The sequence below is a fragment of the Mycolicibacterium sp. CBM1 genome (genome assembly GCF_054073305.1).
Genome location: NZ_JBSXPP010000015.1, coordinates 1 through 56,914 on the forward strand (window position 1 = coordinate 1; position 56,914 = coordinate 56,914).

The 56,914-nt window shown below is 66.0% G+C and carries 53 protein-coding genes and 4 pseudogenes (1 of these 57 cut by a window edge); 38 read left to right on the forward strand and 19 right to left on the reverse strand.

Features of this window, described 5'->3' with window-relative positions; all coding sequences use genetic code 11:
* The 8 genes and pseudogenes from ACXDF8_RS19020 to ACXDF8_RS19055 all read left to right on the forward strand — a co-directional run.
* Positions 1-126 (forward strand): annotated as a pseudogene (locus ACXDF8_RS19020) (ABC transporter permease); the annotation flags it as partial.
* 9 nt (positions 127-135) lie between these two features.
* On the forward strand, positions 136-1,413 hold the full coding sequence (locus ACXDF8_RS19025) for an MCE family protein (RefSeq protein ID WP_457224843.1): 1,278 nt from the start codon (positions 136-138) through the stop codon (positions 1,411-1,413).
* Complete coding sequence (locus ACXDF8_RS19030; RefSeq protein ID WP_457224844.1) at positions 1,410-2,435, forward strand: MCE family protein; 1,026 nt, start codon at positions 1,410-1,412, stop codon at positions 2,433-2,435. The genes ACXDF8_RS19025 and ACXDF8_RS19030 overlap by 4 nt, the downstream gene beginning before the upstream one ends.
* Positions 2,435-3,517, forward strand: coding sequence for an MCE family protein (locus tag ACXDF8_RS19035; protein WP_457224845.1), 1,083 nt, complete (start codon positions 2,435-2,437; stop codon positions 3,515-3,517). The genes ACXDF8_RS19030 and ACXDF8_RS19035 overlap by 1 nt, the downstream gene beginning before the upstream one ends.
* Positions 3,517-4,944, forward strand: coding sequence for an MCE family protein (locus tag ACXDF8_RS19040; protein ID WP_457224846.1), 1,428 nt, complete (start codon positions 3,517-3,519; stop codon positions 4,942-4,944). The genes ACXDF8_RS19035 and ACXDF8_RS19040 overlap by 1 nt, the downstream gene beginning before the upstream one ends.
* Positions 4,941-6,299, forward strand: a complete 1,359-nt coding sequence (locus tag ACXDF8_RS19045; protein ID WP_457224847.1) for an MCE family protein — start codon at positions 4,941-4,943, stop codon at positions 6,297-6,299. Before ACXDF8_RS19040 ends, ACXDF8_RS19045 begins: the two co-directional genes overlap by 4 nt.
* Positions 6,299-8,011, forward strand: a complete 1,713-nt coding sequence (locus ACXDF8_RS19050; RefSeq protein ID WP_457224848.1) for an MCE family protein — start codon at positions 6,299-6,301, stop codon at positions 8,009-8,011. The genes ACXDF8_RS19045 and ACXDF8_RS19050 overlap by 1 nt, the downstream gene beginning before the upstream one ends.
* Positions 8,012-8,024: 13 nt before the next feature.
* Positions 8,025-8,534: an Rv2253/PknI dimerization domain-containing protein gene (locus ACXDF8_RS19055; protein WP_457224849.1), complete on the forward strand. Its 510-nt coding sequence runs from the start codon at positions 8,025-8,027 to the stop codon at positions 8,532-8,534.
* A gap of 37 nt (positions 8,535-8,571) precedes the next feature.
* Here ACXDF8_RS19055 and ACXDF8_RS19060 read toward each other — a convergent pair whose 3' ends face one another.
* The 3 genes from ACXDF8_RS19060 to ACXDF8_RS19070 all read right to left on the reverse strand — a co-directional run bounded on the left by ACXDF8_RS19060 (position 8,572) and on the right by ACXDF8_RS19070 (position 10,296).
* Positions 8,572-9,018 carry an Rv2576c family protein gene (locus ACXDF8_RS19060; RefSeq protein WP_457224850.1) on the reverse strand — a complete coding sequence of 149 codons (447 nt, stop codon included), beginning with the start codon at positions 9,016-9,018 and terminating at the stop codon, positions 8,572-8,574.
* Between the two features lie 2 nt (positions 9,019-9,020).
* Positions 9,021-9,464, reverse strand: coding sequence for a hypothetical protein (locus ACXDF8_RS19065; protein WP_457224970.1), 444 nt, complete (start codon positions 9,462-9,464; stop codon positions 9,021-9,023).
* 124 nt (positions 9,465-9,588) lie between these two features.
* On the reverse strand, positions 9,589-10,296 hold the full coding sequence (locus tag ACXDF8_RS19070) for an Rv1363c family protein (protein WP_457224851.1): 708 nt from the start codon (positions 10,294-10,296) through the stop codon (positions 9,589-9,591).
* A gap of 254 nt (positions 10,297-10,550) precedes the next feature.
* On the opposite strand from ACXDF8_RS19070, the gene ACXDF8_RS19075 reads away from it, so the two are divergent.
* Positions 10,551-10,907, forward strand: a complete 357-nt coding sequence (locus ACXDF8_RS19075) for a hypothetical protein (RefSeq protein WP_457224852.1) — start codon at positions 10,551-10,553, stop codon at positions 10,905-10,907.
* Between the two features lie 25 nt (positions 10,908-10,932).
* Here the strand turns inward: ACXDF8_RS19075 and ACXDF8_RS19080 are convergent.
* Positions 10,933-11,115, reverse strand: a pseudogene (locus ACXDF8_RS19080) (cytochrome P450); the annotation flags it as partial.
* A 179-nt stretch (positions 11,116-11,294) separates the two neighbouring features.
* On the opposite strand from ACXDF8_RS19080, the gene ACXDF8_RS19085 reads away from it, so the two are divergent.
* Positions 11,295-11,981 carry a TetR/AcrR family transcriptional regulator gene (locus ACXDF8_RS19085; RefSeq protein WP_457224853.1) on the forward strand — a complete coding sequence of 229 codons (687 nt, stop codon included), beginning with the start codon at positions 11,295-11,297 and terminating at the stop codon, positions 11,979-11,981.
* On the opposite strand, the gene ACXDF8_RS19090 is transcribed toward ACXDF8_RS19085, so the two are convergent.
* Together ACXDF8_RS19090 and ACXDF8_RS19095 are read right to left on the reverse strand one after the other, a co-directional pair.
* Positions 11,897-12,313 (reverse strand): Rv2576c family protein, encoded by a 417-nt coding sequence (locus tag ACXDF8_RS19090; protein ID WP_457224971.1) that lies wholly within the window; start codon positions 12,311-12,313, stop codon positions 11,897-11,899. The genes ACXDF8_RS19085 and ACXDF8_RS19090 overlap by 85 nt on opposite strands.
* Before the next feature lie 226 nt (positions 12,314-12,539).
* A pseudogene (locus ACXDF8_RS19095) lies at positions 12,540-12,853 on the reverse strand (enoyl-CoA hydratase/isomerase family protein); the annotation flags it as partial.
* Between the two features lie 82 nt (positions 12,854-12,935).
* Here ACXDF8_RS19095 and ACXDF8_RS19100 point away from each other — a divergent pair.
* Positions 12,936-14,468 carry an AMP-binding protein gene (locus ACXDF8_RS19100; RefSeq protein WP_457224854.1) on the forward strand — a complete coding sequence of 511 codons (1,533 nt, stop codon included), beginning with the start codon at positions 12,936-12,938 and terminating at the stop codon, positions 14,466-14,468.
* Positions 14,469-14,542: 74 nt separating this feature from the next.
* Here ACXDF8_RS19100 and ACXDF8_RS19105 read toward each other — a convergent pair whose 3' ends face one another.
* The 3 genes from ACXDF8_RS19105 to ACXDF8_RS19115 form a co-directional block, all read right to left on the reverse strand.
* The gene (locus ACXDF8_RS19105; RefSeq protein WP_457224855.1) at positions 14,543-15,991 is read right to left on the reverse strand and encodes an aldehyde dehydrogenase family protein; all 1,449 of its coding nucleotides are present in this window, start codon (positions 15,989-15,991) and stop codon (positions 14,543-14,545) included.
* An 80-nt stretch (positions 15,992-16,071) separates the two neighbouring features.
* Positions 16,072-17,709, reverse strand: a complete 1,638-nt coding sequence (locus tag ACXDF8_RS19110; RefSeq protein WP_457224856.1) for an FAD-dependent oxidoreductase — start codon at positions 17,707-17,709, stop codon at positions 16,072-16,074.
* 148 nt (positions 17,710-17,857) lie between these two features.
* Positions 17,858-18,559: an IclR family transcriptional regulator gene (locus ACXDF8_RS19115; protein ID WP_457224857.1), complete on the reverse strand. Its 702-nt coding sequence runs from the start codon at positions 18,557-18,559 to the stop codon at positions 17,858-17,860.
* A 171-nt stretch (positions 18,560-18,730) separates the two neighbouring features.
* Here ACXDF8_RS19115 and ACXDF8_RS19120 point away from each other — a divergent pair, with 171 nt between their 5' ends.
* From ACXDF8_RS19120 to ACXDF8_RS19160, 9 genes are read left to right on the forward strand one after another with little or no spacing between them, the layout of a single operon-like run.
* Positions 18,731-19,594: an alpha/beta fold hydrolase gene (locus ACXDF8_RS19120; RefSeq protein ID WP_457224858.1), complete on the forward strand. Its 864-nt coding sequence runs from the start codon at positions 18,731-18,733 to the stop codon at positions 19,592-19,594.
* Between the two features lie 2 nt (positions 19,595-19,596).
* Entirely contained in the window at positions 19,597-21,306 is a 1,710-nt protein-coding gene (locus tag ACXDF8_RS19125) for a bifunctional 3-(3-hydroxy-phenyl)propionate/3-hydroxycinnamic acid hydroxylase (RefSeq protein WP_457224859.1), read from the forward strand.
* The gene (locus ACXDF8_RS19130) at positions 21,254-22,183 is read left to right on the forward strand and encodes a 3-carboxyethylcatechol 2,3-dioxygenase (RefSeq protein ID WP_457224860.1); all 930 of its coding nucleotides are present in this window, start codon (positions 21,254-21,256) and stop codon (positions 22,181-22,183) included. Before ACXDF8_RS19125 ends, ACXDF8_RS19130 begins: the two co-directional genes overlap by 53 nt.
* Complete coding sequence (locus ACXDF8_RS19135; RefSeq protein WP_457224861.1) at positions 22,180-23,943, forward strand: FAD-binding protein; 1,764 nt, start codon at positions 22,180-22,182, stop codon at positions 23,941-23,943. The genes ACXDF8_RS19130 and ACXDF8_RS19135 overlap by 4 nt, the downstream gene beginning before the upstream one ends.
* Positions 23,943-25,259: an LLM class flavin-dependent oxidoreductase gene (locus ACXDF8_RS19140; RefSeq protein ID WP_457224862.1), complete on the forward strand. Its 1,317-nt coding sequence runs from the start codon at positions 23,943-23,945 to the stop codon at positions 25,257-25,259. Before ACXDF8_RS19135 ends, ACXDF8_RS19140 begins: the two co-directional genes overlap by 1 nt.
* Before the next feature lie 12 nt (positions 25,260-25,271).
* Positions 25,272-26,090 carry a coniferyl-alcohol dehydrogenase gene (locus ACXDF8_RS19145; RefSeq protein WP_457224863.1) on the forward strand — a complete coding sequence of 273 codons (819 nt, stop codon included), beginning with the start codon at positions 25,272-25,274 and terminating at the stop codon, positions 26,088-26,090.
* 25 nt (positions 26,091-26,115) lie between these two features.
* Positions 26,116-27,096, forward strand: a complete 981-nt coding sequence (locus ACXDF8_RS19150) for a cyclase family protein (RefSeq protein ID WP_457224972.1) — start codon at positions 26,116-26,118, stop codon at positions 27,094-27,096.
* Between the two features lie 10 nt (positions 27,097-27,106).
* Positions 27,107-27,688 carry an NADPH-dependent FMN reductase gene (locus ACXDF8_RS19155; protein WP_457224864.1) on the forward strand — a complete coding sequence of 194 codons (582 nt, stop codon included), beginning with the start codon at positions 27,107-27,109 and terminating at the stop codon, positions 27,686-27,688.
* Positions 27,685-28,506, forward strand: a complete 822-nt coding sequence (locus ACXDF8_RS19160; RefSeq protein ID WP_457224865.1) for an alpha/beta fold hydrolase — start codon at positions 27,685-27,687, stop codon at positions 28,504-28,506. Before ACXDF8_RS19155 ends, ACXDF8_RS19160 begins: the two co-directional genes overlap by 4 nt.
* A 12-nt stretch (positions 28,507-28,518) precedes the next feature.
* On the opposite strand, the gene ACXDF8_RS19165 is transcribed toward ACXDF8_RS19160, so the two are convergent.
* The 4 genes and pseudogenes from ACXDF8_RS19165 to ACXDF8_RS19180 all read right to left on the reverse strand — a co-directional run bounded on the left by ACXDF8_RS19165 (position 28,519) and on the right by ACXDF8_RS19180 (position 32,442).
* Positions 28,519-29,802 (reverse strand): hypothetical protein, encoded by a 1,284-nt coding sequence (locus ACXDF8_RS19165; RefSeq protein ID WP_457224866.1) that lies wholly within the window; start codon positions 29,800-29,802, stop codon positions 28,519-28,521.
* 19 nt (positions 29,803-29,821) lie between these two features.
* Positions 29,822-30,295, reverse strand: a pseudogene (locus ACXDF8_RS19170) (phosphotransferase); the annotation flags it as partial.
* A gap of 75 nt (positions 30,296-30,370) precedes the next feature.
* The gene (locus ACXDF8_RS19175) at positions 30,371-31,210 is read right to left on the reverse strand and encodes a mycofactocin-coupled SDR family oxidoreductase (protein WP_457224867.1); all 840 of its coding nucleotides are present in this window, start codon (positions 31,208-31,210) and stop codon (positions 30,371-30,373) included.
* Positions 31,211-31,245: 35 nt separating this feature from the next.
* Positions 31,246-32,442 carry a cytochrome P450 gene (locus ACXDF8_RS19180; RefSeq protein WP_457224868.1) on the reverse strand — a complete coding sequence of 399 codons (1,197 nt, stop codon included), beginning with the start codon at positions 32,440-32,442 and terminating at the stop codon, positions 31,246-31,248.
* Between the two features lie 171 nt (positions 32,443-32,613).
* Between ACXDF8_RS19180 and ACXDF8_RS19185 the strand changes: the two genes are divergently transcribed.
* Positions 32,614-34,011 (forward strand): xylulokinase, encoded by a 1,398-nt coding sequence (locus tag ACXDF8_RS19185; RefSeq protein ID WP_457224869.1) that lies wholly within the window; start codon positions 32,614-32,616, stop codon positions 34,009-34,011.
* Here the strand turns inward: ACXDF8_RS19185 and alr are convergent.
* The 4 genes from alr to ACXDF8_RS19205 all read right to left on the reverse strand — a co-directional run bounded on the left by alr (position 33,999) and on the right by ACXDF8_RS19205 (position 38,671).
* Positions 33,999-35,111, reverse strand: a complete 1,113-nt coding sequence (gene alr / locus ACXDF8_RS19190) for an alanine racemase (protein WP_457224870.1) — start codon at positions 35,109-35,111, stop codon at positions 33,999-34,001. The two genes, ACXDF8_RS19185 and alr, sit on opposite strands and share 13 nt — an antisense overlap.
* Before the next feature lies 1 nt (position 35,112).
* Entirely contained in the window at positions 35,113-36,132 is a 1,020-nt protein-coding gene (locus ACXDF8_RS19195; protein WP_457224871.1) for an aminotransferase class IV, read from the reverse strand.
* A gap of 24 nt (positions 36,133-36,156) precedes the next feature.
* Positions 36,157-37,683, reverse strand: coding sequence for an APC family permease (locus ACXDF8_RS19200; RefSeq protein WP_457224872.1), 1,527 nt, complete (start codon positions 37,681-37,683; stop codon positions 36,157-36,159).
* Positions 37,684-37,789: 106 nt separating this feature from the next.
* A complete protein-coding gene (locus ACXDF8_RS19205; protein ID WP_457224873.1) occupies positions 37,790-38,671 on the reverse strand; it encodes a LysR family transcriptional regulator in 882 nt (293 codons plus the stop codon).
* Positions 38,672-38,853: 182 nt separating this feature from the next.
* Here ACXDF8_RS19205 and ACXDF8_RS19210 point away from each other — a divergent pair, with 182 nt between their 5' ends.
* From ACXDF8_RS19210 to ACXDF8_RS19250, 9 genes are read left to right on the forward strand one after another with little or no spacing between them, the layout of a single operon-like run.
* The gene (locus tag ACXDF8_RS19210) at positions 38,854-39,672 is read left to right on the forward strand and encodes an SDR family NAD(P)-dependent oxidoreductase (protein WP_457224874.1); all 819 of its coding nucleotides are present in this window, start codon (positions 38,854-38,856) and stop codon (positions 39,670-39,672) included.
* Positions 39,673-39,718: 46 nt separating this feature from the next.
* The gene (locus ACXDF8_RS19215) at positions 39,719-40,381 is read left to right on the forward strand and encodes a TetR/AcrR family transcriptional regulator (protein WP_457224875.1); all 663 of its coding nucleotides are present in this window, start codon (positions 39,719-39,721) and stop codon (positions 40,379-40,381) included.
* A 7-nt stretch (positions 40,382-40,388) separates the two neighbouring features.
* Positions 40,389-40,583, forward strand: coding sequence for a ferredoxin (locus tag ACXDF8_RS19220; RefSeq protein ID WP_457224876.1), 195 nt, complete (start codon positions 40,389-40,391; stop codon positions 40,581-40,583).
* A gap of 3 nt (positions 40,584-40,586) precedes the next feature.
* Positions 40,587-41,822 carry a cytochrome P450 gene (locus tag ACXDF8_RS19225; RefSeq protein ID WP_457224877.1) on the forward strand — a complete coding sequence of 412 codons (1,236 nt, stop codon included), beginning with the start codon at positions 40,587-40,589 and terminating at the stop codon, positions 41,820-41,822.
* 32 nt (positions 41,823-41,854) lie between these two features.
* A complete protein-coding gene (locus tag ACXDF8_RS19230; protein WP_457224878.1) occupies positions 41,855-43,021 on the forward strand; it encodes an amidohydrolase family protein in 1,167 nt (388 codons plus the stop codon).
* A 53-nt stretch (positions 43,022-43,074) separates the two neighbouring features.
* Positions 43,075-44,274: a M24 family metallopeptidase gene (locus tag ACXDF8_RS19235; RefSeq protein ID WP_457224973.1), complete on the forward strand. Its 1,200-nt coding sequence runs from the start codon at positions 43,075-43,077 to the stop codon at positions 44,272-44,274.
* Between the two features lie 7 nt (positions 44,275-44,281).
* A complete protein-coding gene (locus ACXDF8_RS19240; RefSeq protein ID WP_457224879.1) occupies positions 44,282-45,460 on the forward strand; it encodes a M24 family metallopeptidase in 1,179 nt (392 codons plus the stop codon).
* Positions 45,453-46,427 (forward strand): enoyl-CoA hydratase/isomerase family protein, encoded by a 975-nt coding sequence (locus ACXDF8_RS19245; RefSeq protein WP_457224880.1) that lies wholly within the window; start codon positions 45,453-45,455, stop codon positions 46,425-46,427. The genes ACXDF8_RS19240 and ACXDF8_RS19245 overlap by 8 nt, the downstream gene beginning before the upstream one ends.
* Positions 46,428-46,431: 4 nt before the next feature.
* Positions 46,432-48,867 (forward strand): CaiB/BaiF CoA transferase family protein, encoded by a 2,436-nt coding sequence (locus ACXDF8_RS19250; protein WP_457224881.1) that lies wholly within the window; start codon positions 46,432-46,434, stop codon positions 48,865-48,867.
* Here the strand turns inward: ACXDF8_RS19250 and ACXDF8_RS19255 are convergent.
* On the reverse strand, positions 48,851-49,453 hold the full coding sequence (locus ACXDF8_RS19255; protein WP_457224882.1) for a TetR/AcrR family transcriptional regulator: 603 nt from the start codon (positions 49,451-49,453) through the stop codon (positions 48,851-48,853). The genes ACXDF8_RS19250 and ACXDF8_RS19255 overlap by 17 nt on opposite strands.
* Entirely contained in the window at positions 49,450-49,881 is a 432-nt protein-coding gene (locus ACXDF8_RS19260; protein ID WP_457224883.1) for a nuclear transport factor 2 family protein, read from the reverse strand. Before ACXDF8_RS19260 ends, ACXDF8_RS19255 begins: the two co-directional genes overlap by 4 nt.
* A gap of 119 nt (positions 49,882-50,000) precedes the next feature.
* On the opposite strand from ACXDF8_RS19260, the gene ACXDF8_RS19265 reads away from it, so the two are divergent.
* The 8 genes from ACXDF8_RS19265 to ACXDF8_RS19300 form a co-directional block, all read left to right on the forward strand.
* The gene (locus ACXDF8_RS19265) at positions 50,001-51,191 is read left to right on the forward strand and encodes an amidohydrolase family protein (RefSeq protein ID WP_457224884.1); all 1,191 of its coding nucleotides are present in this window, start codon (positions 50,001-50,003) and stop codon (positions 51,189-51,191) included.
* On the forward strand, positions 51,188-52,633 hold the full coding sequence (locus ACXDF8_RS19270) for a FadD3 family acyl-CoA ligase (protein WP_457224885.1): 1,446 nt from the start codon (positions 51,188-51,190) through the stop codon (positions 52,631-52,633). The genes ACXDF8_RS19265 and ACXDF8_RS19270 overlap by 4 nt, the downstream gene beginning before the upstream one ends.
* 285 nt (positions 52,634-52,918) lie before the next feature.
* The gene (locus tag ACXDF8_RS19275) at positions 52,919-53,662 is read left to right on the forward strand and encodes an Rv1363c family protein (RefSeq protein WP_457224886.1); all 744 of its coding nucleotides are present in this window, start codon (positions 52,919-52,921) and stop codon (positions 53,660-53,662) included.
* Positions 53,659-54,366 (forward strand): Rv1363c family protein, encoded by a 708-nt coding sequence (locus ACXDF8_RS19280; protein ID WP_457224887.1) that lies wholly within the window; start codon positions 53,659-53,661, stop codon positions 54,364-54,366. Before ACXDF8_RS19275 ends, ACXDF8_RS19280 begins: the two co-directional genes overlap by 4 nt.
* A 26-nt stretch (positions 54,367-54,392) precedes the next feature.
* A complete protein-coding gene (locus ACXDF8_RS19285) occupies positions 54,393-55,886 on the forward strand; it encodes a class I adenylate-forming enzyme family protein (protein ID WP_457224888.1) in 1,494 nt (497 codons plus the stop codon).
* A gap of 19 nt (positions 55,887-55,905) precedes the next feature.
* The gene (locus ACXDF8_RS19290; RefSeq protein WP_457224889.1) at positions 55,906-56,208 is read left to right on the forward strand and encodes a hypothetical protein; all 303 of its coding nucleotides are present in this window, start codon (positions 55,906-55,908) and stop codon (positions 56,206-56,208) included.
* A gap of 57 nt (positions 56,209-56,265) precedes the next feature.
* Positions 56,266-56,856 carry a fatty-acid--CoA ligase gene (locus ACXDF8_RS19295; RefSeq protein WP_457224974.1) on the forward strand — a complete coding sequence of 197 codons (591 nt, stop codon included), beginning with the start codon at positions 56,266-56,268 and terminating at the stop codon, positions 56,854-56,856.
* A gap of 12 nt (positions 56,857-56,868) precedes the next feature.
* A protein-coding gene (locus ACXDF8_RS19300) for a (2Fe-2S)-binding protein (RefSeq protein ID WP_457224890.1) crosses the window boundary here: on the forward strand, positions 56,869-56,914 show its start. Its footprint extends 158 nt past the window's final position; only the first 46 of its 204 coding nucleotides appear in the window; the start codon lies at positions 56,869-56,871; the stop codon falls past the right edge of the window.

Consider the following 56,914-nt stretch of genomic DNA (forward strand, 5'->3'; position numbering starts at 1 on the left):
CCCTCCGGCGTCGGCGTCGCCGTGGGCAACGCGGTCCGCACCTCCCTGATCGTGGTGGTCTCAGTGACCCTGCTCATCTCACTGGCCATCTACGGCTCCAACGGCAACTTCAACCTGTCCGGATAGGGAGCAGACGTGACGCAAAATCTGGGCCCCGGTCCGACCGACCGGTCGGAGACCGATTCGGCCGCAGCTCCGATGGCGGCCAAGCCTGGACAGAGCTTCGGGGCGCGCAGCTATGCCCGCCCGCTCGCGGGCATGTTGACCGTCGTCACGCTGGCGGCCATCGTGGCCGTCGCGATCGGTCTGTTCCGTGGCAGCTTTACCAAAACCGTTCCCGTGACGGTCATCTCTGATCGCGCGGGGCTGGTGATGAACCCCGACGCCCGAGTGAAGATGCGCGGTGTCCAGGTCGGCAAGGTCGCCTCGATCGACTCACTGCCCGACGGTAAGGCCGCGCTGCACCTGGCGATGGATCCCGCACAGCTGCGCAAGATCCCATCCAACGTCGTCGCCGACATCGCCTCGACCACGGTCTTCGGCGCCAAGTACGTCAACTTCGAACCACCTGCGCAGCCGTCGCCGAAACCGATGTATGCCGGCCAGGTTCTGCAGGGGCAGCACGTCACTGTCGAGATCAACACGGTGTTCCAGCAGCTGACGCAGGTGCTCAACAAGCTCGATCCCGTGCAGCTGAACGAGACGCTGGGTGCACTCGCGTCGGCGTTCGGGGGACGCGGCAAGCAATTCGGCCAGACCGTGGCCGACTTCGACAGCTTGTTGGCCAAGCTCGAGCCCAGCTTGCCGAACCTCGCCCGCGATATCGAACTCAGCGTGCCGGTGGCCGCCGCATATGCCGACGCCGCACCGGATCTGGTTCAGACGGTGCAAAATACAATCAAGGTCAGTCAGACCCTCGTCGACGAGCAGGCGAACCTCGATACGTTCTTGGTTAATATGATCGGGCTGGCCGACACGGGCAATGACGTTGTCGGCAACAATCGGGAGGCGCTGAGCAATGTGCTCAAGCTGTTGGTACCGACCACCGACTTGCTCTACGAGTACGCGCCGGCCATCACCTGCACGCTCAAAGGTATGGACTTCATGCTGCACCAGCCGCCGGCGATGGATCCCGGCATCATTGTGAATGTCGCGTTCGTGCTGGGAATCGAACGCTATCGCTACCCGTCGAATGTGCCCAAGGTTGGGGCCAAGGGTGGTCCGAATTGCATGGGCTTGCCCGACATTGGATTCGGCAACCGCGCCAAGTACCTCGTAACCGACACCAACGCCAACCCTTGGCAGTACGGTAACCGGGGCATCGTGCTCAATTCCGACGGTCTCAAGCAGCTGCTGTTCGGTCCCTTGGACGGCCCGCCGCGTAACACCGCACAGATCGGACAGCCGGGATGATGCGCGGCACAAGCACACTCATCAAATTCTCGGTGTTCGCCACCGTGGCGGTGGTCATGACCGGGTTCCTCTTCTTGACATTCAGCAATTACCGCAGCGGTTCGACCGCGGAGTATTCGGCGGTGTTCACCGACGCATCGCGGTTGAAGAGCGGCGATACCGTGCGCGTCGCCGGAGTCCGGATCGGCACTGTCAGCAGCGTGGACCTGCAGCCCGACAAGAGTGTCCTGGTCAACTTCGATGCCGACCGCGACATCGTGCTGACCACGGGAACCAAAGCAGCCGTGCGATATTTGAATCTGACCGGCGACCGGTACCTGGAACTCATCGACGGCCCCGGCTCGACGCGGGTGTTGCCGGCGGGTGCGCAGATCCCGAAGGACCGCACCCAAAGCGCACTGGATCTGGATCTCTTGCTCGGTGGTCTGCGGCCGGTGATTCAAGGGCTCAATCCGCAAGATGTCAACGCGCTCACCTCGTCGCTGATCAATATCCTGCAGGGCCAGGGCGACACACTTGACTCCCTGCTGAGCAAGACTTCGTCGTTCTCGAATGCGTTGGCCGACAACAGCCAAACTGTCCAGGAGCTGGTCGACAATCTCAAGGTGGTCGTGGAAACGCTGGCCAAAGATGGCGACAAGTTCTCCGGGACCATCGACAAGCTGGAGAAGTTGATCAGCGGCTTGGCGCAGGATCGTAACCCCATCGGCACGGCGATCACTTCGCTGGACAACGGAACTGCCTCCCTGACCAGTCTTCTCAACCAGGCTCGTGTCCCACTGAAGGGGGATATCGAACAGCTCAACCGTCTGGCGCCGCTGCTTGATGATCACCAAATCGTGCTTGACAGGGGCCTTCAGCGCGGGCCCGACAACTACCGCAAGATGGCCCGGCTCGGGGCATACGGCAGCTGGATCATGTACTACATCTGTGGAGTTTCCATCCGCGTCACAGATCTTCAAGGCCGGACAGCGGTCTTCCCGATGATCAAACAAGAAGCCGGTAGGTGTGCGGAGCCCTGATGCTGAAATACCGTGAATCAAGCTTGTACCGCGCCGGCTTCATCGGCGCAGTCCTGATCATGCTCGTGATCGCCGTGGGGTTGCAGCCCGAGCGGTTGGTGCAGTTGGCGACCTCGGTGCGCCACCAGGCCTTGTTCAGCGAGGCCGGTGGGATCACCGTCGGCAACGACGTGACGCTTTCGGGGATCAAAATCGGTTCGGTCACCGGGATTTCGCTCGACAATGGTGACGCACTCGTCACCTTCACCACCGCGGGCAGATACCCGCTCGGATCGCAGACCGCCGCGCACATTCGCACCGGTTCCCTGTTGGGTGAGCGCGTGCTCACCCTGGAGTCAGCCGGTAGCGGAACCCTGCGCTCCAGTGACGTGATCCCCACGACCCGCACGTCATCGCCGTACTCACTCACCGAAGCGGTCAGCGATCTGACCAGCAATACGGCAGGCACCGACACGGCCGCGCTCAATCAGTCGCTCGACACACTGTCGGCGACGATCGACCAACTTGCTCCCAAGCTGGGCCCGACGTTCGACGGCCTGAGCCGATTGTCCCGATCGCTTAACAGCCGCAACGAGAACCTGGCCGGTCTGTTGAAGAGTGCCGCTGACGTCACCACGGTGTTGGGGCAGCGCAGCCAGCAGCTCAATACTTTGATCCTCAACGCGAACGATCTACTCGGAGTGCTCAATGATCGGCGCGAGGCGATCGTCGACCTGATGGCCAACACCGCGGCGGTGTCTCGGCAGCTCAGCGGGTTGGTCGCCGACAACGAGAAGGAATTGGCTCCGACGCTGCAGCGGCTGAACTCGGTGTTCGCGATGTTGGAGCGCAACAAGGAGAACATCGCCAAGATGTTGCCCGATTTGAAGAAATTCATCCTGTCCGAGGGTGAAACGCTGGCCAACGGCCCGTACTACAACGCCTATGTGCCGAACCTGCAGCCCGCGCAGATTCTCCAGCCTTTCTTCGACTACGCGCTCGGCTTCCGGCGCGGCGTCAATGCCGGCCAGCCGTCGGACAATGCCGGACCGCGGGCCGAACTCCCGTTGCCCTACAACGGTATTCCGGGAGGTTCGCGCTGATGAGCCGCATACGTTCGGCGAAGGTTCTGGCAGTCGCGCTGGCTGGTCTGCTCATCGTGGGCGCTGCGGTACTGGTACACAACGTCTTCTTTGGCCCAAAGACGATTTCCGCTGTATTCCCCACGGCGACCGGCATTTATCCCGGCGACGATGTCCGGGTATCGGGTGTCAAAGTCGGCACCATCAAGGCCATCGAGCCGGAAGGTACCCAGACGAAGCTGGTGCTCGACGTCGACCGGGACGTGCCCATCCCCGCCGACGCTAAAGCGGTGATCGTCGCGCAGAACCTGGTTGCCGCCCGCTACGTCCAGCTGACTCCTGCCTACCGCAACAACAGCGGACCGAAGATGGCCGATGATGCGGTAATCCCCATGGACCGCACCGCGATACCGGTGGAGTGGGATCAGGTCAAAGAACAGCTCATGCGACTGGCTACCGAGCTCGGACCGCAGAGTGGCGTCTCGGACACGTCGGTGTCACGCTTCATCGACAGCGCCGCAAATGCTCTCGACGGCAACGGTGACAAGCTGCGCCAGACGATCACCGAGCTCGCCGGTGTGTCCCGTGTCCTAGCCAGCGGCAGCGGCAACGTGGTCGACATCATCAAGAATCTGCAGACCTTTGTCAGCGCCCTGCGCGACAGCAACCAGCAGGTGGTGTCGTTCCAGAATCGGTTGGCCACGTTGACGAGCGTCGTCGACGGAAGTCGGTCCGACCTTGATGCCGCGCTGAAGAACCTGTCCGTGGCCATCGTCGACGTCCAGCGATTCGTCGCCGGCAGCCGCAACCAGACGGCCGAGCAGATCCAGCGCCTGACCAATGTGACCTCGAACCTGCTGGACAACAAGATGGAGATCGAGAACATTCTCCACATCGCCCCGAACGCGCTGTCCAACGCCTACAACATCTACAATCCCGTTACCGGCAGTGCGATCGGTCAGTTCGTGTTCAACAACTTCTCCAGCCCCACCGAATTCGTCTGTGGCGCAATCGGTGCCATCGAGAACACGACGGCGCCGGAAACTGCCAAACTCTGTCAAGAGTATCTGGGGCCGGCACTTCGCCTGCTGAACTTCAATTACATACCGATCCCTCTTGATCCCTATCTGATGCCCGTGCCACCACCCGAAGACCTGGTGTATTCGGAACCGAACCTCGCACCGGGAGCGGGGGGCCCGGTTCCTCGAACGCCGCCGCTGCCCCCCACTATCTCCGCCTACGAAGGCGTCGCTCCTGGGCCACCACCGTTTACCGGGCGTGCTCCTGGAGAGGCGCCTCCGGGAGCTGCCCAGCTGCTGCCCGGCGGAGCGCCGGCGCAGCCGCCCAGTGTGCTGTCGTCGCTACCCAGCATGCTGAACCCGACAGGGGCCGAGCCCGGTCCCGCACCCAGCGGTCCAATGGCCGCCGAAGCAGGGGGGACGCCATGATCGGCGGAAGATCGCTGCGCAGGGCGGTGATTGCCGGCTGCGGTGTCGCGGTAACCGCCAGTGGCTGCGCCTTCCAAGGCGTCAACTCGCTGCCGCTGCCCGGCGCGGTCGGGCGTGGTTCCGACGCCAGCGTCTACCATGTCGAAATTGCGAATACCGCGACGTTGGAGCCGAATTCGCCGGTGATGATCAACGATGTCGTCGTCGGCAGTGTCCGCAAGCTGACGGTCAAGAACTGGCACGCCGACGTGGAGTTCTCGGTGAAGCCCGATATCGCGGTGCCCGCCAACGCGGTTGCCGCAGTGGGGCAGACCAGCCTGCTGGGCTCGATGCACCTGTCCTTGAATCCGCCGATCGGACAGGCCCCGAGTGGCCGGCTCACCCCAGGCGCGACCATCCCGTTGAACGATTCGTCGACCTACCCGACCACCGAACAGACACTGTCGTCGCTTGCGGCAGTGGTCAATGGCGGCGGTCTCGGCCAGATCGGTGATGTCATCCACAACTTCAGCACCGCGGTCAGCGGTAATGAGGCTGCCTTTCGCGACCTGATCACGCGACTGGACACCTTCGTTGGCACTCTCGACGCGCAGCGGGACAACATCGTGTCGGCCATTCAGTCGCTCAACCGCTTGGCGTCCACCTTCGCCGGTCAGCGCGACGTCCTGACCACGGCACTGGAAAAGATTCCGCCGGCGCTCGATGTCCTGATCAAGGAACGCCCCACGTTGACAACCGCATTGCAGAGGCTTGGGACGTTCAGCGACACGGCTAACAAGCTCGTCAACGATTCCCAGGCCGACCTGGTAGCGAACCTCAAGAATCTGGAGCCCGCGATCAAAGCCTTCGCCGATGTCGGCCCCAATTTGGACCAGGTTATTGAGTTCGCGGGTCATTTTCCGTTCACACAGCAGTTCATGGACCGCGCGATCCGCGGTGATTACTACAACTTGTATGCGACCGTCGACTTCACCATTCCGCGTTTGAAGCGCACCATGTTCCAGGGCACCCGGTGGGAGCAGGAGGGTGCCGAGGTCATTCCCGCACCTGGTGATCCGACGTACTTGAATTACACCTACGACCCGTTGAAGACCGGGGTCAATCCGCCACCGCCGGATGACACTCCGGCTGACGCGCCGCCTGACGCGCCGCCGCCGCCGTCGGCGGTCGCGGACGTGGGTCCGATCCTGCCGTTCGTGCCGCCAGCGCCGATCGTCGCGCCCGGTACGCAGATCTACACCGAGGCCCAACTGGCGGCGACGGGCGTGGCTCCGATCTTCGCTGGACCTTATGGGGCGCAACCCAATCCGCCGGCCAACGTGCCCCCGGCACCGCCAACGGGAGCGGGTGGCTGATGCTCACACGTTTCGTAAGAACTCAGCTGATCATCTTCACGATCGCGTCGATTGTCGGCGTGGGCATCATGCTGTTCACCTACATCCAGGTTCCCACTCTGCTGGGGTTGGGCCGCCTCACCGTGAAACTCGACCTCCCCGCCACCGGTGGCCTGTACAAGTTCGGCAACGTCACCTATCGGGGCCTGCAGATTGGCAAGGTCACATCGATAGCGCTGACGGATACCGGCGCACAGGCGACGTTGTCGCTGGACACGTCGCCGAAAATCCCCGCGGATCTCAAGGCCGAGGTGCGCAGCATGTCGGCGGTGGGCGAGCAGTACGTCGAGCTGTTGCCACGCACCGACAAGCCGCCGTACCTGCAGGACGGCTCGGTGATCCCGGTTGGCAACACGTCGATCCCGCAAGCGGTGGGCCCGATGCTCGATCAGGTCAGCAAGTTGGTAGACACGATTCCCAAAGAGAAGCTGAGCCAGTTGCTGGGGGAGGCGTACCAAGCCTTCAACGGAACGGGTTACGACTTCGGCTCGCTGATCGATTCCGGCTCAACGATCACCAGAGACGTCAACGCAGCCAGCGACAACACGCGAGCCCTCATCGACGACTCGATGCCGTTCCTGGACGCGCAGGCTCAGACAGCTGATTCGACCCGGACTTGGGCGGCCAGTCTCTCCGGTATCACCGGGCAGTTGGCGAACAACGATGACCAGTTCAGGTCCATTCTGCGGGACGGTCCGGCGTTCGCTCAGGAGACGTCAAAGCTGCTTGAGCAGATCAAGCCAACGCTTCCGGTGTTGTTGGCGAACCTGACGACTTTCGGCCAGATCGGCGTCACCTACAACCCGTCGCTCGAGCAGCTGTTCGTCCTGGTTCCGCCGTTCGTCGCACAGATCCAGACTTATGCACCGACGAACAACCCCACCGGCATGCCCAACGCCGGTGAATTCTCGCTCGGCTTGGGGGATCCCGCCTCGTGTACGGTCGGCTTCCTGCCGCCGTCCTCGTGGCGCAACCCCGCCGACACGTCAATCGTCGACACCCCGGACAACCTCTACTGCAAGCTGCCGCAGGATTCTCCGGTCGCTGTACGCGGGGCGCGGAACTACCCGTGCATGGAGCACCCGGGCAAGCGCGCTCCGACAGTCGAACTGTGCAACGACCCGAATGGGTTCCAGCCGTTGGCGCAGCGCCAACACGTCACCGGTCCCTATCCGATCGATCCCAATCTGGTGGCCCAGGGCGTCCCCATCGACAGTCGTGCGCTCCCGGACTCCAATATCTTCGGGCCGCTGCAGGGCACGCCGCTGCCACCGGGGGTGAGCGCGCCACCGCCGGGAGCGCCGCCGGTGGACTCACCGCCGCCGAACTTTGCCGGTACCGGCCCCGGACCGCTGCTGCCCGGTCAGCCCATTTACCAGGAGCCGCCGGTGTCCCCGCCAGGCCCGCAGGGCGACATCGGACCGGCGCCGATCAACCTCCCGGGTCCGCCTCCCGATCAGGTACCCACCGATCAACCTGCTCCGCCGGCGGATGGCGTGGTTCCGCAGGCGGCCCCGAGCGCATTCGATCGCGGTGCGCAGAAGGCGCCGGTCCTGCAGGTCGCCAAGTACGACCCACGTAGCGGCCAGTACATGGGCAGCGACGGGACGTTGTACCGCCAGACAGATTTAGCCAAGCCGGCAGCGACGTGGCAGGACATGCTGCAGAGCTGAAAGGGGTATGTCGATGCCGATTCGTGGACTTCAGGCAGTGGCGGCCGTCTTCGGGGCCGTCGCTCTCGTCGGGCTGAGCTGCGCGACACCCGCTGCGGCGGCAGAAGATTGGGGAATCAACGGTACGTTTGCGACATCGTCCAACGGCGATTGGGCAAAGGTCAACGAGCGTTACCAGGATCAGCCGTCCGAACGCAGCACCTGGACGATTTCGACCACCTGCATCTCACCAACGGAGTGCAGCGGCACCGTGCAGAGTGACGCGGGCTGGGCCGCCGCGATCTACACCACAGACGGCCTGTGGTACGTCAAACGCACGATCCCGAACTGGCGGTTCTGCGCTGACGGGGCAGCGATCGAGGGTTTCCAAGAGTACAAGATCTATCCGATCGGCCCCGACGGGCGCTATGACGTCGCCGGGGACGAGTACACCGGCCAGAACCGTGTGATCGGCCCGAGTGGCTCGTGCGGCCGTAACCAGTGGCCGGTGATCTCGATGCCGTTCTACATGAAGAGGCTGTAGCGCAAGCCGATATCCCTGGTCGGCTGGCAGCGCGGTGCTACCAGTTACGCAGTGAGCACAGCGCACCCTTGGGTCCGCTGGCGGTCTTCACGACCACCCCGTTGATCGCCATGGTGCAGTTGAAACCGGCCGCCGCCAGCGGCAGCGCGCCCTGGGCCTGTACGAGAACCATGCCCCACTGAATCGGATCTGCCAGGGTGGTCTCGAGAACCCACGGCTTACTCGGCCCGACGGTGGCTTCGGCGTTGGGGCTGAAGAGGTAGGGATCGTGGCTGTAATCGGAGAACGTGGGCGGATCGGTATCCCGGTAATAGATCTCGGCATTGACCGGGTTGTCGGCAGTAACGGTGTAGCGCACGTTATATACCGGGGGCGGCGACGGATCCGCCGGCGGCGGTTCATCGGCCTGGGCGGGTGACGCGAGGCTGGTTGTTGTGCACAGAACGGCGAGAATGACGGCGGACATCTTCGAGGCGGTTTGCATCGTCACATCCGGCTCAGGCTGAAGGGGTATGTGAGGGTGCCACCAGGTGCGCCGTCGCAACCGGCATCGAACGACGAGACCATCGATCCGGTCAGCGTCGTCGCGTCCCACGTATAGACATCATGGGTGGGAATTGTTGGGCCGTAATAGATGTCACCGCAGCGCAGGCCGAAGGGATCGTCGATGGTGAAGGTGTACTGGCCGTTTACCAGGTGGACGTCGCCGACACTTTGCACGGCCTTCGCGATCGGCCGCGGCAGCGTCAGGATGTGGATGCAATCGGCGACGATGTTTCCGTCAGCGTCTTTGCAAGGATTCGTCGCCGACCAGACCCAGGTGTGGAAGTCCCTGCGGTCGGGCATGATCAGCTCGTAATTGCCCAGGTACATCTCGGCGGTGGCGGGCGGGGCGAACATCACCGCGGACGCCACCAGCGCCGCAGTCATGACGAGGGACTTCAAACCGGCTTCCTCCACGTTCGCTGAGCTCGACTGCGAGATTGGCATTCTCGTGAATGGAGAATACTAGCTCTGGGCTGTTCGGAGAACGGGTTCGGCAGCTTCCGTCGCGTCAGGCGAATTCGACGTCGGAGATTTTCAACTGGTCGCCGTCGCGGACCAGGCTGACCACGACTCGCCACACTCGCGGCTGTTGGTCCTGCTTGGGAGCATCTGGCCCGGTTCGCTGCGAGGTCGCAGCGACCAGCACGGTCGCGGAGTTCACGTCCATCGACTCGACGGCGGCATCGTTGACGGTGACTTTGGTGATGATCTTCGCGTCTTGCAGCGCCTTGATCAGATCACCGGAGCCGTCCTCGAAATTCGCTTTGAACTTGCCTGTGGAGTCGTCGATGACCCGTTGGACGCTTTCTTTGGCGTGGGTGTAGTCCAACGACATGAGGTTGACCACGCCCTGGCGCGCGGCGGCCGCGAACTCAGCTGACAGATGCCGCTGCTGTTGGGCATTGCGGTGTTGCCAGACCATGTATCCGGTGGCGCCAAGCAGGGCGGCGATTACCGCGACAACGGCAACGGCGGCGGCCGCCGCCGCCAGATGCCGCCCGCGCTTGCCTTTCGGTGAGACGTCCTCGGCGCCGGACTCGATCACGGTCTTCGGCGGTGCCGGCGTCTCGTCACGCGAGGCTTCCAGCTTGCGGCGCAATTCGTTTGCGCGCGCACGGGCGGCCTGGGCGCGTTCCTCGGCCGCAGCGGCCGCAGCCTCGGCCGCCTCGGCGGAAACGGCGCCGTCGGGCGCTTCGGATTCACTTTTGCCCGGCATGGGACCTCCTCATCCATCACGGTCGCATGGCGAAGGGCGACGCTAGCACTGGTGGCCAGCATTCCACAGCTGCGGTTCCACCCTCTGTGGGGTTGCTCGGCGCCAGGTCCGACGAGAACGCGATTTTTCCCGTTCTTCGCGTTCTTCCCGGATTTCTTTCCTGAGCCGGAGAATTCGCTTACCGAGTATGCGAAAGTATTCGAGTGCGATCGACCGTGCCAGTTCTTGCTGCACTCCTGACGGCGGGATTGTTGATGCCGGCGTCGGCCTCCGCGGACCCGGCGGCGACGCCGATCAACGCCAATGAGTGCAATGACGCGTTCTGCACTCCGGGCATCACGCCCGGGGTCGAACTCGGAGCCCCGTGCGGCAACACGACCTACTACGTCTTCGGAGTCGATACCCGAAACAACTGGGGCCGACTGATCTTCTGTGGTTCGCCACGGCGCTACGAGCCCCGCTACTTCCGGTCGCCGCCGATGGTCGGTGTCAAGGACCTGAACGCCAGCTGCACTGGTTATGAGGGTTCGGTGGCGCAGGCGCCGGACGGAATGTTCCTGTCGTGCCTGGCATCCGGTGGGATGACCCGCTGGGTGCAGGGCGACGCCTAGCGGCCGCTCGGGCTGCCCAACCCCGTCAGTTCCTGCACGTGAATCGGACGTGGATGTCGGTGCGCCCACGCAGGATGTAGGTCGGTTCGTAGCGGTATCGGCGGTTGCCGGCCGGTCCGTGGAATTCCGCGTCGATGGTGATGTCGCCCATCCGGCCCAGGGACACCCGGCCATCGACCCGCGCGAGCGGACCCATCCGGGTACTGTGCCGAAGCCAGCGGTGCGGAAGTCGACGGTGGCAAAGTCGGTCATGAGCGTGCGTCCTCCTGGGGTCCCGAACTGCCGTGGGCTTGCTAAGCGTGTGTCTCGACACGTGGTCAACGATCGCTTCCCGCGGTCCACGTACGATCGGCGTGTTCGGGTGGCGCTCAATGAGACGGGGTAGGAATGGCATCGGCGCGGCGGATCGGGGCGCCCGAAGCGAAGAATCGCAAGGTGCTTCTCGATGCCGCCGAACAGTTACTCCTCGACGAGGGCTATGCGGCGGTGACCTCACGCCGGGTCGCTGACAAGGCGGGACTCAAACCGCAGCTCGTGCACTATTACTTCCGCACCATGGATGACCTCTTCCTCGAGGTGTTTCGCCGCTATGCCGACCAGGGCATGGAGGCTCACCGGCGGGCGCTGCAGAGTCCGCAGCCGTTGTGGGCGTTGTGGCGATTCGGTATCAACCCGACCGCCAGCCGGCTGACCATGGAGATGGCCGCGCTGGCCAACCACCGGAAGGCCTTGGGCGCGGAGATCTCGCGATACGCCGAGCGCTTCCGGGAACAGCAACGCGAAGTTTTCGTGACCGCGCTGGCCAAGCACGAGGTGTTGCCGGACGAGATCCCGCCGGTGGTCTGGTCGATCCTGCTGACCGGTTTGTCGACAGTGGTGATGCTGGGCGAGGCACTGGGCGTGACCGCGGGACACGCCGAGACACTCGACGTCGTCGAGCGGTATCTGACGCTGATGGAGGGTCCACCGCAGCCGATTGAGGACTCAGCTCACCAGTGGCGCAGTGAGCAGAGTGCACCCTTGGCGCCGGAGTTCTCCGCGACGACGACGCCATCCACGGCCAGCACGCAGTGAAAGTTCGGTGGCGTTGCGGATAACCCGCTGGTGGCCGCGACCATGGCCCACTCGTCGGGGTTCGCTAGCGCGACGTTGAGCACCCACTTCTGGGTCGGGCCGACATCGGCCTCGATCTTGGGGCTGAACATGTACGGGTCGTGACTGTAGTCCGACCAGGTCGGCGGTTCGGTGTCGCGGTAATAGATGTCGGCGGCGCGGAAGGGCCGCTCGGCGAAGACGCTGTAGGTGACCTGGTGCATCACCGGTTCCTCGGCGTAGGCCCTGACTTCGGCGGCCGCTACCCCGACAATTGCCATGGCGAGCGCGGAACCCACCCGGACGAACCTCATGGCGAAGCCTGGCACGCCGCCTCCTTAAGGGAAACCCGACCAACGGATTCTAGGTCGTCAGTGCGGCGTCGACCGGCGATTCGAGTGAGCTCAGGTGGCCTTGTTCAACACCCGTTCCGCGGCGGCCCAGTGCTCGTCGGACGCCCATAGCTCGGCAAATGCCGCGATTGCCTCGGCGGGCGTTGCCCCGACAATGACCCGTTTGATATGCCCGGCCGACCGGTTCGCCGCCGAGCGCGTGTCCGTTCAGCGCGGCGATCACAGGTGCGGGGAATCGTTCGATACGGTCGCAGCTCGTCCGCATCCGCCGTGCCATACCCGCCGCCTCGTCCCGGGTGCGCAGTGCACTGAGTTCTTTGAGATCGCCGCCCGAGACGAAGGCGCGGTTACCGCCACCGGCGATGACCAGAACCCTGGCGCCGGCCGCCGCGTCGAGGGCCTCCTCGAACTCGCCCATGGTCGACAGCGCGATGGCGTGCGGGCGTGCGAATGGTCGATCGTCAGGCCCGCCAGGCCGTCGCTGCAATCGAGGTCGACCATGGTTGGTTCTCCGATTTGGGTATTGGCATTCTCGGGCTGCGAGAATAGCATCGCCAGCGAACCCCGAGGTGCAGGCAGGTAGATGCGGAATATCCCAGTTGAGCTGAGGAAACAGTACGAGCAAGAGGGGTGGTGGACCCAGGAAACCCTCGGCGAACTGCTCGCCCGCGGGCTCGCCGCGAGCCCGAAGGCCGGCTTTCGCGTGCATTCCGAGGTCCGCCCGTTCACCGGCACATTCCGAGATGTCGAGATCATGGCCCGCCGCCTGGCCGCGGGCCTGCGCGCCCGGGGCGTCGGGCCGGGCGATGTCGTCGCCTTCCAGCTGCCCAACTGGGCGGAGGCCGCGGTCACTTTCTGGGCGTCGGCGTTCCTGGGGGCGGTGGTCGTGCCGATCGTGCACTTCTACGGCCGCAAGGAGTTGGGCTACATCATCGACACCGCCAAGCCCAGGGTGCTCATCACCACCGAGCGGTTCCGGCACATGGAGTTCCAAGCCGACCTCTGTGCCGACATCCCGATCGTCGGACTCGTCGGCACCGACTTCGAGGAACTGCTGGCCGACGAACCGATGGTCGGTGAACTGCATACCGATCCCGCCGCGCCTGCGCTCATCGCGTTCACCTCCGGTACCACCCGTGATCCGAAGGGGGTGATCCACAGCCATCAGACCCTCAGCTTCGAGACCCGCCAACTGCTGCAGAACTACCCGCCTGACCGCGGCCGCCAGATCACGGCCACCCCGGTCGGCCACTTCATCGGAATGGTGGGTGCCTTCCTCATTCCGGTCATCGAAGGTGCGCCGGTCGACCTCTGCGATGTGTTCGATCCGGGTCGAATCCTCGAACTGATGCAGAGCGAGGGCATGTCGTTGGGCGGCGGCCCGCCATACTTCGTGATGAGCCTGCTCGATCATCCGGACTTCACCGATGCGCATCTGTGCCGGATCACGACCGTCGGACTCGGTGGATCGACCGTACCCGCGGCGGTCACCCGCCGGCTCGCCGATCTTGGCATCTTCGTGTTTCGGTCCTACGGCAGCACCGAGCATCCCTCGATCACCGGGTCGGGGGCCGACGCGCCGGAGGACAAGCGTCTGCTCACCGACGGCGACGTCCGTCCTGGCGTGGAGATCCGGTTGACCGCCGAAGGCGAAATCCTCTCCCGGGGGCCCGACCTATGCCTGGGCTACACCGATGACGAGCTGACCGCTCAGGCGTTCGACGAGCAGGGCTGGTATCACACGGGCGATATCGGGATCCTCGACGAGGACGGCTATCTGACGATCACCGACCGCAAGGCGGACTTCATCATTCGCGGCGGGGAGAACATCAGCGCACTGGAGGTGGAAGAGCTACTGCTGGCCATGCCTCAGGTGGCCGAAGCGGTGGTGGTGGCCGCCCCGGAGCCACGGCTGGGCGAGCGGGTGGCTGCTGTCCTGCGGACTAGGGACGGCTACGCCATGCCCACGCTGGAGGAAGTCCGTGCGCACTTCCAGCGGTCGGGTGCTGCCAGGCAGAAATGGCCGGAGGAACTGCATCACGTCGACGACTACCCGCGCACTGCCAGCGGGAAGGTGCAGAAGTACCTGGTGCGCAAGGCAATTGCTGGGTGCTAGCCGCCGTCAATCAGTCCGGCAGGTTCATGTCGACCTGGTTGGCGGCGGCTAGCGAGCGGTGATGGAGCCGAAGCTCACAGACCGATATACACCGACTTCGTGTTGAAGTAAGCCTCCAGTCCCTTCTTGCCTCGCTCGCCGCCCCAACCCGACTGCTTGTGGCCACAGATCGGCATTGACGGATCGGCCGCCAATGCGGAGTTCACCCAGATCTGGCCGCCGCGAAGCGCATTCGCCACGCGGTGCGCGCGGCTGAGGTTTTCGGTCCAGATGGCACCGGCCAGCCCGTAGTCGGTGTCGTTGGCGGCGGCGATCGCTTCTTCCTCGTCGTCGAACGGGATCACCGAGCCGACGGGGCCGAAGATCTCCTCGCGGATCAGCCGCATATCCGGTGTGGTGTTGGCGATGATCGTCGCCTCGTAGAAGTATCCGCGACGGTCCATCGGCTTACCTCCGGTGATCACCTCGGCGCCGCGGCTCACGCCTTCGGAGACGATGTCATGCACTCGTTTGCGCTGCTTCTCGCTGATCAGCGGCCCGAGAACCGAGGTGGGGTCGTCGTATCCGCCCATCGGCAGCATCTGGGCAAATGCGGCCAGACCCTCGACGACCTGGTGGTAGATCTTGCGCTGAACGTAGATGCGGGAGGTGCAGGAGCAGTTCTGTCCCGACCCGGCGAGCAGACCCATACCGGCGCCCATGATCGCCTTCTCGAGGTTGGCGTCGTCGAACATGATCAGTGGCGACTTGCCCCCCAGCTCCAGCGTCAGGCGCTTGAGGTTGCCCGCCGCAGCCTTGACGATGAGCCGACCCACTTCGGTCGATCCGGTGAACGCGATCTTGTCGACGTCGTGGTGGGCGGTCAGCGCGGCGCCGGTGGTCTCGCCGTGGCCGGTGATGACGTTGAGGACACCGTCGGGCAGTCCTGCCTCACGGAAGATCTCTTCCAGCTTCAGCGCCGACAGCGGAGTCTCTTCGGCGGGCTTGAGTACCGCGCTGCATCCCGCCGCCAGCGCGGGTGCGACCTTCAACATGGCGATGAAGAAGGGCCCGTTCCACGGGATGATCAGGCCGACAACGCCGACCGGCTCCAACTGGGTGAAGGTGTGGTACTCCTCGAAGTGGCCGAGCAACCCATCGGAGATGAGGTTGGCCGATTCGCCGTGGATCTTGCCCACCCAGCCGGCGTAGTAGACGAGCATCTCGTTGGCGACCTTGATGATCTGCCGTGCGGCCATCGCGTTCATGCCGTTGTCGCGGGCTTCGATCTCGGCGAGTTCATCGGTGCGCGCCTTGATGATCTCCGCGGCACGGAAGAGCACTTCGGCTCGGTGGGCAGCGGGAAGCTTGCGCCACACCCCGGACTCGAAGGTTTCCCGGGCCCGGGCCACCGCCTCGTCGACGGCCGCCTGGTCGGCATGGGGGACTTCCGCGATCTGTTCCTCGGTCGAGGGATTGAAGACCGGGATGATCGCCGAGTTGCGGGATTCGAACACAGGATCGACATCAACGATGTTGCTCAATGTCTTTCACCCTTTCAGTATTGAAAAACTTGCGGAGTACGCAGGAAGGTCGTTTGCCGATCGCCGCCGGCAATCGGGGGTTAGTCGGGAAGTTTTACGGACGTGTCGGTAGCGGCGAAGTATCCGGCGCGGAACCCGAAGACCATCGCGGGACCGATGGTTCCGCCGGCGCCGCCGTAGGCGCGGCCGGTTACGCCAGCCATGGCGTTGCCAGCCGCGTAGAGCCCGGCAATCGGCGTGCCGCTGACATGCAGCACCCGGCCGTCGGCGTCGGTGCGCGGACCACCCTTGGTGCCCATCGAGCCGATCGAGATCGGCACCGCGAAGTACGGTGCGGTGTCGATGGGCCCCAACGTCTTTCCGGCGGTGGTCGTCGCCTTGTCGTCACCCCAATAGCCGTCGTAGGCACTGCCGCCGCGGCCGAAGTCGGGGTCGACCTCCTTGGCGACGTTGTCGTTCCAGCGGTTCAGAGTCGCCGCCAGCCCGTCGGGATCGATGCCCGTCTTCTCGCCCAGCTCGGTGAGATCCGCCGATTGGTTGAACCACTCGGGGGGAAGGCCGTCGGGCTCGATGCCCAGGAAGCCGTAATGCTTGAGGTGCAACGAGTCGAACACCATCCAGGCCGGGTCGTTGACGTAGCCGCCTCGCGGGTCGAGATAGTGGAACGCGCCGGCCATGGAGTTGTAGTCGCAGGCTTCGTTGACGAAACGCTTGCCTGCCCGGTTGACGATGATGCTGCGCGGACGGGTGCGCTCCAGCCGCACACTGCGGCTACGGGGCTTGCCCTCGATGGTGTCGTCGGGGATCTGCACGATCGGCACCCACCAGGCTTCGCCCATGTTGCCGAGATCCGCACCCGCGGCCATCGCCATGCGCAATCCGTCGCCGGTGTTGTTCGGCGGGGACACCGCGCCGCGCATCGGGCCACGCAGGAACGCGCCCGCCAGCGACTCGTCCCACTCGAAGCCGCCGGTGCCGAGGATCACGCCCTTACGTGCCCGCACGGCGATCTCCTTGTCGCCCAGCGCGATTCGTACACCGATCACCGAGCCGGCGTCGGTGATCAGCTCGAGTGCCCTGGCGCCGGTCACCGGCACGACACCGCGGTCCAGCAGACCTTTGAGCAGTCCGGCGATCAGCGCGGCGCCGGCCACGACGACCTCGCCGCCACGGTCGTCGACGTCGGCGTTGAGCCGCGCCCGGGTTTCGGCGTCGAAACCGACGTTGCTCCAGTCGGCGGGAAACGCCGTGATCTTCTGCGCCCACTCGCCCACGCGGGACACCTCATAGGGCATCGGGCTCAGCGACCGGCCTCCGACGGTCTTGCCGCCCGGCAGCTCGGGCTTGTAATCCATGTAACCAGGGGCGATTTCGAAGCGCGCGTCACTGTTGGCTTCGACGAAGTCGATCACCGACTCGCCGGTACGCACGAAGGTCGACACCAGCTCCTCGTCCATCGCGCCGAGGGCCTGGGCGCGCAGGTAGGCCATCGCGTCCTCGACGGGCAGGTCGACATCGGGGGAGCGGTGGTGGGCCGGTGTCCAGACGATGCCGCCGGACACCGCGGTGGTACCGCCGATGGTCTGGGCCTTCTCGTAGACCGCGACCGTGGCGCCGTTGACCGCAGCGGTCAGCGCTGCCGTCATCCCGGCAGCGCCGGTGCCGAGAACGACGACGTCGATCTCGTGGTCCCAGGCTTGCGTGGCAGGGTGCGCCATAGCGGGCTCCTCATCTCCAGTCCCATTGCGGCACACAAAAATTGGTGTGCATATAACGAACGTGGGTGTTCGGTTGTTGTCACGCTAACGACGTCGATCACGGGGTGTCAAGCGTGTGCGGCGGCATTTGCGCAGTTCAGCGGGGTGCTTAACTCAAAATCGCGGAAAGTCGTTCGGCGGCGGCGATCACGGTCTCCCTGCCGCGTAGCACGACATCCTCGCGATGGGAGATCAGGTTGATACACGTGGGCGGAGAAGCCGGCGGCCGGTGTACCGGGACGGCCAGGCCGTATGTGTTCGGCTCGACCTCGCCGTGGGTGATCACCCAACCCTGTTCGCGAGTCTTGGTTACCAGTGGGCGTTCGCCGGGCCGCGGCGTCATGCTGGCCAACAGCGCGATGCCCGCGGCGCCGCGTTCCAGGGGATGGCGGCTGCCTTCGTGGAAGGACAGCTGGTAGGACACGTGCGTGGGCACGATGACGGCGATCGCGACCTGTTGGTCGCCCTCGGCGATCAGAAGCGACACCGTGGTATCCAACTCGTCGGCGAGGCCGCGCAGGGTGGGAAGCCCGAGTTCGCGGATGTTGTTGTCGAACGACGCCCCGAGTGCGGCCAGCCCGGATGCCGGCCGGTACCGCCCGTCGTTTCCCTTGGCCACCAGCCGGTAGGACGCCAGGGTGCTCAACAGTCGGTAGGCGATGGTGCGGTGTACTCCGATGTGCTCGGCCACCTGCTGAATGGTCAGGCCGCCCTTGGTGGCGGCGACCAGCTGTAACGCCCGCAGGCCACGGGCCAGGGTCTGCGACCCCGGCGCGGTGCCGGTCGGGCTTTCCACCTGCGTTTGCGTCATGACGTCCTCATGGCTGAGATGCGGTGACTTCCACGGAGCACTCCGAGGCGCCTTGACAGACCGCATCGCGAGAGTGATGCTCTTAAACTATCGCACACCATAGTTCAATAAATACACACACCGCTTACAAAAAGCGAGAATCCCATTATCATCGAGGATTGGGGCCAACGGGTGCCGGAGTTCGAAAGCGTCTGGAGTGACCTACAGGGCGTTCCGTTCGCGCAGGGTTATCTCGACGCCGGTGGCGTGCGCACGCGCTACCTGCACGCCGGTGATCCCGGTCTGCCGACCCTGGTGCTGCTGCACGGCTCGGGCGGCCACGCCGAGGCGTATGTCCGCAACCTGGAAGCCCACGCCGAGCACTTCTCCACCTGGTCGATCGACATGCTCGGCCACGGATACACCGACAAGCCCGGCCACCCGCTGGAGATCGCCCACTACGTCGGTCATCTGACCGATGTGCTGGATGCCATCGGTGCCGAACGGGCGCACGTGTCCGGCGAATCGCTTGGCGGCTGGGTTGCGTCGCGTTTCGCCGTCGACCACGCCGACCGGCTGGACCGGTTGGTGCTCAACACCGCCGGCGGTTCCCAGGCGGACCTCGAGGTCATGAAGCGGATCGTCACCCTGTCCATGGCCGCGGCCGAGAACCCGAGCTGGGAGACCGTGCAGGCCAGGATCAAGTGGCTGATGGCCGACAAGTCCAAGGACTACGACGACATCGTAGCCAGCCGGCAGCGGGTGTACCGCCAGCCCGGATTCGCCGCCGCGATGCGCGACATCATGGCGCTGCAGGACCCCGAGATCCGCCAGCGAAACATCATGGGCCCCAGTGACTATGGTGCCATCACGGCTCCCACCTTGGTGTTGTGGACCAGCGACGACCCGACTGCGGACACCCACGAGGGCCGCCGCATCTCGGAGATGATCCCCGGTGCGCGCTTCGAGGTCATGGAAGGGTGCGGTCACTGGCCGCAATACGAGGATCCCAAGACGTTCGACCGCTTGCACATCGACTTCCTCCTGGGCCGGTGAGCATGAACAACTCTGCCCATGGTTCGGTGACCGACGCCGACACCGATGTCGACGTCGTCGTGGTCGGTGCCGGCCCGGTCGGCATGACCCTGGCGAACATCCTTGGTATCCAGGGTGTTCGCGTGCTGATCGCCGAGGAGCGCGACGCTCTCATCGACTACCCGCGCGGTGTCGGGCTGGACGACGAGGCCTTGCGCAGCTTCCAGTCCATCGGCGTCGTCGACGCCGTGTTGCCGCACACGGTGCCCAATCAGATCCTGCGCTTCTTCGACGGCAAGCGACGGCTGCTGGCCGAGATGGCGCCGCCGGACGCCCGATTCGGCTGGCCCAAGCGCAACGGGTTCGTTCAGCCTCTCGTCGATGCCGAGCTGTGCCGGGGCCTGGACAGGTTCGACCACGTCCAGATCGCCTGGGGCCAGCCCATGGTCTCCGTCACCGAGAACCCCGACGGTGTCGTCGTCGAGCTGGGGGCCGGTACCTCCGGGGTCCGAAAAGTCCGGGCCCGCTACATCGTCGGCTGCGACGGCGGCCGCAGTGCCACCCGCCGGCTGATGGGCGTGTCCTTCGACGGCACGACCTCGTCGACGCGGTGGCTGGTGGTCGACGTCGCCAACGACCCGCTCGGACATCCCAACAGTGAGGTCGGCGCGGACCCGGCCCGGCCCTACGTGTCGATCTCGATCGCGCACGGAATCCGGCGATTCGAGTTCATGATCCACGCCGACGAATCCGACGAGATGGCCGAGGACCCGGCGTTCGTTGCCGAGATGCTCTCGACGCTGATTCCCTACCCGGACAAGGCCGACATCATCCGCAGGCGGGTCTACACCCACCATTCCCGCATCGCCGGATCCTTCCGGGCGGGACGGTTGTTCATTGCCGGTGACGCCGCCCACCTGATGCCGGTGTGGCAGGGCCAGGGCTACAACAGCGGTATCCGCGACGCGTTCAACCTGGGCTGGAAGCTGGCGGCGGTGGTCAACGGCCAGGCGCGCCAGGAGCTGCTCGACAGCTACGACGTCGAACGGCGCAAGCACGCCCGGGCGATGATCGACCTGTCGACCACGGTGGGCAGGGTGATCTCGCCGACCAACCCCCGCGTCGCCGCCGCGCGCGACGTGGTGATCAGGGCGGCATCTCTGGTGCCGACGCTCAAGCGCTACATCCTCGAGATGCGGTTCAAGCCGATGCCGTTCTACGACCAAGGCGCGGTGGTGCACAACGAGCCGCCGTCACCAGGGGTGGGGACGCTGTTCATCCAGCCCCGGGTGGATACCCGCGTCCAGCGCGACGTGCTGCTCGATGACGTCATCGGACCGTGGTTCGGCGTCCTGTCCTGGAACAACAACCCGCGGAAGATTCTGGGCGAGAGGGCCTTCGAAGAATGGAAGGCAATCGGTGCGAGGTTCCTCGCGCTGCGGCCGGTGACCCAGCTGTCCTGGCCCGACCAGGACGATCCCGACGTCGTGGTGGTCGGTGATCGCACCGGTGCCCTCAAGGCATGGTTCGACGCCCGCGAGGAATCGGTGTTGTTCCTACGCCCCGACCGCTGCATCGCCGGTTCCTGCATCGCCCAGCGCGCCCCGGAATTGAGCGCGGCTCTGATGAACAAGCTCACCCTCACGCCGGGAGGCAACGATGGCTCTGGCCCTGTGCTGTATGTCCCACAGTCCCCTGCTGAACCTTCCCGGACCGTCGGCGGAACTACTTGACGACGTGGAGGACGCGCTGGGACACGCACGTGACTTCGTCACCGAGTACGACCCCGAATTGGTCGTCATCTTCTCGCCGGACCACTACAACGGGTTCTTCTACCGGCTGATGCCGCCGTTCTGCATCGGCACGGCCGCGGTGGGGGTCGGCGATTACGGAACCGCCGCCGACGCCCTCGACGTCCCACGCGAACTGGCCATGGAATTGGCCGGTGCGGTGCTCGATGCCGGTGTGGACGTGGCGATCTCGGCCGGGATGGATGTCGATCATGGCACCGTCCAGCCGTTGGAGAAGCTCTTCGGCAGCAGCACCGCGGTGCCCGTCATCCCGATCTTCATCAACTCGGTCGCCACTCCGCTGGGGCCGCTGCACAGGTCCAGGGCACTGGGCACTGCGGTGGGAGAGTTCCTCGCGACCCTCGATCGGCGGGTGCTCGTCATCGGTTCGGGTGGGTTGTCGCACGACCCACCGATTCCCACTCTGGCCACGGCACCGCCGGCCGCGCTGGAACGCATCGTCGATGGCAAGCCCATGACCGTCGAACAGCGGCAGGCGCGTCAGGATGCCGTGATTGCCGCGGCTCGCGAGTTCGCCACGGGGCAGGGAAGTCTGCAACCGCTGAACCCCGAGTGGGACCTGTCGTTGCTCGATCTGCTCGACAACGGACGGTTCGGCGAGTTCGACGGGTGGACCAACGCGTGGATTGCGCGGGAGGCCGGCAATTCGGCCCATGAAGTCCGCACCTGGGTGGCCGCGTTCGCCGCGCTGGCGGCCGCGGGTCCGTATCGGACAGCGGTGAGCTACTACCGCGCCGCACCCGATCTGATCGCCGGTTTCGCGGTGCGTGCGGCGGTACCGACGGGAGCCGCTCGGTGAGCGTGGAATCGTTCGACACCCACGTCGACGTGCTGGTCGTCGGATCCGGCGGCGCCGGTATGACGGCGGCGCTGGCTGCCCACGCCGCGGGGCTGGACACGCTGGTGATCGAAAAGGCCTCGCACTTCGGCGGATCCACCGCGCTCTCGGGTGGCGGTATCTGGGTTCCGGGTGCGCCGTCGCAGAAGCGGGAGGGATATACGCCCGATCCCGAAGGCGTCAAGAACTATCTGCGGCAGATCACCGAGGGCCTGGTGAGCGAAGAGCGCATCGCCGCCTACGTCGACCATGCGCCGCAGATGATGGAGTTCCTGGAGAACATCAGCAGCTGGCTGGAGTTCGTCTGGAAACCCGGCTACGCCGACTACTACCCGGAGCTGCCCGGCGGTTCGCAGCTGGGCAGCACCATCAACGTTCCCCCCATCGATCTGCGCAAGCTCGGCGAGGACGAGGAGAACCTGCTCAAACCGCTGGCGCTGGCGCCGAAGGGAATCTGGCTGGGCCCTAAGGATCTCCGGCTCTTCTACCAGGTCCGCCAGAACTGGCGGGGCAAGGTCGTGCTGGCCAAGCTTCTCCTGCGTAAGTTCCGCGCCCATGCGTTCGGGGAGCGGATCGCCGCCATCGGCCAGTCTCTGGTTGCCCGGATGCGGCTGGCCATGCGCGAACAGGGGATCCCGCTGTGGCTCGACGCTCCAATGACCGAGTTGATCACCGACGTCGATGGTGCGGTGGTCGGTGCGGTTGTCGAGCGCGACGGCCGTCAGCAGCGCGTGGGCGCCCGCCGTGGCGTGATCCTGGCTAGCGGTGGATTCGACCACGACATGAGCTGGCGCCGTGAGTATCTTCCCGAACTCGAACACGACTGGAGCTTCGGAAACCCGGTGGCCATGGGTGACGGCATCCGGGCCGCGGAGAAGGTCGGTGCATCCACCGACCTGCTCGACGAGGCTTGGTGGTTCCCCGCAATGTGCTGGCCGGGCGGCCGGCTGCAGTTCATGCTCAACGAGCGGATGATGCCGTCGCAGTTCGTGGTCAACGCCGCGGGTAGGCGATTCATCAACGAGGCGGCTCCGTACATGGACTTCGCGCACGCCATGATCGCCGGCGAGCGCAGCGGGGTCGGCCACATTCCCTGCTGGCTGATCACCGACACCAGGTCGTTCCATCGGTACGTGGTGGGCGGACACCTGCCGATCCCCAAGGTTCCCGGTGCACCGGTACCGACCGGTCGCAAGGTCCCACAGGCGTGGCTGGACTCCGGGGTGGTGTGCTCGGCGCCCACACTCGACGAGCTGGCGGTCAAGATTGGCGTGCCCCCCGCCGAGTTGTGCCGTACGGCGGAGCGGTTCAACACGCTGGCCCGCGCCGGCCACGACGACGACTTCAACCGCGGTGACAGCGCCTACGACAACTACTACGGCGATCCCACGCTGCCGAACCCGAATCTGTATCCGCTCACCACGCCGCCGTATCTGGCGTTCCAGATCATCCTCGGCGATCTCGGCACATCAGGAGGTCTGCGCACCGACGAATACGCGCGCGTACTGCGCTCCGACGACACGGTGATCGACGGGCTCTACGCGGCGGGCAACACCTCGGCGGCGGTGATGGGTCGCAGTTACGCCGGGGCCGGGGCAACCATCGGCCCGGCCATGACGTTCGGCTACATCGCCGCCAGACACATCGCCGATCGTGGCGGAAACCCCGCAACAGGCAATGACATTGGAAAGAATTCGACGCATTCCATCGGAGGTAAGTAATGAAGATTTCGCTGTTCTACGAGTTCCCGCTGCCCCGGCCGTGGGGTGAGGACGACGAGCACCAGCTTTTCCAGGACGGACTGGTCGAGGTAGAGGCCGCCGACAAGGCGGGGTTCTCCACTGTGTGGCTGACCGAACACCACTTCCTGGAGGAGTACTGCCACTCCAGCGCCCCGGAGATGTTCTTGGCCGCGGCCAGCCAGCGCACCAAGAACATCCGGCTGGGCTTCGGCGTGATGCACCTGCCGCCGCCCATCAATCACCCGGCCCGCATCGCCGAACGGGTCTCGACACTGGACCACCTGTCCAACGGCCGGGTCGAGTTCGGAACCGGTGAAGGCTCCTCGGTGGCCGAGCTCGGTGGCTTCAACATCGACCCGGCCGACAAGCGGACGATGTGGGAAGAGGCCCTGGAGGTTTCGATCCGCTGTATGACCGAGGACCCGTTCACCGGGTTCAAGGGACAGCATGTCGAGATGCCCGCCCGCAACGTCATCCCGCACCCGCTGCAGAAGCCGCACCCTCCGGTGTGGGTGGCCTGCACCCGGCCGTCCTCGGTGAACATGGCCGCCGAGAAGGCCATCGGCGCCTTGAGCTTCGCCTACACCGGCCCCGGTCCACTCAAGGACCGGGTGGACACCTACTACAAGGACTTCGAGGAGAAGGGCACGCCCGTCACCCCGGCGATGAACCCGAACATCCTGGCCATCGGCGGCGATCTGTCGATGATGGTGGCGCGCACCGACGACGAGGCGGTCAAGCGACTGGGCGTCGGTGGCGGGTTCTTCTCGTTCGGCATCATGCACTACTACCTCACCGGCATGCATACACCGGGCCGGACCAAGGTCTGGGAGCTCTACGAGGAGGCCGTCAAGGAGGATCCGACGCTGGCCTACGGTCCCGGCCGCGGCGCGATCGGATCACCGGATACGGTCCGGCAGTTCCTGCGGGAGTACGAGGCCAGCGGCGTCGACGAGATCATCCTGCTGCTCAACCCGCGCGCCCACGAAGGCGTCATGGAGTCGATCGAGATCATGGGCAAGGAGATCCTGCCCGAGTTCATCGAGCGCGACGAGAAGGCCGTGGCCGCCAAGGCCAAGCGTCTGGAGCCGGTCATCGAGAAGGTGGAGGCCCGCCGTCGGCCGTCGGAGGCACCGCTGTTCGACGACACCTACGCGTTCGGTGGCCTGCCCACCGGACAGGGCGGCAAGTTCACCGCCAGCGAGATCCCCGAGGCGTGGGCCGAGATCAACGAGGGCCGCGTGCAGGCAGCACAGGCCGAAAAGGATGCCCGCGCGCGTGAGGCCAGTAGCTGAGGGATCGGGCCGTTGACGAGTCTCGCGCGACTGCTGCGCTACGACGACCGCCGGGTCGTCGTGACCGGGTGTTCCTCCGGGATCGGTGCGGCGCTGTGCGAACAGCTCGCTGAACTCGGTGCGCACGTTGTCGGCTTGGACCTTCGGCGTCCCGACAACGCCGGCGGGGTGCATGACTTCGTCGAGCTGAATCTCGCCGATCCGGACTCCATCGAGCGGGCCGCCGTTGCGGTCGGCGGCCCGCTCGATTCGGTGTTCAACGTCGCGGGTGTGTCTTCGGGGATCGGCGACCCGCTGCGGGTGGTCACCATCAACTTCCTCGGCACCCGGATGTTCACCGAGGCAGTACTGCCCGGCCTGAAATCCGGCTCGTCGGTGGTAAGTGTGTCCTCGCTGGCTGCTTCGGCCTACCGTGAGCACCTACCGCAGGTTGCCGGCCTCCTGGCGACCACCTCGATGGCCGAGGGTATCGCCTGGTGTGGGGAGCACCCCGAGGCGTTGGCCGATGGCGGCTACCGGCTATCCAAGGAGGCGATCATCGGATACACCGTCCGCAGCGCAGTATCGCTGGGCGCCAATGGGGTCCGGATCAACTGCAGCGGCCCGGGTGTGACCGAGACCCCGATCCTGGACCAGCTGCGGTCCGCCTACGGCCAGGATTACCTCGACAACTTCCCCCAACCGCTGGGGCGGGTGTCGAATCCGGCCGAACAGGCTGCGGTGCTGGCGTTCCTGGGCAGCCCCGCCGCCGGATACATCACCGGTCAGGTGCTCTGGGTCGACGGCGGCATCCTGGCGGCGCGTCAAGCCGTCGATTTCGAGAAGGGGTGACCAAGGAGTGAACGCTGTGGCCAGCATGGCCGATTTCCGCCGGACGTCCGACGACGTGCGCAACTGGGGCCGGTGGGGAGATGCCGACGAACTCGGCACACTGAACTTCATCACCCCGGAGAAGGTTGCGCAGGCAGCCGCATTGGTTCAGCACGGCAAGGTGTTCCCGCTCGGGGTGGACTTCGGCTCATCGGGTCCGCAGGGGGCGTTCCAGTACCGCCAGAACCCCACCCACGTGATGACGGTCGACGGCGGTGACGCCGAGACCCTGCTGCGGTACGGTCCTGCGTGGCTGCAGAACCCGTCGGCGGTGCAACTCAGCGGCTACTCTACGGCCGGCCCGATGCGCTTCAACGACGACCTGATCATCATGCCGCTGCAGGCGGCCACCCAGTGGGACGCGCTCTCGCACGTCTACTACGAGGACAAGCTCTACAACGGTTTCCCGGCCGATTCGGTGACCAGCCTGGGCGCCTACTATCTCGGGATCGACAAGGTGGTCGGCAAGGGCATCACCTCGCGTGCCGTCCTGCTCGACATCGTCAAGCTGCGCGGCGTGCCCACCTTCTGCGAACTCGGTGAGCCGATCACGCCGGCCGAACTCGACGAGGCAGCCAGGACCCAGGGCGTGACGGTAGAGCCTGGCGACATCGTGCTGGTTCGAACCGGTTGGTGGGCAAGATTTCTCGAGACCGGGGACGGTTCAGAGCCGGGCGCGGGACTGGATTGGACTTGCGCCTCGTGGCTGCATGATCACCAGGTGGCCGCGGTGGCGGCCGACAACCTGATGGTCGAGAACCCGGTATCGGCGGTCGATGGCGCGATCCTGCCGATGCACATGTTGTGCCTGCGCGACATGGGTCTGATGCTCGGCGAGTACTGGAACCTCACTGAACTGGCCGCCGACTGCGCCGCGGACGGACGCTATGAGTTCCAGCTCATCGCACCACCACTGAGTGTCACCGGCGCCGTCGGCTCACCGGTCAATCCGATTGCGATCAAGTGAGGTCCTCACGATGACGGAAACTCCGCTGGTCGTCGGTCTCGGCGGCACGCTACGCGCCGATTCCTCGACCGAACGCGCGTTGCGGCACTGCCTAGCGGCCGTCGAGGCCCAGGGCGGACGCACCGAGCTGTTCTGCGGCGCCGACCTGGATCTGCCGATGTACAACCCGCATGACGCGGCACGCACCGCCGAGGCCGCCGGGCTCATCGACGCCCTGCGTCGTGCCGATGCCGTCGTGGTGGCCTCACCCGGCTACCACGGTGCGGTGTCCGGACTGGTGAAGAACGCGCTGGATTACTTCGAAGACCTCCGGGACGGACCCACGGTCTATTTGGACAACAAGCCCTGGGGCGTCATCACCTGCGCGTACGGGTGGCAGGCCGCGGTCGGCACGCTGGGCCAGCTGCGGGTGATCGGTCACGCGCTGCGCGCCTGGCCGACGCCGCTGGGCGTGGCGATCAACTCGGCGGAACCGGTGTGGGACGCCGGCGGCGAACTGATCGACAAGGGGGTCCGCACCCAGCTGGAGCTGCTGGCCACCCAGGTGCTGACCTTCGCCCGGTCGGGCACTGCCGCTGCGGGGCGGCCATGACCTTCGCTCACCGCAAGCTCGTCGTCGACGGGCTCGACACGCATTTCCTGGAAGCCGGTGCCGGCGAGCCGGTGGTGTTGCTGCACGGCGGCGAGTTCGGCGCTAGCGCGGAGATCGGTTGGGAGAGAGTGATTCCCGCACTCGCCGAGCGCTATCGCGTGCTGGCCCCGGACATGCTGGGCTTCGGCGGCTCGGCCAAGGTGGTGGACTTCACCGACGGGCGCGGCATGCGGATCCGCCATGTTGCCCGGTTCTGCGCGCTGCTCGGGATCGACTCGGCCCACTTCGTCGGCAACTCGATGGGTGCAATCAACATGCTGGTCGACCTGACATCGGCCGCGCCCGTGCTGCCGATCCGCAGCGCGGTGACGATCTGCGGCGGGGGAGATATCCAGAAGAATCGGCACACCGGCGCGCTGTATGACTACGACGCTTCATTCGAGGCCATGCGTGCCATCGTCGAGGCGTTGTTCGCCGACCCGGCCTATCCCGCCGATGAGGCGTACGTACAGCGCCGCTACGAATCGAGCATCGCACCCGGAGCGTGGGAAGCGCTGGCCGCGGCGCGGTTTCGCCGCCCGGGACTCGAAGCGCCGTCGACGCCGTCGAGCAAGCGGGCCTACGAGCGCATCGGGGTTCCGGTTCTGGTGGTCGAGGGCGGCGAGGACAAACTGCTCGCGCCGGGATGGGCCGCCGAGATCGCCGGCCAGATCACCGGGGGGCGTTCGGCCGTCGTCGCCGGTGCCGGGCATTGTCCGCAGATCGAACAGCCCGAGGTTGTCGCACAACTTCTCCTCGAGTTCCTGGCGGCGTTGTAGCCAGCCGCGGACTCAGCTACCCACTTCGTCCACAAGCGGGGCCAAGTCCTGCGTTTGGCACAGGTTGAGAAAGTTCGTCATCATCTGCAACCGGGACCGGACAGCCTCGTCGTCGCGGATCTCCGGGTCGCCGCGGTCGGCGCCGTGCGTCGGCAGTCTCGACGTGAGGTAGCGAGGTACGTCAAGTAACCACGTGACACCCATGACCACCGCGTAGAGGATGACGTGACGGCGGAAGGCGGCGGAATCCAGCGCGGGTCCACCGCAGCCGTGGTATTCGGTCGCGAAGAGATCCAGCAGTGCCCCCAGGTGGTTATCCCACAACGAGGTCTCGGCGCTGCACAAAGCACCCCAGATCGCCATGGCGACATTCATGGTGCCGACACATCCCCAATCCAGCAGCCCGCAGTCGATGACTCCGGACTCGTCGGTCCAGAACCACGCATTGTCGACGTTGGCGTTCCAGTGGCACAGAGCGACAAAGTCGGTGTCCTGCTCGAGACGATTCCAGATCAGTGCCTCGTGTTCGGCAAATGCCACGGCGGTGCCGGCCAGCGTGGCCATGAAACGCGGTGTACGGATAGTGGCCGGCAGCAGTTGTGGGTTCGACTCGGCGAACGACTGGTAGGCGGCGACATTGCGACACAGCCGATCCCGCGTCAGCGTAGGCCGACGGCCGACTGACAGCTCCCGCATGTCCGTCGTGAACCCGCCGGTCAGCCGGGATGGGAGGGCACCGGCTTTCGCGGTGCCGGCCAGCCTGCCCAGCGCCCGGATGATCGCTTGGTAGTGCCCCAACTGGTCGGGCATCTCGTAGTCCAGACACTTGTGATATTGCGGCTCGATCCCGGCCTGGCCGAACTGAACCCGTTCGGTGAGCAGGATTCCGGTACCGGTCTCCTGGTGGTAGTCGGCGAACATGCAGTGCGGCACCGTGATCGGAAAGCCCGAATCGCGCGAGAGCAGCGCAAAACGCACCTCGGAGTCCATCTGGAACCTGCCGCGGTCGCGCACGGGATCCGTGCGATCACGGGAGAACTTGGCGAACAGCCGGGTCGGCGGGCCGGGTTTCCGATAGGCGACATCGAGCATCATCTTGCGACCGGTGCTCCCACCCGGAAACGGTGCCGCCTCGACGATCTGGATGACCTGATTGTCCGCTGACACGGCGCCGCCAAGGCGCAGCGCCCGGGTGAGGAAGTCGGCTCCGCCGGCTAGTAACGCATCGGGATCTGCGGGTATCTGCAGATGCCAATGGTCCCCGGTGACCCAGGGCGCCCAACTACTCGTGTGCACGCTGTGCTGCGGCGCGGGGCTATGCGATGGCGTCAAGGGCTGCGCGAGTCTCCAAGTCCACGAAGGCCGCCGCGTAACGCTGGGCGAAGGCCAGGCAGATGTCCGGACGCTGCCAGGAGTCGCCACCACTGAGAGTGGCGATCCAGATGGCCAGACCGTGCGCCATCGAGGCGCGGTAGTGCAACCACACCTCGTCGGCTGACGGTATCTCGTCGGCGGGCAGGGTCAACGCCATGCGGTATTCCTCGACGAGTGCGCGTTCGGTCGAACGCCGATCATCGTTCGTCAGGCTGCCTTGCAGGAAATAGCCCAGATCCAACGAGAAGTTGCCGCGCCGCACCATCTGCCAGTCCAGAAAGCCGACCTCGCCATCGGGCAGCACGTAGGTGTTGCCGATGTGCGGATCGCCGTGCAGCAAAGTCGGTGCGGCCTTGGTCAGCGTCGTGGTGTAGCGGGCCCAGATGTCGACGAAGAGCTCCGTGCCGTTCATGGCCGCGTAGGACAGCCGCCGTCATCCACTCTGGGGTGATCGCATCCCAGTCGTCGGGGACGGTGAGATGCGGCACGGTCACTTCAAGCAGCTGCCACCGTCGACGGGGAGCTGGATACCGGTGATGTAGCGGGCCTCGTCGGAAGCCAGGAACAACACCGCGTTGGCGATGTCCTCGGGTTCGACCCAGCCGATCGGCAGCGTGTGCATGAACTCGCCGACGACCTTGATGTCGTCCGGGCCCGGGTTCTCCAGGTCGGGGCGGAACAGCTTCATCGTGCCTTCGTTCATGAACAGCGGGGTGTTCACGTTGGTCGGATGCACCGAGTTGACCCGGATGTTCTTGGCGCCCAGCTCGACCGCGAAGGTCTTCATCAGTCCGACGACCCCATGCTTGGCGGCGACGTAGTGACCGCAATGGGGGTAGGCCTTAATGCCGCCGACCGAACTGGTCAGGATGATCGAGCCGCCGCGCTCACCCGCGAGGATGTGCGGCACACCGGCTTTCACCGTTTTCCACACGCCAGCCAGGTTGATGTCGATCATCGCGGTCCAGTCCACCTCGCTGGTCTGGTCCAGCGTCTGTCCGCCGTTGCCGATGCCCGCGTTCGCCACGATGACATCCAGCCGGCCGAATTCCTCGACACCGGCGTCGACGGCGCTCTTGAGGGCGTCGTAGTCACGGACATCGACCTGAGCGGTGAAAATCCGACCGCCGGCATTCTTGACCAGATCAGCGGTCTCGGCCAGATCCTCTGGCGTCGACGCGGCGACCAAGTCGACGGTGTCGATCTTCTTGCAGATGTCGACCGCGATGATGTCGGCGCCCTCCTGCGCCAGCCGGATCGCGTGAGCGCGGCCCTGCCCGCGTGCCGCACCGGTGATGAATGCGACCTTGCCTTCTACCCGTCCTGCCATAGTTCTTCAGTCCTCTTGCTCGTTGGTGGTGAATTTCAGGAAATGATCGTCGGCATGGCATCCCAGCCGCGTACTGCGGTGGTCTGCGATTTGCGCGCACCCGCCCAGTCGACCTCCCAGGTCGGGAAGCGTTTGAGGATCTCCTCCAGCGCGACGCGGCCCTCCATCCGGGCTAGCGCATTGCCCATGCAGAAGTGGGTGCCCGCCCCGAAGGTCATGTGCGACTTGAGTTCACGGTGGATGTCGAACACATCGCCGTCGGGGGCGAACCGGCGGTGGTCGCGGTTGGCGGCGCCGACCAGCATCAGCATCGCCGAACCCTCGGGCACCGTCTGGCCGTAGTACTCGATGTCGCGCGCTACGTAACGGGCGATCTGCAGAGCGGGTGGCTCCCAGCGCAGGATCTCCTCGATGGCCTGTGGGATCAGGGCCGGGTTCTCCACGAGCTCGCGGCGTTGATCGGGGTAGTCGGCCAGCGTCTTGCCAGCCCACCCGATCAGCCGGGTGGTGGTCTCCGAGCCGGCAGTGGCGATCACGGTCAAGTAGAGCAGCAACTCCTCGCGGTGCAGCCGCCGCCGGGTGCCGGTCTCGTCCTCGAACTCGGCGTTGAGCAAATCGGTCATGATGTCGTCGGAGGGGTGTTCGGTGCGCCAATCAATGAACTCGGCGAACACCTCGCCGGTGGCCAGCGCGTCGATCTTCTCCTTCTGCAGGGTGGCCTCGCCGTGATCGGTGATCTGGCGCTGCCGGTCCTCGGGAATCCCGAGGAGCATGCCGATCACCCGCATCGGCATCTGCTCGCCGAGATCGTTGACGAAGTCGAAGCGGCCCGTGCCGACCAGCGGATCCAGGCACCGGGCGGTGAACTCGCGGATCTGCGGCTCGAGGGCGGCCACCTTGCGCGGGGTGAACAATCGCGACAACAAGTTGCGGTGGATGTTGTGGATCGGCGGATCCTCGAAAATCAAGGTGCCGGGTGGGATCTCCATCCCCGATTTGATGATCTCCAGCAAGGCACCCCGCCCGGAGATGAACGTCTCGTGGTCGATCAAGCCCTTGTTGACGTCGTCGAAGCGGCTCAGGGCATAGAAATCGTGCTCGGGGTTGTAGTACAGAGGCGCGTGCTCGCGCAGCCGGGCGAACATCGGGTACGGGTCGATGTTGAGGTCGACGTCGTAAGGGTCGTAGTGGAGATTGTCGTGGTGAAGATGGTTGTCCGCGCTGACGGTCACACCAGCACTGTGGCAGTTCGTTTCGAAACGTGTCAATCTCGTGTGCGGATTGCGCGAGGTTCGCTCGCGAAGTGAGAGAACTAGCTTCTCTAGCTGCTCGGTTAACGCCGCGCCGCGATTGATCCCACAGGTCGCGGAAGGGTTGAATGGTGCGGTGGCGGTAACCGGGATATGACACTCGTTGCGGGCGTGGACTCGTCCACCCAGTCGTGCAAGATTGTGGTCTGCGACGCCGAGACCGGCGCGGTGGTTCGCTCGGCGGCCACCCCGCACCCGACGGGCACCGAGGTCGACCCCGAATACTGGTGGCAGGCCCTGCAGTGCAGCATCGACCAAGCCGGAGGTCTCGACGACGTCGAGGCGGTGTCGGTCGGGGGCCAGCAACACGGGATGGTGTGCCTGGACTCCGGTGGCGTGGTGGTGCGCCCGGCACTGCTGTGGAACGACACCCGCTCGGGCACGGCCGCCGCGGAACTGGTCGACGAGCTCGGTGCGGCCCGGTGGGCCGCCGAGATCGGCGTCGTGCCCGTTGCGTCGATCACGGTGTCCAAGCTTCGCTGGCTGGCCGATCACGAACCGGACCATGCCGATGCGACTGCCGCGGTGTGCCTGCCGCACGACTGGTTGACGTGGCGGCTGCGTGGGAGTTCCGACATCACGGCCTTGACCACCGACCGCAGCGACGCCAGCGGCACCGGGTATTTCTCAGCGGCGACCGGTGACTACCGCGACGATGTGCTGACCGCGGCGATGCGGGGCCGCCGTCCCGGCCTGCCCCGCGTGCTCGGACCGCGAGAGTCTGCCGGGACCACGGGTGGGATGCTGCTCGGGCCGGGTGCCGGTGACAATGCCGCTGCTGCATTGGGTCTGGGGGCGGATATCGGAGACTGTGTGATCTCGCTGGGGACCTCCGGGGTGGTCAGCGCCGTCGGTGAGGCCGCCGCGGAGGATGCCGACGGCCTGGTCGCCGGGTTCGCCGACGCGACGGGCCGCTACCTGCCGCTGGTGTGCACGCTCAACGGCGCGCCGATGCTGGCCGCCGTGGCGGCGATGCTGGGGGTGGACCTCGCAGAGTTCTCCCGGCTGGCGTTGAGTGCCCCGGCCGGGTCAGAGGGCCTGGTCTGGGTGCCCTACTTCGACGGTGAGCGCTCGCCGAATCTGCCCGATGCCGCCGGAGCGCTGCACGGCGTCACGGGTCGAAACCTCTCGCCGGCCAACGTGGCTCGCGCCGCCGTGGAAGGCCTGCTGGCGTCCATGGAGTTCTGTCTAGACAAGATCGCCGAACAGGGTGTCGAGGCCGACCGGGTGGTGATGGTCGGCGGCGGGGTGCGCTCGGAGGCGGTGCGCCGGATCGCCCCGGCCGTCCTCGGGCGACCGGTGGTGCTGCCCGAGCCCGGTGAGTACGTCGCCCTCGGCGCGGCCCGCCAGGCCGCCTGGGTGCTGTCCGGGGATGAGGTGCCGCCGGTGTGGTCGACCGGTGCCGCCACCACCTATGAGGCCGAACCCACGCCGTCGGTGCTCGAGCGCTACGGCGACGCCCGGCGCCGCACGCTGGGTCAGGACACGTAGCGGCGCACGGCGCGCCCACGGATACCGGAGACGATCTCGTAGTCGATCGTCTGCGCATCACGCGCCCAGTCCTGCGCCCTGGGCTCACCGGCCGCACCGGAGCCGAACAGCACCGCGCGGTCGCCCTCGCTGACACCGGCGCCGTCTGCGCCGAGGTCGATCACGAACTGGTCCATGCAGATTCGTCCGACATTGCGAAACCGCCGCCCGCCGATCGCTACGCTCAGCCGATTCGACAGGGCCCGCGGCACCCCGTCGGCATACCCGCATGCGATCACCGCGACCGTGGTGTCGTGGGGAGTGACCCAAGTGTGGTCATACGAAACACCCTGCCCGGCAGCGACTTTCTTGACCATCGCGATCTCGGCGGTCAAGGTCATCGCCGGGATCAAGCCGAAGTCCCCTGGTGCAGGCGACCCTCCGTAGATGGCAATACCGGCACGTACCAGATCGCGGGACAGATCGGGACGGGTCAGCGCGGCCGCAGAGTTCGACATGTGCACGACCTGCGGCGGTACTCCGGCTCGATTCAGGTCGGACACACAGGTGTCCAGGCCTGCCGCTTGCCGGTCGTTGAGCCGGTGACCCGGTTCGTCGCCGCGGGCCAGATGCGTCATCGCCGTTCGCAGCACGATCGCCCCGGACGCCGCGTACTTGGCCAGCGCCTCGCGAAGCTCCGGCCAGTCCGCAGGCGTCACGCCGCTGCGCCCCAGCCCGGTGTCGACCTTGACCCCGACCGTTGCGGGGCTGCCGAGCCGTTCGGCGGCGGCGACCACGTCGGTGAGCTGGCGCATCGAGGAGACCACCACCTCGACATCCGCCTCGATAGCGCTAGCGAAATCGGTTGTCGCCGTGTGTAACCAGGCGATGACGGGTGCCTCGACGCCGCCGCGGCGCAACGCCAGCGCCTCCTCGACCGTGGCCACGCCCAGCTCGGCGGCACCGGCGCCTAACGCGGCCCGCGCGACCTGGGCCGCGCCGTGCCCGTAGCCGTCGGCCTTGACGACGGCCAGGACACCGGCTCCGGCCCGGCCGCGCACGACGGCGACGTTGTGGGCTATCGCGCCCAGGTCCACCACGGCTTCGACCGCGGCGCCCACCTCAGTAGTCGATGGCCTCGATGAGCGGCGACGGCTCGTCCATCAACGCCCAGAACCGGTCCCGGATCGCCACCGTCACAGGTCCGGGGCGCCCGCCGCCGAGTTCCTCACCGTCGAGGGCCACGATCGGGGTCACGCCGCCGGCCGTGGTCACCGCCATCAGCTCGTCGGCGTCGTACAGATCGCGGCTGGTGACGTCACCCAGGGTGGCCTCGATCCCCATGGCGTCGGCGATCTCGAAGACTGTCTTGCGGGTGATGCCGGGCAGCGCGTTGCGTGACGGCGAGAACAACGCGCCGTCCTTGACGATCACCACGTTGAAGCCCGGCCCCTCGGCCACACAGTTGTCGGCGTCGAGCAGGATCGCGGTGCGGGCACCACGGTCCTTGGCTTCGAAGCTGGCGGCGGTGAGGTCTCCCCACTGGTAGTTCTTGATCGTGGGATCGACGGTGTTGCGCCCCGCTCGGCGCACGTGGCGCGGCACGATGGCGGTGGTGCCGAAGATCTGCTCCTGCGGCGGGAACGCCCAAAGGTAGGGGATGGCGTAGATGTACACCTGGTGGTTGAGCTTGGACAGGTCTTTCTCGCCCTTGCGTTTTCCGTAGCCGCGGGTGACCGTCAGGTTGACGAATGACTCCCGCAGCTGCGAGAGCGCCACACAGCGTTTGGTGATCTCGGCCAGCTCTTCCTTGGTCATCCCGGCGTCCAGGCGCAGCTTGGCAGCTCCGTCGAGCAGGCGGTCCAGGTGATCGCCGAGCCGGAAGATGTTGCCGTGCCAGACGTGGGCGACGGTGTAGGTCAGGTCCGAATGGCCGAAACCGGTGTCGAAGATGGAGATTCGGGCCTCGGACGCGGGTAGGTACTCACCTTCGATCCACGCCGCGCCGCCGGCGAACTGGCTGGAGTAGTCCAGCTCGTAGTCGCTGTACTGGATCACAGAGCCTTCCGGCGTGGCCTCACGGATGGCGCCGGGCTCGACGCTGACCAGGTTGCTGGTGGAGAAGTCAGTGTTGATTGCCATGGGGGAGTGTCCCTTTCGAGGTGACTAGTAGTTGACCAGGTGGGTGCGGGCGAAGTCCGATCCGGCCTCACCGCGGCGCAGGCGGTTGCGCAGCCCGGTGCCCCACCACAGCGCCGCGACCGCGACGATGCCGAGGAACACCCAGCCGTTGCCGGCGAACTGGGGCAGGAAGACCAGGGCGACGGCGACCGCGAGGAAGACGACCAGTGCGGTGATGTAGAGCGGGAGCCGCAAGCGGCCCAGGTCGAACGTGCCGGGCTCACCCTGGGGGATGGTGCCCTTGCGCACGCCGATCAGCAGGCCGGCGGTCTGCAGGATGTAAACGGAGAAGAACAGCAGCGAGGCGATGCCGAGGATGTAGTTGAACGCCTTCTCGTTGACCAGAGCCGACAGCAGTAGCACCGTCGACAGGCAGCCCAGGCCGATCACGGCGTAGGTGGGCGACTTCGTCGTCGGCGAGACGTGCCGCCACAGCCGGGAGCCCGGCAGCATGTTGTCCCGCGCCATCGAGTAGGTCAGCCGGGTCGCGACCAGGATGTTGGACAGCAGGCAGGCCAGGATGTTCGTCAAGGCCACGGCAACAACGATTTTGGTGACCACCGGTCCGGCCTGCTGATTGATGATCTCCTCGATCGGGGCTGCCGAGTTGGCGGCGACGGCGGCCTCGTCGCGGATCGCGAGTACATAGACGATGTACATCAGCAGCTCGATCACCACCGACGTCACCAGGGCGTAGAACATCGTGCGGGGCACCACGTAGCGAGCGTTCTTCGTCTCCTCGGCGACGTCGGCTCCGGATTCCACCCCGATGAGCCCGAAGAACGGGCCCAGCGCCGCGGCCAGCCAGGCGAGCACATAGGAGTCCTTGTCGCCTGCCGTGCCGCCGGTGAACAGCGCGGAGATCGGCTGATGGTGGTCGGGAGCGGAGAACGCGATGATGGCCACCAGCAGCGTCGCACCGACGGTGATCACCAGTTCCAGGCTGACCCCGATGTTGTTGACCAGCGTGGCGAACCGGACCCCGTAGATATTGATGAGCACGCAGAGGAACACCACGGCGATGGCGACGAGGATCTGCTCGCTCTGGGTCATGTTCCAGCCGAAGAGCCCGCCCAGATAACCGGACAGGATGAATCCGACGCCGGTCATGCCGCTGATCCAGCCGAGCAATGCGACGAACCCGGTGAACCACCCCAAGCCGGGGCCGTTGATGCGGCTGGTCCATTGGTAGGCGTAGCCGGCCAGCGGGATCTTCGCCGTCAGATCGGCGGCGATGAACGCCCACAGCGAGAACACGACGGCGGCGAGTAGCAGCGTCCACACGAATGGGCCGCCCGCGGTGAAGTAGCCGGCGCCGAAACCGGTGAACACCGCGGTGGTGGCGCTGATCGTGGCGAAACCGATGGCGAAGGACGCCACGGTGCCCACGGACCGGTCGAGTCGTTGCCGGTAGCCGAATTCGGCCAGCCGGGCGTCCTCGCTTTCCCCCGGCGTCGACGCAGGGGGGAGGGGCGATGGTGAATGAGTCGAGGGTGTCAGCGCATCGGTCATGGTCACTCCAGGTCAGGCCGGGTCGAGAGATCAACTGAAGCTAGGAAAACCCGCCGTGAACGCTTTCGGAAGTTCCACCTTTCAATGGACTGATAACCAACGCTTATCAGTGCGGTTCGTCCCCGAAATTCCAGTGCTCTCCGACATGGGCCACCAGGGCCTCGGCCTGTGGTGACAACCGTCCGGGATGCCACGCCAGCGCGGTGTAACTGGGCGGGCGGCCGGTGATCGGGATGTAGACGATTCCCGGGCGGTCGTAGAAATGCGCCACCGAGGACGTCGTGAAGCTGATACCGAGGCCGCGGGCGATCATCGTCGTCTCGGCTTCGTAGGTCGCGGCGACCCCGGCGATCGAGGGCGGTCGGTTGCCGCGGACGTCCATCGCCAGCCAGTAGTCGCGCCAGCTGCCCGCGGTCAGGGGAGCGCAGACGATCGGCTCGTCGAGCAGTTCGGTGATGTCGACGTCGGCGCGGTCGGCCAGCGGGTGATCGCGTGGCAGGCAGGCGACCCAGGACTCGGCGTCGAGGATCAGCATGCGGTGTTCGGGTAGGTCCACCGGCGGCCGGATAAGTGCCACTTCGGTGCTTCCGTCGCGCAGGCCGGCGGTCGGGTCGGCGAAGTCGAACTCGGTGGGCTCCACGACGACGCCGGGGTGGGCGGCTTCGAAGTGCCGCACGATCCGGAACAACAGGTCGGCCCCGGTGCCGATCAGGTAGCCCAGTCGCAGGACACCCTGCTGCGTACCCGACAACGTCACCAGGTTGGCGACCACGGCGTCGATACCGGCCAACGCCTGCTGAACCTGCGGCAACCAGGCTGCACCCAGGTCGGTCAGAGCGACCTCGCGGGTGTTGCGGGTGAACAGGACGACACCGAACCGCTGCTCGAGTTGCTTGATCGCGGTCGACAGCGCGGGCTGGGTGATGAACAGGCTCTCGGCGGCGCGCCGATAGTTCAGCTCGGTGCCCAGCGCGGCGAAATACCGCAACTGGCGCAGTGTGACGTCGGTGGTCGTGATGCCTCCCGGGTCGGCATGGCGGTGAGGGGGTGGTGACGGTCTCCAGTGTGCGTCGAGTGGCAGTGGCCCCGCGCGGGACCTCGGCAACGGCCGGCCCGCTGCTTTAAGTCAGCCGCTTGACTTGATTCGCGGCCACCGAGTTGACTGCCGGAATGGGAAACGAATTGGCAGGCAAGGTTGCGGTCGTCACGGGCGGCGCGGCGGGGCTCGGTGCGGCGATCGTCGAGCGCTTCGCGGCCGAAGGTGCGGCCGTGGTCTTCGGTGACGTCGACGCCGAGCGTGGGACGGCACTGGCCGGCCGGCTCGGCGAGCGGGCCGCCTTCGTCGCGACCGACGTCACGCAACCCGAGCAGGTCACCAGCCTGATCGACACCGCCGCCGACCGCTTCGGCGGTTTGGATGTCATGGTCAACAACGCCGGGGTGTCGGGAAAGATGCACCGCAGCTTTCTCGTCGACGACCTCGCCGACTTCGATCGCGTGATGGCGATCAACCTACGGGCGGTGATGGCCGGAACCCGTGATGCGGCAAAGCATATGGCTGAACACGGTGGCGGCTCGATCATCAATGTCACCTCGATCGGCGGGATTCAGGCCGGCGGCGGGGTGATGACCTACCGGGCTTCCAAGGCCGCGGTCATCCACTTCACCAAGTGTGCCGCGATCGAGCTGGCCGACCACGAGATCCGGGTGAACTGCCTCGCGCCGGGTCATATCCGAACGGCGATCGTCGCGTCCTCGGCGGCTGGGATGGACCCGGAGAAGGTCGCGAAGTTCGAGGCGGGCATCCGCGCCCAGATGCGGGCGGACCGGCCGCTCGCGCGGGAGGGGACCGCCGACGACGTCGCCGAGGCGGCGCTGTTCCTTGCCGGGGACCGCTCGCCCTACATCACCGGGACGGTGCTGCCGGTCGACGGGGGGACGGCGGCCGGCAAGCCCAATCCGAAGAAGAAAGCCGCCTCGAGTTCTTAAATCAATCGCTTGACTTAACCAATGGAGCGGAGTTGACTTGGCTGCGATGACCACTGCGACCACCTCCAAGAGCACGCGCACCGATCGGGCCAGCCTGACTCGGGAGGCAATTCTCATCGCCGCCGAACGGCTGTTCGCCGAGCACGGTGTGTTCGCGGTGTCCAACCGGCAGGTCAGTGAAGCGGCGGGGCAGGGCAACAACGCCGCGGTCGGCTATCACTTCGGAACCAAGACCGACCTGGTTCGCGCGATCGAGCACAAGCACGCCATTCCGGTGGAGCTGCTCCGCGAGCAGCGCGTCGACACGATGGGCCCCGCCCCGCAGTTGCGCGACTGGGTGGAAAGCCTGGTGCTCCCGCTCACCGACCATCTGACCGCGCTGGGCAATCCCACGTGGTACGCCCGCTTCGCGGCGCAGGTCATGGCGGACCCGGCTTATCAGCAGACGGTCACCCGTGATGCGTTGGCGCTGCCGGCCCTGGTGAAGGTCCTCGATGGCATCAGCCGCTGCCTGCCCGACCTGCCGTCCAACGTGCGCACGCAACGAAACATCATGGCGCGCAATCTGTTGATGCACACCTGTGCGGAATACGAGCGCTCTCTTGCCGAGGGCTCGCACCTGCCTCTAACCAGTTGGCGCCACGCCGCTTCCGGACTGGTCGACGCGATCGTCGGGCTGTGGCTTGCACCCGTGACACGACAGGGCTGAACCGAAGATGAAGGTCAAAGTCGACCAGGACAAATGTGTGTCCTCCGGCCAGTGCGTCCTCAACGCCGCCGATGTCTTCGATCAACGTGACGACGACGGTGTGGTCGTCTTGCTCGACGACAACCCCCCAGCCGATCAGGCCGACAATGTGCGGCGGGCCGCTGCGGCCTGTCCCGCCCAGGCCATCTACGTCGAGGAGTGAAGTATGTCCGACACATTGACCGACGCGGTCGGTGAGTCCACCGTCCCGGACTACCCGATGGAGCGAGCCGCGAGTTGCCCGTTCGCCCCGCCGCTCAAGCTCCTCGAGATGAACGAGACCAAACCGCTGTCGCGGGTGCGGATCTGGGACGGCAGCACCCCGTGGCTGGTGACCGGCTACGAGGCGGCCCGTTCGCTCTTCGCTGATTCGCGGATCAGCGTCGACGACCGCAAGTCGGGATTCCCGCACTGGAACGAGCACATGCGCGCCACTGTCGACAAGCGGCCGCGCTCGGTGTTCACTTCCGATGCCGAGGAGCACACCCGATTCCGGCGGATGCTGTCCAAGCCGTTCACCTTCCGCCGGGTGGAGACACTGCGCAGCGTCATCCAGCAGGTCACCGATGAGTGCATCGACGAGATCCTGGCCGGACCGCAGCCGGCGGACATGGTCGCGAAGATCGCCTTGCCGGTGCCGACGCGGGTCATCAGTGACATGCTCGGCGTGCCCTACGAGGATCACGAATTCTTCCAAGAGCACGCCAACGCCGGGCTTGCTCGCTACGCCGCGGCCGACGCCATGCAAAAGGGCGCGATGTCGCTGCACCAGTACCTGATTGACCTGGTCGAGAAAAAGCGCAAAGAGCCCGCCGAGGACGCCATCTCCGATCTCGCCGAACGGGTCAACGCCGGCGAGATCGACGTCAAGGAGGCCGCGCAGTTGGGCACCGGCCTGCTGATCGCCGGGCACGAGACCACCGCCAACATGATCGGACTCGGTCTGCTGGCGTTGTTGCAGAACCCCGAACAGGCCGCTCTGCTGCGTGACTCCGATGACCCCAAGTTCATCGCGAACGCGGTGGAAGAGCTGATGCGTTACCTGTCGATCATCCAGACCGGCCAGCGCCGGGTGGCCCTCGAGGACATCGAGATCGGCGGCGAGACCATCAAGGCGGGCGATGGGGTCATTCTCGATCTGGCCCCGGCCAACTGGGATCCCGCCATGTACGCCGACCCGGAAAAGCTGGACCTGACCCGTGACGCCAGCCAGCAGCTGGGATTCGGCTACGGCAGGCACCAATGCGTCGGCCAGCAGCTGGCCCGTGCGGAGATGCAGATCGTATTCCCCACCGTCCTGCGCCGCATGCCCAACATGAAGTTGGCGATCCCGTTCGAGGAGGTTCCGTTCGCGGAAGACCACCTCGCCTACGGGGTCTACGAAGTCCCCGTTACTTGGTAACCCTGCCCCACAGCCCGATTGGAGTGCCAACGATGTCAACTTTGACCGCAACCCTGTACCCACCGGAAGGCTTCGGCGCACCGAAGAACCGACACGGGCATGCGCACGGTGATGTGGGCCTGCCCCCCGGAACCGAGGTTTTCTCGGCGGACAACCACATCTCGGTTGCCCAGGACATCTTCTACGAGAAGTTCCCCGAAGACCTCAAGGGCCAGGCGCCGCGGATCTGGTACGAGGACGGCGCCTACATGGTCGGGATGAAGGGCAAGTCCTGGGTGGGCGGTGACTTCGGCCGGGTGCTCATGCAGTACGACGATCTGGCCGGCGCGTCGACCAAAGACATCCAAGCGCGCGTTCGCGAACTCGCCGAGGACGGCATCGACAAGGAACTGGCTTTCCCGAACGCCGTGCTGGCCCTGTTCCACTACCCGGACAAGGCACTTCGCGAGCGGGTGTTCCGCATCTACAACGAGGTGATGGCCGACCTGCAGGAGCAGTCGAACGGACACTTCTACGGCGTCGGCCTGATCAACTGGTGGGATCCCAAGGGCACCCGCAGCAATCTCGCGGAACTCAAAGCGCTGGGACTGAGGACTTTCCTGTTGCCGCTCAACCCCGGCAAGGACGACGACGGCAACATCTACGACTACGGTGGCGCGGCGATGGACGCGGTCTGGGACGAGATCGAGGACGCCGGATTGCCGGTGACTCACCACATCGGCGAGACTCCGCCGAAGACGCCGTGCGAGAACAACAGCGTCGTGGTCGGCATGATGATCAACGTCGACTCGTTCCGCGAACAGTTCGCCAAGTATCTGTTCTCGGGCATCCTCGACCGGCACCCGAAGCTGTGCATCGGGTGGTTCGAAGGCGGAATCGCTTGGGTGCCTACGGCATTGCAGGACGCACAGCATCTGCTGGCCTCCTACCGGCACATGTTCAACCACGAGTTGGGCCATGATCCCCGGTACTACTGGGACCACCACATGTGTGCCTCGTTCATGGTCGACCCGCTCGGCTTGGAGCTCATCGACAAGATCGGCGTCGACAACGTGATGTGGTCCTCGGACTACCCGCACAACGAGTCGACCTACGGGTACTCGGAGAAATCGTTGGCCACCGTGGTCGAGGCCGTGGGCCCCGAGAACGCGGCCAAGATCGTCAGCGGCAACGTCAAGAAGTTCCTAGGGTTGCAGTGACGACGGTCGCCTCCCGGGGCGTCACCACCATCGCCAGCACGGGGCTGTCGGCGATGGACATCCCGGAGGAACCCGACGCCGGCCGGATGCGCCGTGACGTCAGCGCACGGCTACGCGCGGCCATGGCCGAGCACGGCGTCGATGCGATGATCCTGCTCGGCAACGGCAGCGTGGTCTACGCCACCGGTGCCAGCTGGCCATTGCTGGACGCCGGTCTGTCCCACGTGGAACGTCCGGTCGCACTCGTGCTCGCCGATGACGAGTACCCGCATCTGTTCATGCCGCTGCGCGAAGGCGCGCTGCTGGGTGCGGATCTGCCCGCCGACCATCTGCACGGTCCGCTCTACCTCGAATTCGACGAGGGCGTCGACGAACTCGGCAAGAGGTTGGCCGAGTTGGTCCGACCCGCGGCGACAGTGGCCATCGACGAGCTCACCGGCGCGATGCGTCGCGCCGCCGACAGGCTCTTCCCCGCTGGGCCGCCGATCGACGCCATGCCCGTCATGGGCACCGCCAAGCTGGTGAAGACACCCGACCAGATTGCGGCGATTCGACGAGCCTGCCGGATCACCGAGGCGGCTGTCATCGACGTGCAGAACGCCCTGGCGCCGGGAGTGCGGCAGATCGACCTATCGGCGCAGCTGGTGCGCAAGGCTTTCGAGCTGGGCGCGACCGCCAACATGATGGACGCGATCTGGCAGGTCATGCCGACATCGAAGGCGGAGGGTACCTGGACCACCACTGGTGATCTGGCGTTGCCACTGCTGTCCACCGAGCGCGAGCTGGCCCGTGGGGATGTGCTGTGGACCGACGTGTCCATCACCTACCAGGGCTACTGCTCCGACTTCGGTCGCACCTGGTTGGTGGGTCAAGAGCCGACGCCACGCCAGCGAGAACAGTTTCACCAGTGGCGCGACATCATCACCGCGGTGCTCGCCGTCACGAAGGCCGGCGCCACCTCGGGTGATCTGGCCCGCGCGGGCATCGCCGCCAACGGCGGCAAGAAACCGTGGTTGCCGCACTTCTACCTGGGCCACGGTATCGGCACCCAGGCCGCCGAGATGCCCATGATCGGAACCGATTTGGGCGAGGACTTCGACGACAAGTTCGTCTACCCGGCAGGGATGGTTCTGGTGCTGGAGCCCGTCGTATGGGAAGACGGTACCGGTGGTTATCGCGGTGAAGAGATCGTCGTCGTGGCCGAGGACGGCTGGATGCCCTTGACCGAGTACTCCTATGACCCCTACCAGTGAGCGCCGAATGAGCATCCATCCGGGTACTGAACAGATCTCCGACTCCACCACCGACGTCGAGCCTGACGCCCCCACCCTGCGCTATGCCCGCAGGCAGCGGGCGCTGGCCCAGATGGCAGCGCACGACATCGACATCCTGGTGCTGGGCCGGCAGGCCAACGTCCGTTACGTGACCGGGGCGCCGCAGCTATGGGTCGCCGGCACCCGCCCCTTCGGACCGATCTGTGCCCTCGTCCGCGAGACCGGCGACATCCACCTCAACAGCACGTGGGACGAAGGCATCCCGGAGGAGATCCCGCGCGAGCACCTCTACGGTTTCACCTGGAACCCGATGAACCTGGTGGGGGTACTGCAACGCATCAAGGGTCACGACACTGCCAAGCGGGTCGGTACCGATGCGCTCACACCGACCTTCGCCAAGCTGCTGCCGATGGCGTTCCCCAACGCCGAACTGGTCGACGCCGAGACGGCGATGAGCACGGCCCGCCGCACCAAAACCCCCGAGGAGATCGCAGCGATCCGCGAGGCCGTAGACGTCGCCGAACGCGGCTTGGCGTGTGCTGTCGCTGAACTGCGGCCCGGGAACACCGAGCGCGCGCTGGCGGGTGCGCTGATGGAGGCGGAAGCCTCGCTCGGGGTGAGCACCCCGGCCACCCAGGACTCTGCCTGGATCACCTCGAAGGACACCCCGTGGCGCCGGGCGACCGGTGACGGGCAACTGCGTGACGGCGATCTGGTCACGGTGGCTGCCGGAGTGCTCGCCGACGGCTATGTCGGCGAGGTCGCCCGCACCTGGCCGATCGGCGAGATCGCCGATCGCGCGAAGGTGGCCGCGCTCTACGCGCGCCGCGACCGGCTGTGGGACGCCCTGCTTGCCGGTTGCCGGCCGGGCAATCGTTCGAGTGTCCTGCTGGCCGCCTACGAGGCGGTGGGTGAGCCGATCCCACCGATGCCGGTCGCGCACGGATTGGGGCTGGGCTTCGATCCGCCGGTCGTCTCGCCGCAACTGCGGGCCACTGCCGACGCCGAACTGCTGGAGGAAGGAATGGTGCTCGCCATCACCGCGCATGTGTGGGAGGAGTCGGTCGGTTCGGTGATCACTCGGGATGCCGTGCTGATCACCGCCGACGGGTACGAGGTACTGACGTCGAGTCCGGCGTGGAGCGTTGGCGCTAGCAATGGGTAAGGCCAAGCGGCCGTCGGCCGAGGAGATTATTCGCTACGACAAGGACCCGAAGACCAGGATCGCCACGATCACCTTCGACCGTCCCGAGTTCCTTAACGCCCCGACCGCCGCTGCGCGCCTGCGCTATTCGGATCTGCTGTACCGGGCGGGCGTCGACGACGACGTCAAGGTCCTGGTGATCCGTGGTGTCGGCGACGATCTGGGCAGCGGGGCGGACCTGCCCGAGTTCATGGAGATGCAGGACGACCCCGACGAAGGGCCCCGGCTCTCGGAGTTCCGCATCGCGCCCGGGGAAGTCAAGTATCCCCCCAAAGGCTCGTTCCGCCGCGGCGCGACGATCAGCTCCTGGTATGCCAGTCCGCATTCGGGTATCCGTACGTTGCAGGACTTCAAGAAGATCTCCATCCTGGAGGTCAAGGGGTACTGCTACGGCTGGCACTTCTACCAGGCCGCCGACGCCGATCTGGTGATCTCCTCCGACGACGCGCTGTTCGGCCATCCGTCATTCCGCTACTACGGGTGGGGTCCCCGGATGTGGTGGTGGGCGCAGATGATGGGCATCCGCAAGTTCCAGGAGATGGTCTACACCGGCCGGCCGTTCACCGCCGCCGAGATGGCCGATTGCAACTTCCTCAACAGTGTCGTGCCCCGCGCCGACCTCGAGGACGAGGTCGCCAAGTACGCATCGGCCTGTGCCCGAAATCGTCCCACCGACACGGTCTTTCAGCAGAAGATCTTCTTCGAGGTGATGAAGCAGTTCCAGGGCGAGTACATGGGCAGCCTGCTCGGCGGCTACTTCGAGTCGATGGGTGGCAGCATCGCCCATGACGACGACGATCTCGACATGCATGAGGCCCTCGACGAAGGCCTCTCCGGTGCGGTCAAGGACAACGACGCCAAGTTCCCTCCGGAATGGCGGCTGTCGAAATCGGGCCGCAAAGACGCCAAGCCGAAGAAGAAGAAGTAGAACCGTGGATCCAGGGCGGCCCAATCCGCCGCTGAGCGGGTTCGTCGTGGTGGACCTCTCGACGGGCATCGCCGGCGGCTACTGCACCAAGTTGCTGGCCGACGGCGGCGCCGAGGTCATCAAAGTCGAAGCCCCCGAGGGTGATCCGCTGCGCCGATGGTCCGCCTCCGGCGCGAGCATCGGCGAGGGGGAGGACGGCGCGCTGTTCGGCTACCTGGCCGGCGGGAAACAGAGCGTGGTCGTCGACCCCGAAGATAGCGCCGACCTGCGCCTGATCGACGACCTGCTGGCCTCGGCCGACGCGGTCGTGTGGTCACCGGAATCTCGCCTCGCCGGTGTCGACGGACTGCGGCCCGCGCGGTTGCACGCTGCGCATCCGCATCTGATCGTCGCCGCGATCACCGCGTTCGGACTCGAAGGACCGTGGCACGACCGCGCAGCAACGGAATTCACGTTGCAGGCGTGGTCTGGCGGCATCGTCGGCCTGGGGCGGGGAGCCCCGGACCGGGCACCGGTGTACGTCGGCGGCCGGGTCGGCGACTACCTGTCGGGGGCGTACGCCAGCGCCGCCATCCTGGCGGCACGGATGCGCGTCGTACTCAGCGGCGCCGGTGGTGAGCTCATCGACCTGTCGATGCTGGAATGCCATGTGATGGGGTTGACCTACTTCCCGGTCACCTACTTCGACATCCTGGACCGGCCGTGGCGGGACGCTCGCCGGATGACCGTGCCCGGTATCGCCAGGGCCAGTGACGGTCTGGTGGACATCGGTTGTGGTACCGCCCAGCAGTGGTTCGACCTGTGTTCCATGACCGGTCACGAGGACTGGATCGACGAGACGTCGTCGATGACGATCACCGAGCGGGCCAACGAGAAGGCCGGTGAGCTCTACGCATGGGTGGCCGAACACACCGTTGACGAAGTGCGGGATCTGGCAACGGCGTTCCGCATCCCAAACGCTCCGGTCGCCAACGGCGCCACGATCGAATCGCTGGACCACTTCAGCGCGCGGGGGGCGTTCGTCAGCAATCCGGCGGGCTTCCGTCAGCCGGCGCACCCGTACCGGATCAGCGGTGTCGATTTGCGTCCGCCCGCGCCGGCGCCACGACTGGGCGAACACACCGAGCATCAACGCCACGCGGACCGGGTCCCGCGGCGAGGCGGTGGCCCGACGCAACGGTTGCCGCTGAGAGGAATACGGGTCCTGGATCTCACCACGTTCTGGGCCGGTCCGTCGTGCACGCACATGATGGCCCTGCTGGGCGCCGAGGTGATCCACGTCGAGTCCGCAGGTCGTCTCGACGGCACCAGGATGATCTCGGGCGTGCCGGTCACGGAGGACAACTGGTGGGAGAAGCAGCCGATCTTCGCGGCGCTGAACACCAACAAGAAGGACCTCACCCTCGACCTGTCCAGCGAGCGGGGCCGCGAGCTGCTCACCCGGCTGATCGCCACCGCCGATGTGGTCGCCGAGAACTACACGCCGCGGGTGCTCGACCAGCTTGGCCTGGATTATGCCGCGGTACAGAGCATCCGGCCCGATGTGGTCATGCTTCGCATGCCGGGCTTCGGTCTGGACGGCCCCTGGCGGGACAACCCCGCATTCGCCTACGTGATCGAAGCGGCAGCCGGTATCAGCTGGCTCACCGGTTACCCCGACCGCAATCCGTACGAACCGTACTCGGTCGGTGACCCCAATGCCGGCCTGCATGCCCTCAACGGTGTGCTGCTGGCGCTTGAACACCGCAGGCGCACCGGCAAGGGCTCACTCGTCGAGGCGGCGATGGTGGACGCCGCGCTGAACATCGCCGCCGAGCAGGTGATCGAGTACAGCGCCTACGGGGCGCTGCTGGAGCGCGAGGGCAACCGCGGGCCGGCGGCCGCACCGCAGAACCTCTACCGCACGAACGAGATCGACGAGTTCGGCCGTGACGACTCATGGGTCGCCATCGCCGTGGCGAACGACGAGCAGTGGGCCTCGCTGCGCGCCGCCCTCGGTGACCCGGAGTGGGCGGCCGCGCCTGAGCTGTCCACGGTGGCGGGACGCCGAGAGGGTGCCGATCACATCGACGCGCAGCTGGCGGCGTGGTGCCGGCGGCGTAGCGGTGACGAGATCGTCGCCGAACTGTGGCCCGCCGGGATTCCGGTTGCCAAGGTGATGCAGCCGCACCGGCAGGCGGAGATCGAGCAACTCCTCGCGCGCGGCTTCTTCGAAACCGTTGCGCACCCGGTCACTACGCCCGCTCGGTTTTCGACGTTGCCGTTTCGGCTGGCACACGGCCCGGACCGGCTACACCTGCAGTCCGCACCCCTGCTCGGCCAGCACAACACCGAGGTGCTCACCGAACTCGGACTCTCCGAAGCCGAGGTCGCCTCGCTGGAAGCCGCGGGGGTAATCGGCACCGCTCCGGCGCGAGGGGACGCTAAGGCCGGCCGGTGACGGCCGGGGCGGCCAGTTCCAGCAACCAGCCGCCCCACTGCGCGTCGGTCCGCTTGCCGGGCATCGCCAGTGCCGTCGAGACCGTCACCAGCAGACCGGTGGCGAAGAAGGTCCGCACTCCCATCGCGTCGGTGCCGGTGAGGTCGATTACTTTGTGCTGCAACGCCAGATACCGGGCGGCGACCTCGTCACGCACTATCGGATCACCGGCCGCGGCGTAGGCGTGCAGCATGACCAGTGCGACGGTACGGTCGCGCTGCAGCAATCGGCGGTAGGCGTCACCGAGCGCCACCAGTACCGGTCGAGAGGGCTCCTGGTGGGCCGCTGTGGTCGCGACGAACATCTCGGTCACCCGATCGAACACCGACGCGACGACGTCGAGGAACAGTCCGCGCTTAGAGCCGAACATCTGCACGACCCGGGGGTGCGACACTCCCGCCCGGGCGGCGACGGCCTCCAAACGCGTCCCCGCGAGCCCGTTTTCGGCGAACTCGACCGCTGCGGCGGTGATGATCTCCTGGCGGCGAACCGCCGCGGGTTTGTGGACCCGGGGTGTCGACGCGGGCTGGTCAGCGATCCGGGTCACCGGTCCGCCCTGCGGATCTGGCGCTTCACGAGCTCGTTGTCGTAGAGGCATCGGTAGGCGGTGATCAGTCCGTCCCCGCCGAACTCCAGCCGATCGTCACCGTGGAATTCGGCCACGCGGCCGGTGCTGGCGTAGGTGCCGGTGAACTTCCAGGCCACCAGCACGGCGCGTCGATGGACGTCTGCGAACAGTCCCTCGAGGGCAAATGTGTTGTCCGGGAAGGACCGCGCCATCTCGGTGACGAAACCCTTGATCGCGTCGCGGCCGTGCACGGTGTGGCCCAGCGCGGGTTCGTCGTACACCAGGTCTTCGGCGCACAGTGCGGCGACCGCGTCGCCGTCATGGTCGTTCCATGCGGTTGTCCAGCGGTGGCAGAAATCCTGCACTGCAGTCGGGTCGGAAATGGCGATGGGGCCGATGGCGGTCATGCGATCAACTTACTGGTTTGTAAGAAATGCGGCAATCGTGAGGTTCGGTGGGGGAGGAACGTATTGCCTTGGGCCCGATGTGAGAATATGATTCTCACGAACTGCATAAGGAGGATTTCATGGGCCAGTTGTCGCACCGTGTCGACGTCCCGTTTCCCATTTTCGACGCGGACAATCATCTCTACGAGCCGCCGGAGGCGCTGACGAAGTTCCTCCCCAAGGAGTACAAGGACTACGTCCAGTACGTTCAGGTCAACGGCCGCACCAAGATTGCGTTGCGGGGGCAGATCAGCAACTACATTCCCAACCCGACCTTCGAGGTCGTGGCCCGGCCGGGCGCCTGGGAGGAGTACTTCAAGTACGGCAACCCGGACGGCAAGAGCAAGCGTGAGCTGTTCGGCGAGCCGATGCGCGCCATCCCGGCGTTCTTCGAGCCCGGCCCACGCCTGGAGGTGATGAACGAGCTGGGGCTGGACCGCACGCTGATGTTCCCGACGCTGGCCAGCCTCATCGAGGAGCGGCTGCGCGACGATCCGGTCGCCATCCACGTACTGGTCCACTCGCTCAACCAGTGGCTCGACGAGGTGTGGGGCTTCAACTACCAGAACCGCATCTTCACCACCCCGGTGATCACGTTGCCGATCGTGGAGAAGGCGATCGAGGAGCTGGAGTGGGCGGTCAAGCGCGGTGCCCGCGCCATCCTGGTGCGCCCGGCGCCGGTTCCCGGCTTCCGTGGCCCGCGGTCGTTCGCGCTGCCCGAGTTCGATCCGTTCTGGGAGCGGGTCGTCGAATACGACCTGCTGGTCGGCATGCATTCCAGCGACAGCGGCTACTCCCGGTACACCTCGGAGTGGGACGGTGCCGACCAGGAGATGCTGCCGTTCCAGACTAACGCGATGGGCATCCTCAACGAGTGGCGGCCGATCCAGGACTCGGTGGGCTCGTGGGTGATTCACGGTGCGCTCTACCGGCACCCCAAGCTCAAGGTCGCGATCGTCGAAGCCGGCTCGAAGTGGATGACTCCGCTTCTGGACGGCCTGGCCGAGGTCTACCGCAAGGCCCCGGAGGCCTTCCCGAGCGACCCGGTCGAGATGGTCAAGAACCGGATCTACATCAGCCCGTTCTTCGAGGACGGCATCGACGACCTGGTCAACCTCGTCGGCGTGGACCAGGTGCTGTACGGCTCGGACTGGCCGCACCCGGAGGGGTTGGCCGAGCCGACCTACTACGTCGAGGCCCTCTCGCACCTCAAGGCTGAGGACCAGGCAAAGATCATGGGCGGCAACCTGAGTCGCCTCGTCACCGTGTGACACCAGCGCAAAACTGGGAGACCATCCCGGAGATGGTCTTGGGCGCAGCGGACCGGTTCGGCGACAGCGAAGCTGTCGTCGACGGTCCGCTGCGTCTTACGTTCACTGAGGTTGCACACCGGGTGCGCTGTGCGGCAGGTGCTTTCGCGACGCTCGGGGTCGGCAAGGGTGACCGGGTCGCCATCTGGGCGCCGAACTCCGCGCAGTGGATGATCGCGGCGTTCGGTGTGCTCACCGCGGGCGGCATCGTGGTCCCGGTCAGCACCCGGTACAAGGTCGCCGAGGCTGCCGACATCATCACGCGCAGTGGGGCCAAAGCGGTGTTGATCGAGAAGGGCTTTCTGGGGCAGGATTTCAGCGTTCCGGCCGGCGTGCCCGCGATCGACCTCAGATCCGGCTTTCTCGAGGAGGCCGACCCGTTCGGCCGCGACGTCAGCGGAACGGACATCGCCGACATCATCTACACCTCGGGAACCACCGGGCGCCCGAAGGGCGTGATGATGAACCACCGGCAGAACCTGCGGATGTACGCCGAGTGGTGCGACCTCGCCGACCTGCGCCACGGTGACCGCTACCTGATCGTCAACCCGTTCTTTCATACGTTCGGTTACAAGGCCGGCTGCATCGCATCGTTCCTCCGCGGCGCCACAATGCTGCCGGTTCCGGTGTTCGACGTCGATCGCGTCGTCGAGCTGATCGACGCCGAGAAGATCACCATGCTGCCCGGGCCGCCTACCCTGTATCACTCCCTGCTGGCGGTGCCGGACAAGAGCAAGCTGGCCACCCTGCGCGCCGGAGTGACCGGTGCCGCCGACATTCCCGTCGAACTCGTCCGTCGGGTGCACCAAGAACTTCCGTTCCAGACACTGGCCACTGGCTACGGCCTCACCGAGGCCGGCACGGTCACCCTCTCGCGGCCGGGGGACTCTTTCGACGACATCGCCACCACGGCGGGCCTGCCGTGCGACGGGGTTGAGGTGCGGCTTGCCGACGACGGAGAGGTGCTGGTGCGCGGCTACAGCGTGATGCAGGGCTACTTCGACGACTCGTCGGCCACCGCCGACGCCATCGATGCCGACGGCTGGCTGTACACCGGGGACCTCGGCACGTTCACCGCCACCGGTCGTTTGAGGATCACCGGACGCAAGAAGGACATGTTTATCGTCGGCGGGTTCAACGCATACCCGGCCGAGATCGAGGGCTTCCTGATGGAGCACCCCGCGGTCGCCCAGGCCGCCGTCGTCGGCGTGCCCGACGACCGGCTCGGCCAGGTGGGCAAGGCTTTTGTGGTCCTCCACCGCGGGGCGACGGTGTCGGCTGAGGAGTTGCTCGGCTGGAGCCGCGACCGGATGGCAGGCTTCAAGGTGCCACGCGCGGTGGCTTTCGTCGACGGCCTACCGCTGAACGCGACGGGCAAGGTCATGAAAGACCAGCTGCGGTGAGTCGGCGGAAACGGCATTTCCGCAGTATGAGAACGTAATCTGTGGTGCAGTCCCGGCTGTGCGATCTAACTCCTTACCGGCTGGTGATAATCTCATTCTCATCGAGTATCACGCGTAGGCCGTGCATGTGACGGACAGCTCAGCGCCCGCCCGTACGCTGGCGGGATGTTTGGACCAGATGCGGACCAGATGCGGACCAGATGCGGACCAGAGAGGAGTTCGACATGCGACGTCTAGCCGTTGTCGCGCGTTGCGCGTCGAACCCGAAGAACATGCGGGACAGCCATGGCGGCTGACCTCAACGAGGACGCCGTGGCGCAGACGCTGGCCGAGCTCGCCGAGGCCGAGGCGGCTCAGGCCGAAGCTGAAGCGGAGGCCGCTCGGGCAAAGGCCACCGCGGCGCGGCTGCGTGGCCCGGCCCCGGCCGCGTCCGACGAAGACGAGCCCACCGCAATCCCCACCGAAGACGAGCCCACCGAGGCTGCTGACGAAGACGCGCCGGCTGAGGGCGCCGTCCAGGTCGAACGTCGCGGCTGGTGGTTGCGTCGTGGCCGGCTGGTGGTTGCGTCCGGCGTGGTCGCGCTTGTGGTGATCGGATCGCTGGTGCTCACCGCCATGATGGTCGTCCAGCACCAGAAGGTGGCTGCGCAACGGGCTCATCAGGCCCAGCTCGTCGACGCTGCCCGTTCCGGCGTGACGGCGCTGCTGTCGATCGATTACAACCGGGCCCAGGCCGACGTCCAGCACGTGATCGACTTGTCGACCGGGACCTTCAAGGATGATTTCACCAAGGGTGCGGACGACTTCGTGAAGACCGCTGAGCAATCCAAGGCGGTCACCGTCGGTTCGATCAAATCGGCCGCACTGGAGAATGACGGCGGCGATACCGGTCTGGTACTCGTGGCCGCGTCCTCAACAGTGACCAATGCCAATGGTGCACAACAGGATCCGCGTGCCTGGCGGATGAGCGTCACAGTGGCGCGCGACGGGGACAAGTTCAAGATGTCGAATGTGGAGTTCGTGCCATGACCAGTGAGAACAACGACGCCGACGCGATCGAAGCGGAAATCACCGAGAGCGGTGCGACGGAGGCCGGCGCCCTGGACGCGGACCACACCGAACCCGGCGGCACGACGGGCAGCGACGAGATCGCCGCTGAGCCCGCCATCCCCGGGGATGGCGTCCCGCAACCGCGCAGAACCCGGCGCTTGACCCGAGTGCTGGTGCCGGTGCTCGCGGTGCTGCTGGTGGGGTCGGCGGTTGGCGCGGGCGCGGTCTACTGGTGGATCTACCGTCCGGATCAGAAGGCCTTCGGCCTCAACCTGTTCACCACCGAATCCGTCGACAGTCAGATTCAACAACGCCAGCAGCAGGTCGCCGGTGCCGCCCGGGACGGCACTGTCGCATTGTTGTCGTATGCGCCGGACACCCTGGACAAGGACCTGGCCAACGCCAAATCCCATCTCACGGGTGAATTCCTCAAGTACTACAGCCAGTTCACCGACGAGATCGTGGCACCTGCCGCACGGCAGAAGGGTGTCAAGACCGAGGCGACCGTCGCGCGCGCAGCGGTCTCGGAATTGACTGCCGACAACGCGGTGGTGTTGGTGTTCGTCAATCAGGTGACGACCAGCAAGGACCGGCCGGATCCGGCGCTGGCGACCAGCAGCGTGGTGGTCAAGCTGTCCAATACCGGCGGCCGTTGGCTCATCTCGGAATTCAACCCGGTCTAGCCGCGGCGTCAGGAGGAGTCGATTCAATGAGCGTTGCACTGTTGTTGGAAATGGCGGCGTCCGACGCCGAGCGGGTCGGTGTGGTCACCGATGGCCATCGGCTGACCGTCGGAGAGCTCAACCAGCTCGCCGACGGCGGGGCCGGCGTCATCGCGGCCTCTGGTGCGGGCAGCGTGGTCTACGTCGGGCTTGGCGGCGCCATGCTTCCGCTGTTGATCTTCGCCTCCGCCCGTGCCGCGCGGCCGTTCACCCCGCTGAACTATCGGCTCTCCGGGGAGGCGCTGGCCGAACTGATCGACCGGTTGCCCGAGCCGCTGGTCGTCTTCGACGCCGAATACCGCGCCGTCGTCACGGGATTGGGTGCCGCCAGCGTCGAATCGGCGGAGTTTCTCTCCGTTGCCGCCACGACCGATCCGGTCAGCGAATTCCCCGATCCCGACGACGTGGCGGTGGTGCTGTTCACCTCCGGCACCACCTCGCGGCCCAAAGCCGTTGAGCTGTCGCACAACAACCTCACCAGCTATGTCACCGGTACGGTGGAGTTCGCCTCGGCCGAGCCGGGGGATGCCGCGCTGATCTGCGTGCCGCCCTACCACATCGCCGGTGTCGGGGCGGCGCTGTCGAATCTGTACGCGGGCCGCAAGATGGTCTACCTGCGCCGGTTCGACGCGCGCGAGTGGATCCGGCTCGCTGCCACCGAGGCGGTGACCAGCGCGACGGTGGTGCCCACGATGCTCGACCGGATCATCGCCGAACTCGAAGCCAACCCCACGCCGCTGCCCGCACTGCGCACCCTGGCCTATGGCGGTTCCAAGGTGGCGCTACCGCTGGTCCGCAAGGCACTCGACCTGTTACCCGAGGTCGGTTTCGTCAATGCCTACGGACTGACCGAAACCAGTTCCACCATCGCCGTTCTCACACCCGACGACCATCGGGACGCCCACCGGTCGGGCGATGAAGCCGCCCGCAAGAGGCTCGGCTCGGTCGGTCAACCCGTGCCAGGCATCGAGGTGCAGATCCGCGCCGAAGACGGCACCGTGCTGGGGCCCGAGGAAGTCGGTGAGCTGTTCGTCCGCGGTGACCAGGTGTCGGGCAAATACGCCGAGATCGGCTCGGTCCTCGACGACCACGGCTGGTTCCCGACCAAGGACGTCGCCTACCTCGACGCCGACGGTTACCTGTTCATCGGTGGCCGCTCCGACGACACCATCATTCGCGGCGGCGAGAACATCGCGCCGGCAGAGGTCGAGGATGTCCTCGTCGAGCATCCCCACGTCCACGACGTCGCCGTTGTCGGGGTTGAGGATGCCGAGTGGGGTCAGATCATGGTCGCAGTTGTCGTGCCCGTCGCCGACATCACCCCCGACCCCGAGGATCTGCGCGCGCACGTCCGGGCCCACCTGCGTGGCTCGCGCACGCCGGACCGGGTGGTGTTCCGCCACGAACTCCCCACCACGCCGACCGGCAAGGTGTTGCGTCGTCAACTGGCCGACGAACTCAAGTCGCCGTCAGCCACCTAGATCCCAGGAGGACACATCCATGATCAAGACCGGCACCCGACTGCAGAGTCAGGTCTGTGACACCCAGGTCATCGTCGTGCGCTCGTCGGAGAGCCTCGACGACCTGCGCGCCGGCGGCGCACCGATGATCGCGCTGGACGCCGAGAAGTCCGCCGACGTCCAACTCGATCCCGACTTCGCCGGGGGCAGTGTCATGGGCAAGCGCTACATCGACGCCAGCGGCGCCGAACTGTTGGTCACCAAGGCCGGCGCCGGCACGCTCAGTGTGGGCAGCACGCCACTGGAGCAGAAGACCGCCAAGCCGTTGCCGGCCAGCGACTGAGAGGTGGTCGGCGTGAACGGGGCGGCCGACACCAATGCGCATTCCCTCGTCCTCGCCATGGACTACCGGGTGCCCGACCCGGCCCGCGTCTGGCCGGTTCTGCAGCGCAGCCGCGGGGCGCTGGCCGACCTCGGGGTGCACTACGCACTGCTCTACGCCGCGATCCGGGATCCGGGCCGCGTCATGGTCACCATGTCGCTGCGCAACAAGGAGCCGATCCTGCAGGTGCTGCGCTCGCGGGCCTTCCTGAACTGGTTCGATGCTGTCGGCCTCGACGACATCCCGGCCATCTTCGCCGGTGAGACGGTGGACAAGCTGACCGTGGAGGGATCGGAGCAGGCCACTCCCGGAGTGATCGTCGGCTCGATCGCCGCCGTCGACGACGTGGCCTCGACGATCGCCGGCGTGCACGCGGGACTGGACCGGTTCGCGGCCGCGGGCGTTCGCGCCATCCGGGTGTTCCGCGCCTTCGACGACGGACATGAGCTGATGATCCTGCAGGAACTCGACGACGAGGCCGACGCGGTCGCCTGGGTGGATCATCCCGACGCGGCCGCTGGTTGGATGTCGGGCGCCGGCATCGGCGCCTATCCGCCGGTCTTCGTCGGCCGGCTGCAGCACCTCATGCGCATCGACGCGAACGCCTGAGGATTCGCGCCGATGTTCGTCTGTCTCTGCAGCGGTGTCACAAGTCAGACCGTCATCG

Coding starts and splice junctions, on each gene's coding strand:
- ACXDF8_RS19030 (WP_457224844.1), top strand. CDS start 1,410: ATGATGCGCGGCACAAGCACACTCATCAAATTCTCGGTGTTCGCCACC.
- ACXDF8_RS19035 (WP_457224845.1), top strand. CDS start 2,435: ATGCTGAAATACCGTGAATCAAGCTTGTACCGCGCCGGCTTCATCGGC.
- ACXDF8_RS19040 (WP_457224846.1), top strand. CDS start 3,517: ATGAGCCGCATACGTTCGGCGAAGGTTCTGGCAGTCGCGCTGGCTGGT.
- ACXDF8_RS19045 (WP_457224847.1), top strand. CDS start 4,941: ATGATCGGCGGAAGATCGCTGCGCAGGGCGGTGATTGCCGGCTGCGGT.
- ACXDF8_RS19050 (WP_457224848.1), top strand. CDS start 6,299: ATGCTCACACGTTTCGTAAGAACTCAGCTGATCATCTTCACGATCGCG.
- ACXDF8_RS19055 (WP_457224849.1), top strand. CDS start 8,025: ATGCCGATTCGTGGACTTCAGGCAGTGGCGGCCGTCTTCGGGGCCGTC.
- ACXDF8_RS19060 (WP_457224850.1), bottom strand. CDS start 9,018: ATGCAAACCGCCTCGAAGATGTCCGCCGTCATTCTCGCCGTTCTGTGC.
- ACXDF8_RS19065 (WP_457224970.1), bottom strand. CDS start 9,464: ATGACTGCGGCGCTGGTGGCGTCCGCGGTGATGTTCGCCCCGCCCGCC.
- ACXDF8_RS19070 (WP_457224851.1), bottom strand. CDS start 10,296: ATGCCGGGCAAAAGTGAATCCGAAGCGCCCGACGGCGCCGTTTCCGCC.
- ACXDF8_RS19075 (WP_457224852.1), top strand. CDS start 10,551: ATGCCGGCGTCGGCCTCCGCGGACCCGGCGGCGACGCCGATCAACGCC.
- ACXDF8_RS19085 (WP_457224853.1), top strand. CDS start 11,295: ATGGCATCGGCGCGGCGGATCGGGGCGCCCGAAGCGAAGAATCGCAAG.
- ACXDF8_RS19090 (WP_457224971.1), bottom strand. CDS start 12,313: ATGAGGTTCGTCCGGGTGGGTTCCGCGCTCGCCATGGCAATTGTCGGG.
- ACXDF8_RS19100 (WP_457224854.1), top strand. CDS start 12,936: ATGCGGAATATCCCAGTTGAGCTGAGGAAACAGTACGAGCAAGAGGGG.
- ACXDF8_RS19110 (WP_457224856.1), bottom strand. CDS start 17,709: ATGGCGCACCCTGCCACGCAAGCCTGGGACCACGAGATCGACGTCGTC.
- ACXDF8_RS19115 (WP_457224857.1), bottom strand. CDS start 18,559: ATGACGCAAACGCAGGTGGAAAGCCCGACCGGCACCGCGCCGGGGTCG.
- ACXDF8_RS19125 (WP_457224859.1), top strand. CDS start 19,597: ATGAACAACTCTGCCCATGGTTCGGTGACCGACGCCGACACCGATGTC.
- ACXDF8_RS19130 (WP_457224860.1), top strand. CDS start 21,254: ATGTCCCACAGTCCCCTGCTGAACCTTCCCGGACCGTCGGCGGAACTA.
- ACXDF8_RS19140 (WP_457224862.1), top strand. CDS start 23,943: ATGAAGATTTCGCTGTTCTACGAGTTCCCGCTGCCCCGGCCGTGGGGT.
- ACXDF8_RS19150 (WP_457224972.1), top strand. CDS start 26,116: ATGGCCGATTTCCGCCGGACGTCCGACGACGTGCGCAACTGGGGCCGG.
- ACXDF8_RS19155 (WP_457224864.1), top strand. CDS start 27,107: ATGACGGAAACTCCGCTGGTCGTCGGTCTCGGCGGCACGCTACGCGCC.
- ACXDF8_RS19160 (WP_457224865.1), top strand. CDS start 27,685: ATGACCTTCGCTCACCGCAAGCTCGTCGTCGACGGGCTCGACACGCAT.
- ACXDF8_RS19175 (WP_457224867.1), bottom strand. CDS start 31,210: ATGGCAGGACGGGTAGAAGGCAAGGTCGCATTCATCACCGGTGCGGCA.
- ACXDF8_RS19185 (WP_457224869.1), top strand. CDS start 32,614: ATGACACTCGTTGCGGGCGTGGACTCGTCCACCCAGTCGTGCAAGATT.
- ACXDF8_RS19195 (WP_457224871.1), bottom strand. CDS start 36,132: ATGGCAATCAACACTGACTTCTCCACCAGCAACCTGGTCAGCGTCGAG.
- ACXDF8_RS19200 (WP_457224872.1), bottom strand. CDS start 37,683: ATGACCGATGCGCTGACACCCTCGACTCATTCACCATCGCCCCTCCCC.
- ACXDF8_RS19210 (WP_457224874.1), top strand. CDS start 38,854: ATGGGAAACGAATTGGCAGGCAAGGTTGCGGTCGTCACGGGCGGCGCG.
- ACXDF8_RS19215 (WP_457224875.1), top strand. CDS start 39,719: ATGACCACTGCGACCACCTCCAAGAGCACGCGCACCGATCGGGCCAGC.
- ACXDF8_RS19220 (WP_457224876.1), top strand. CDS start 40,389: ATGAAGGTCAAAGTCGACCAGGACAAATGTGTGTCCTCCGGCCAGTGC.
- ACXDF8_RS19225 (WP_457224877.1), top strand. CDS start 40,587: ATGTCCGACACATTGACCGACGCGGTCGGTGAGTCCACCGTCCCGGAC.
- ACXDF8_RS19230 (WP_457224878.1), top strand. CDS start 41,855: ATGTCAACTTTGACCGCAACCCTGTACCCACCGGAAGGCTTCGGCGCA.
- ACXDF8_RS19235 (WP_457224973.1), top strand. CDS start 43,075: ATGGACATCCCGGAGGAACCCGACGCCGGCCGGATGCGCCGTGACGTC.
- ACXDF8_RS19240 (WP_457224879.1), top strand. CDS start 44,282: ATGAGCATCCATCCGGGTACTGAACAGATCTCCGACTCCACCACCGAC.
- ACXDF8_RS19245 (WP_457224880.1), top strand. CDS start 45,453: ATGGGTAAGGCCAAGCGGCCGTCGGCCGAGGAGATTATTCGCTACGAC.
- ACXDF8_RS19260 (WP_457224883.1), bottom strand. CDS start 49,881: ATGACCGCCATCGGCCCCATCGCCATTTCCGACCCGACTGCAGTGCAG.
- ACXDF8_RS19265 (WP_457224884.1), top strand. CDS start 50,001: ATGGGCCAGTTGTCGCACCGTGTCGACGTCCCGTTTCCCATTTTCGAC.
- ACXDF8_RS19275 (WP_457224886.1), top strand. CDS start 52,919: ATGGCGGCTGACCTCAACGAGGACGCCGTGGCGCAGACGCTGGCCGAG.
- ACXDF8_RS19280 (WP_457224887.1), top strand. CDS start 53,659: ATGACCAGTGAGAACAACGACGCCGACGCGATCGAAGCGGAAATCACC.
- ACXDF8_RS19285 (WP_457224888.1), top strand. CDS start 54,393: ATGAGCGTTGCACTGTTGTTGGAAATGGCGGCGTCCGACGCCGAGCGG.
- ACXDF8_RS19290 (WP_457224889.1), top strand. CDS start 55,906: ATGATCAAGACCGGCACCCGACTGCAGAGTCAGGTCTGTGACACCCAG.
- ACXDF8_RS19295 (WP_457224974.1), top strand. CDS start 56,266: ATGGACTACCGGGTGCCCGACCCGGCCCGCGTCTGGCCGGTTCTGCAG.